Genomic DNA, 55,557 nt, shown 5'->3' with positions numbered 1-55,557 from the left:
CAGCGGATGATGACCAGGCCGCGGCCGTTGTCCTGCTGGACGGCCGCGGGCAGCCGTTTGGGGAGCCGCGGATGGCTGTCGGTTACGCCGATGTGCAGTTGTTCGTCACGGTCGAGGTCGATGTCCACCGTGAAGGTGGGTGACTGCCCGAAAGTGTGCTGTACGGCGTTGGTGGCGAGTTCGGAGACGATGAGGCGGACCGTGTCGGCCAGTTCCGTGTCGGCAGGCAGTCCCCATTCCACCAGGGTGCCGACCACATAGGTGCGAGCCGCGGAGACCGAAGCGGGATCGCTCGGCAGAGTGACGGATGCTTCCAGATGGTCTGCCATGGCGACGTCGTCCCTTTCCCACGGGACCGCAGTCCGACACGGATCGGAGGGTTCGAGTACGGTCCCGGACTGGTGCTTCGTCGCCAGACTGCCATCACCGGACCGGTCACGGGTGCGATCCACCAAGATATGCATATATCTGTCGCTCGAAGCGGTGAACTCTGCGACGGCAGACCGTATTTGGGTGGCACGGAAGGAGTAAGGAGGAGCCCATGCAGCACGGTCCCGCGGTACGCCGCCGAAAACTGGGCGCCGAATTGCGCACGCTGCGCACCGGCGCCGGGCTCACGAGCGGCGAGGCGGCCCGGCTCGTGGGCTGGCACCAGTCCAAGGTGAGCCGCATCGAGACCGGCGCGAGCGGTGTGAAACCGGCCGATGTGCGGTTACTCCTGGACGCCTACGGAGTGGCGGATCCGCAACTACGGGAGTTGCTCCTGGTGTTGGCGGGATCGGACGACGGCGCCGGGCGGCACCACTGGTGGCATGCGTATCGGGGCGTGCTGCCGCCGACCTACCGGGACTTCATCAGCCTCGAATCCCAGGCGAGCGCGATGCGCACGCTGGAGACCTCCGTCGTTCCGGGGCTGTTGCAGACGCCCGAATACGCCCGGGCGGTGACTCAGGCCGCGGTCGGCGGGCTCGACGAGGACACCGACGAACGGCTGGACGCGCTGGTGGAAGTGCGCCTGGCCAGGCAGGACGTGCTGCGCTCGCAGCCGCCCCTGGTGCTGAGCGCGGTGCTCGACGAAGCGGTGCTGCACCGGGAGATCGGCGGGCCGGAGGTCATGTCACGGCAGCTGAGGCGGCTCATCGAGGCGGCCCGGTACCCCCAAGTACGGCTTCAGGTCCTGCCGTTCGCGGCCGGAGCCCACATCGGCATCACCGGGCCTTTCGTTATCTTCTCATTTTCGAGCACATCTGATCTGGATGTGGTTGTTCTCGACCACTTGACGAGTAGCCTCTACCTCGAACGGAAAGAAGACCTCCAGGCCTACACCGAGGCCTTCAACACCCTTCAGTTCCACGCCCTTTCGCCCGAGGACTCGTTGGACTACATCGCCGGGATAGGTGACGGCGCGTAAGGAGGCACCATGTCTGCACTGCCTCGGAACGAACCTTCCAGTACAGATCTGCACGGTGTGCGATGGCTGCGCAGCAGCTACAGCACAGGAGCGAACAACTGCGTAGAGACGGCCCGACCGCTTTCCGGTCCCTGGGCCGGACGGCTCGCCGTGCGCGACTCCAAGGACCCGGCCGGACCCGCGCTGCTCTTCTCCCCCGAGAGCTGGGCGGGATTCACGGCCGCGTTCCGGTGACCCCCACATCCCGACTTATGTGACCCGTCAATTGATCGCGCGTCGCACGGCCATGCAACGCCGACTCATGGTCGCGTCTCGCCGATCACTCCCACAGCGCGTTCGATCTGGGCCTCGGACAGGTCCGCGCGGGCGGTCAGCCGCAGCCGTGAGATGCCGTCGGGCACGGAAGGAGGACGGAAGCAGCCCACGGCAAGACCTGTCGCACGGCAGTCGGCCGCCCATCGCACGGCACCCTCCGGGGACGGTGCGCGCACGGAGACGACCGCGGCGTCCGGACGTACCGCCTCCAGACCCGCGGCGGTCAGGCGTGCGTGGAGTTCGCGTGCCACCTCGCGTGCCCGCGTCGCCCGCTCCGGTTCGCGGCGCAGCAGCCTCAGCGCCGCCAGGGCCGCTCCCGCCGCGGCAGGGGCCAGGCCCGTGTCGAAAATGAACGTACGTGCCGCGTTGACCAAGTGCTCGATGACCCGGGCGGGGCCGAGCACCGCGCCGCCCTGGCTGCCGAGCGACTTGGACAGCGTGATCGTCACGACGACGTCGTCGCTGCCCGCGAGTCCCGCCGCGTGCGGTGCGCCGCGGCCGCCGTCGCCGAGGACGCCGAAGCCGTGGGCGTCGTCGACGACCAGACCGGCGCCGTGGTCCCGGCATGCCGTGGCGAGCTCGGTCAGTGGGGCGGCGTCGCCGTCGACCGAGAAGACCGTGTCGGACACGGCGACGGCAGGCCCGTCGTGCGTCTGGAGTGCCTTGCGCACGGCGTCCGGGGCTGCGTGCGCGACCACCTGCGTGGTACCGCGGGCCAGCCGGCAGCCGTCGATCAGCGAGGCGTGGTTGCCGGTGTCGGAGACGATCAGTGAGCCGTGCGGTGCCAGGGCGGTGACCGCGGCGAGGTTGGCCGCGTACCCGGAGGAGAACACCAGCGCCGCCTCGAAGCCGCAGAAGTCCGCCAGCTCGCGTTCGAGTCCGGTGTGGAGTGCCGTCGTGCCGGTGACCAGGCGGGAGCCGGTGGCGCCGCCGCCCCAGGTGCGGGCCGAGACGATGGCCCCCTCGACGACCTCGGGGTGGCGGGCCAGGCCCAGGTAGTCGTTGCTCGCGAGGTCGAGCAGCGGCGAGTCGGCGGGGCGGGGACGCAGGGTCCGTACCAGTCCGGCGCGGCGGCGCAGTTCCGCCTGATCGTCGATCCAGCCGAACGCCATGACTCCTCCGGAGCTTTTGTAGGCAGACTTTTGTAGGCAGTGCACAGACAGTAGTCGCCCGACCAGCCACCCACTGTGTGGCAAGGCCCACACGTCCATCCGGCTCTGTTGTTCAATCCCTCCTTGGCCCGGGACGGTCCCGTAGGACAGGATCGGACCTCATGGACCTGCTGAACACGCTGGTGGACAAGGGGCTTCGGCGCGAGCCGCCGACCCGCGAGGAAGCCCTGGCCGTCCTCGCCACCTCCGATGACGACCTGCTCGATGTGGTGGCCGCGGCCGGCAAGGTACGCCGGCAGTGGTTCGGCCGACGGGTGAAACTCAACTATCTCGTCAATCTCAAGTCCGGCCTGTGCCCGGAGGACTGCTCCTACTGCTCCCAGCGGCTGGGCTCGACGACCGGGATCCTGAAGTACACCTGGCTCAAGCCCGACGAGGCCTCCCGGGCTGCGGCCGCGGGGCTCGCCGGGGGCGCCAAGCGGGTCTGCCTGGTGGCGTCCGGCCGCGGGCCGACCGACCGGGACGTGGACCGGGTCGCGGGCACCATCAAGGCGATCAAGGAGCAGAACGACGGCGTCGAGGTGTGCGCCTGCCTCGGTCTGCTCTCCGACGGCCAGGCCGAGCGGCTGCGCGAGGCCGGCGCCGACGCCTACAACCACAACCTCAACACCTCCGAGGCGACATACGGCGACATCACCACCACCCACACCTACGCCGACCGCGTCGACACCGTGCAGAAGGCACACGCGGCCGGACTGTCCGCCTGCTCGGGCCTGATCGCCGGCATGGGCGAGTCGGACGAGGATCTGATCGACGTCGTCTTCTCGCTGCGCGAGCTGGACCCGGACTCGGTTCCGGTCAACTTCCTGATCCCCGTCGAGGGCACCCCCCTTGCCAAGGAGTGGCACCTCACCCCGCAGCGTTGCCTGCGGATCCTGGCGATGGTGCGGTTCGTCTGCCCGGACGTCGAGGTACGGATCGCGGGCGGCCGTGAGGTCCATCTGCGCACGATGCAGCCCCTTGCGCTGCACCTGGCCAACTCGATCTTCCTCGGCGACTATCTGACCACCGAGGGCCAGGCGGGCCAGGCCGACCTGGACATGATCGCGGACGCCGGCTTCGAGGTCGAGAGCACGGATCAGGTGACGCTGCCGGAGCACCGCGCGGCCGGCGGGTGTCACGAGGGCGGCGGAGTGTGTGGATCCGCAGCCGAAGGGCCTCAGGTCAACGAGGCCCGTACGGACCTCGTCGCCGTACGCCGCCGGGGCGCCGGAACGGACCTCGCGCCCAATGCCTGACCTGACCGTCCCCGAGCTGCTGGACCTGGACCGGCGGCACGTCTGGCATCCGTACGGGCCCATGCCGGGCCTGGTGGAGCCGCTTGTCGTGGAGTCGGCGAGCGGGGTGCGGCTCAAACTCTCGGACGGCTCGGGTGAACTGGTCGACGGCATGTCGTCCTGGTGGTCGGCCATCCACGGCTACAACCACCCGGTGCTCAACGAGGCCGCGCGCGAGCAGCTCGGCAGGATGAGCCACGTGATGTTCGGCGGGCTCACCCACGAGCCCGCCGTACGCCTGGCGAAGCACCTTGTCGACATGTCGCCCGAGGGTCTGGAGCATGTCTTCCTCGCCGACTCCGGGTCGGTGTCGGTCGAGGTCGCGGTCAAGATGTGCCTCCAGTACTGGCGTTCGCTGGGCCGCCCGGCGAAACAACGCCTGCTGACCTGGCGCGGCGGCTATCACGGCGACACCTGGCAGCCGATGTCGGTGTGCGACCCCGAGGGCGGGATGCACGAGCTGTGGACCGGCGTCCTCCCACGGCAGGTGTTCACCGACGCGCCGCCGACGGAGTACGACGAGTCGTACGCCGACCAGCTGCGCGCGCTGATCGAGCGGCACGCCGACGACCTCGCCGCGGTGATCGTCGAGCCGGTGGTGCAGGGCGCGGGCGGGATGCGGTTCCACTCCCCCGCCTATCTGCGGGTGCTGCGCGAGGCGTGCGACGCGTACGGCGTGCTGCTGGTGTTCGACGAGATCGCGACCGGGTTCGGGCGGACGGGCGCGCTGTTCGCGGCGGAGCACGCGGCGGTGACGCCCGATGTGATGTGCGTCGGCAAGGCGCTGACCGGCGGCTATCTGACGATGGCGGCGACTCTGTGCACCTCGCGGGTGGCCGAGGGCATCTCGCGCGGCGAGGTACCGGTGCTGGCTCACGGCCCGACCTTCATGGGCAACCCGCTGGCCGCGTCGGTCGCCTGCGCCTCGATCGAGCTGCTGCTCGGGCAGGACTGGCTCGCGGAGGTCAAGCGGATCGAGGCCGGGCTGCGGGACGGGCTGGCTCCCGCGCTGAACATGCCGGGCGTGCGGGACGTACGGGTCCTCGGCGCCATCGGGGTGGTCCAGCTCGACCACGCGGTGGACATGAAGGCGGCCACGGCGGCGGCCGTGCGCGAGGGCGTGTGGCTGCGGCCGTTCCGCGACCTCGTGTACACGATGCCGCCGTACGTCACCGGCGACGCGGACGTGGCACGGATCGCGCGCGCGGTGTGCGCTGCGGCGCGGGAGGGATGACATGCCGGTCCTGGTGATCACGGGCACGGGCACGGAGGTCGGCAAGACCGTCACGACGGCCGCCGTCGCCGCCGTCGCGCTCGCGGCCGGAGCGTCGGTGGCCGTCCTCAAGGCCGCGCAGACGGGCGTACGACCGGACGAGCGCGGGGACGCCGACGAGGTCACGCGGCTCGCGGGAGCCGTGACGGCGGTCGAACTCGCCCGCTATCCGGACCCGTTGGCACCGGCGACGGCGGCGCGCCGGGCCGGACGCGCTCCGGTCCACCCGCACGACATCGCCGAGGCCGCCGCCAAGCTGGCCGCCGAGCACGACCTGGTGCTGGTGGAGGGAGCGGGCGGACTCCTCGTACGCTTCGACCCCGCGGGCGGCACACTGGCGGACGCGGCGCGGCTGCTGGCGGCGCCGGTGCTGGTCGTGGCCTCGGCGGGACTGGGCACGCTGAACACGACCGAACTGACGGCGCGCGAAATCCGGTCCCGTCGGCTCGACTTGGCGGGGATCGTCATCGGCAGCTGGCCCATGTCGCCCGATCTGGCGTCCCGTTGCAATCTCGCGGACCTGCCGATCGTCGCCGACGCACCGCTGCTCGGGGCGCTGCCCGCCGGGGCGGGGGCGCTCGAACCCACCGACTTCCGTACGGCGGCGCCGACTTGGCTGGCACCGCGGCTGGACGGTGCGTGGGACGCGGAGGCGTTCCGGGTGCGGGAGGCGCCCTAAGCGCAGCGCCCCGAAGGGGCGCGGGGCCCCGATCGATTTCCGGCTACCGCCGGGTGGGCGCGACCAGCCACGACGGACCCGCAGACGACCGACGGCCCATCGCGGCACTTTTCAGGACAGCGTGCCGGTCTTCTCCGGCCGCCCCGGTGCCCGCAGCCTGATCGGCGGTCTCTCGTCCGTGCTGTCGTCGGCCAGCGTCCGGACCAGTGCGTGGTCGGGGGAGAGCCGGCATGCGGGATCCGTGCGGGTGGCGTCCCCGGTGAGTGCGTATGCCTGGCAGCGGCAGCCGCCGAAGTCCTCCTCGCGGCGGGAACAGCTGCGGCAGGGGTCGGCCATCCAGTCGGTCCCGCGGTAGCGGCTGAACACCGGGGAGTGATCCCAGATCCAGGCGATCGAACTGTCACGGATGTTCGGCGGGTCAAGACCCGGCAGCGAGGCCGCGGCCGGACAGGGCAGGACGGTGCCGTCGGGGGTGACCGTGAGGGAGACCGCGCCCCACCCGCCCATGCACGGCTTGGCCACACCGTCGAAGTAGTCGGGGACGACCCAGACCAGGTCGGGGCCGTCAGGTGTGAACTCCGTACGCCGCCGCTCGACGGTATCCCGTGCCCGGGCGAGCTGGTCGCGCGTGGGAAGCAGCGCGGCGCGGTTGAGCAGACCCCAGCCGTAGAACTGCGCGTTGGCCAGTTCGATACGGTCCACGCCCCAGGACACGCCCAGCTCGATGAGGGCGTCGACGGCGTCCAGGTTCTCGCGGTGCAGGACGACGTTGAGCCCCAGGGGGAGGCCGGCGGCCCGTACCAGCGCCGCGGCCTGTTCCTTCTCGGTGAAGGACCGGCGTCCGGCGATTCGGTCGGAGGCGTGCGGGTCGGCGTGCTGGACGGACAGCTGGACGCTGCGCAGCCCGGCGGCGGCGAGCTCGGACAGCCGGGCCCGGTCCAGGCCCACGCCGCTGGTGACCAGCTGGGTGTAGATCCCGGCGGCCTCGGCGGCGGCGACGATCTGCACCAGGTCCCGGCGCAGCAGCGGCTCACCGCCCGAGAGATGAGTGTGGACCACGCCGAACTCGCCCGCCTGACGCATCACGTCCGTCCACTGCTCGGTGGTCAGCTCGCGCGAACGCCGCGTCAGCTCCAGCGGGTTGGAGCAGTACCCGCAGTGGAGCGGGCAGGCATGGGTGAGTTCGGCCAGCAGGGCCCAGGGGCGGGCGGGCGTGGTGGTCATCGCAGCCAGCCCTCATTACGCAGCCGTTCGAGAAAGGCGGGGACGTCGATGGCCACGGGGGCGCCGGGGAAGCGTTGGGCCAGTTCGTCGACGATGTCGCGCACGCTGCGGATGCCGTCGCACAGGCCGACGACCGTTCCGGCCCCGCCCCTCAGCACGACGACGCGTTCGGGAAGTAGCAGCAGGTCCGCATCGCGTGCGCGGTCGTGGCGCAGGACGATGGCGGGCGCCAGCACGGGCCGCCAGTCGGTCACCGGCGCCGTCACACCTGCCCCCGTCGGCCTGCCTGGTCCACGGCGTCGAGCAGTGACCACAGGACGTCGCACTTGAAGCGCAGCGCAGCCACTGCCCGCTCCTGGTCGTCCCGGGTACGGGCCCAGCCGAGCACGAGGTCGAGTGCCTCGCCGCTGTCGCGCCGGCCCTGCGAGACACGGGTACGGAAGTAGGCGAGGCCATCGGGTTCGATCCACGGGTAGTGGCGTTCGAATGCCTCGATGCGGGTGCGCATCAGGTCCGGGGCCGAGAGTTCGGTCAGCGACGCGGCGACGGCTTCGAGGGCCGGACGCAGTCGGCAGAAGTTGACGTATCCGTCGACCGCCAGCCGTACGCCCGGCAGCACACTGCCGGCGCCGAGCAGCGTCTCACGGTCCAGTCCGGCCGCTTCACCGAGCCGCAGCCACCGCTCGATGCCGCCCTCGCCGTCCTGCTGCCCGTCGTGGTCCTGGATGCGGCGCAGCCACGTCCGGCGCAGCGCGGGGGTGTCCAGCTTGGCGGTGATCAGGGCGTCCTTGACGGGGATGTGGCGCTGGTAGTGGAAGCGGTTGACGATCCAGCCGCGGAGCGCGTCCCTGCTGAGATCGCCGCTGTGCATACGGAGGTTGAAGGGATGGGTGTCGTGGTAGCGCTCCTCCCCCACAGCGCGCAGTCGAGCCTCGAACTCCGCGGGGCTCCAGGGCTCCGCGAGCGGGGCGGGTGCCGTCTTCACGGCTGCTGTGTTCACTGCTGCTGTGTTCACCGCTGCGGTGTTCACGGCTCGATCACCATCCCGTCGTACGCCACCTCGATGCCCAGCCGTGCGAGCTGCTTGTGCTGGGGCGCGGCCGGGTCGACGAGGGGGTTGGTGTTGTTGAGGTGCGTGTAGAGGCACCGGGCGGAGAGACCTGCGAGGCGTTCGGCGGTTCCGTCCGGTCCCTCGACGGGCAGATGGCCCATGCCGGTGGCGGTGCGTTCGGAGATGCCCGTGCGGCGGGGCTCCTCGTCGTCCCAGAAGGTGCCGTCCACGATCACGCAGTCGGCCTCGGCGGCTGCCTGCTGGAGGCGGTCCGGCCAGGCGGCCAGGGCCGGGGCGTAGAGCGCGGTCGCGCCGGAGGCGGGGTCGTACAGGCGCAGGGCGACGACCCATGCGTCGTCGTCCGGGGCGTCGGCGGCGTACCGCGGACGCTTGCCCGACACCGGGATGCCGCTGATCTGAAGGCCCGATCTGCCGGGGGCCAGCGGTTCGGCGCCGTGCCGCGGCAGCTCCCGCCAGGTCATTGCGGTGTACGGCGCCAGTACGTCGCCGAGGTGGAGGCGGTCCAGGAGCGCCTCTCGGACCGGGGCCGCGGCGATCACCTCGACGCTGTCGGCCTCGCGCAGGCGGGCGATGCCCAGGGTGTGGTCGAGTTCGGCGTCGGTGAGGACCAGTCCGGCGACGGGTGTCTGGCGGGCGCCGGGCCCAGGGTGGAGTTCGGGCCGGCCTTCGATCTGGTCGCCGATGTCGGGGGTCGCGTTGACGATGTACCAGCGGCCGTCGTCGGTGCGTACGGCGAGGGAGGCGTGGCGGCGGCGTCGACGCGGATCCGCGCGCGCCCCGGAACACCCGGGGCACGCGCAGTTCCACTGTGGGATGCCGCCGCCCGCGGCGGTGCCGAGTACCAGCAGCAGCATGGTGTCGGTCAGCGGGAACTGAGGGAGTAGGCGGTGACTTCGAGTGCGGTGTCGACGACCTGGTAGGCGGGTGCCTGCCAGGTGGCGCCGTCCGACTCCTGCGGGGAGACCGGCTCGACCGGCTTGAGCTGTTCCGTGGCTTCGTTCATGGGTGGTACGTCCTCTCTGACTGATTTCCGGGTGGGGTCACTTGATGGACACGCGGAGGATCTTGTCCTTGCCGTATCCGGCATCAGTGGTGCCGAGCCACAGTTCGTCCTTGCCGGGCACCTTGGCGATGGCACGCAAGCGGCCGAACTGCTGGGAGTAGAAATCGCTCGGCTTGCCGACGAAGTCGCTGTCGCCGTCGATAGCAATGCGCCACAGCCGCTGGCCGCGCAGCGACGACACGTACAGGACGTTGCGTACGACGACGAGTTGGGAGGGCACGCCCCACTCCGGGGCGAAGACGGCCCTCGGGGTGACCATGCCCTTGACATCACAGGCGCCCTCACAGGTGGGCCAGCCGTAGTTGGCGCCCGGCTTGATCAGGTTGAGTTCGTCCCATGTGCTGTCGCCGACTTCGACCGCCCACAGGCGACCGTTGCGGTCCCAGGCCAGGCCCTCCGGATTGCGATGGCCATAGCTGTAGACGCGGCTGCCGAACGGGTTGCCGGGGGCCGCGGCGCCGGTCTTGGTGAGCCGGAGAATCTTGCCGTTGAGCGACTTCTTGTCCTGCGCGAGCTTCGGTGTGTAGGCGTCACCGGTCGAGACGTAGAGGTATCCGTCGGGTCCGAAGGCGATCTGACCGCCGTTGTGATTCCCGATCCGTTTGATTCCGCCGAGCAGCACCTTGTAGTTGCGGAGCGACTTGCCGTCGTAGTCCATCCGGACGACCTCGGTCTTGGTCTTCGTGGTGTGCACGAAGAACACCTGCTTGTCCTTCTTGCCGTTCCAGGTCGGCGAAGGAGTGACACCCAGCAGGCCGCCGGGGCCGTCGTCATAAGGCTCGGGAACTGTCTTCGGTACTTCGCCGACGCGCGTCTTCTTGCCGTCGCGGCCGAGGCGGTAGACCTGGTAGGTGAGCCGCTCGGTCACCAGCGCCGAGCGTCCGTCCGGCATGAACTTGATCTCCCAGGGCGTCTGCCATCCCGTGGAGAACGTGGTGACGTCGGCCGGGGCACTGGCATCGACGTCGTCCATGGCCGCGGAGGGCGTGGACGGTACCGCGGCCGCAGGCGCCGGCTGCGGCAGGCCGGCCGCCAGCAGCGCGGCCGAAGCGGCGAGCGAGAACAGAGCGAACCGGGCCGGGTGCCGTGCCCGGCGGCCTGGATCTGTCATGGCTACACCCTTCGTCGTTCCTCTAGCGAGCCGTTGTGGCGCAGCGTATTCACGCACATACGGAGAGCAGCGTATGGCCCAAGGGTCGCCACGCACCGCAATGACATTCGGACGATGATCAAATGACCGGCCACATGGGTGAGCCGGGTCAGGTGGGGCCGCCATCGCCGAGCAGCCGTACCAGTTCGATGCGGGAGCGGATGCCCAGGCGGGTGAAGACGCCTCGCAGGTGGTGGTCGATCGTGCGTGGGCTGAGGGCTAGGCGGACGGCTATCTCGCGGTTGGTGGCTCCCTCGGCGGCCATTCGGGCGACCACCAACTGCTGGGCGGTGAGACGGCCCGTCGGGTCGTCGGGAGCACCGCGTGCGGGTGGGGCGGGGGTGCCGAGTGCGCGGAGTTCGGCGCGGGCCTGGGCCGCGCAGTGCGGAGCCCCGAAGTGCTCGAACGCCTCAAGGGCGCTGTGCAGCCGGTCCCGTGCCTCCGTACGGTGGCGCAGCCGACGCAGGGCGCTGCCGAACAGCAGCTCCGTGCGGGCTCGTTCGAGGTCCCGGGTGCCGTGTGCGTGCAGGTCGAGGGCGGCGCGGTAGTGCTCCACGGCTTCGGCGCCGGGCGCGAGCAGGGCCCGGCAGCGGGCGCTGAGGGCGAGGTCGTCGGGGCTGCGTACCACGCTCGCCCAGCGGTGGTAGTCGGCGTGGGCCGCCCGGGCGACCCGGGTGTCGCCGGTACGGACGGCGGCCTCGACGTAGTGCGGGGCGGCCAGGTGCCGGATGGCCCGGTGGCCGTGGCCGGGTCCGAACCCGGCGAGGGCGCGCAGACGTGCCGCCGCGGCGGCGAAACGGCCGTGACCGAGGTCGAGGAAGGCAAGCGCCCACTGGGCGAGGGCGGCGGGCAGGCCGAGGCCACGGGCCAGGGCGTACGACCGGACGGTCGCGGCGCGCTCACGGCAGACGTCGGCGTCACCCGTGATCGCCGCGAACATGGCGAGGGCGGCCTGGAGATGGCAGGCTCCGTTGTCCTGGCCGGTGGCGTACGCCTGCCACAGGGCGTCCGCCGCGGCTGCCTCGCCGGCCCGCGGGCGCCCGGTCCAGAAGTCCGCGTACACCTGGAACTCCATGGCCTGCGCCACGGTGACGGTCGCGCCCCGCGCCCGGGCGGAGGCGGCGGCGCGGACGGTGGCGGTCACGGCGAGGGTGTGGTCACCGAGCAGCAGGGCGGCGATCCCGGCGTGGATGAGCAGGGTCGGATCCCCGCCCGGACCACACCGCCCGGCCGCCGCCCGCAGCAGATCCCGGGCGTCCTCGTACCGCCCCTCCACCGCTGCCGCCAGCCCCCCGAGCGTCCCGGGCGCCGCGCACCCCAACCGCCCGGCCATCCGCACCGCTTCCCGGCACCGACGCAGGTCACCGGTGTAGATGGCGGCTTCGGTGGCGCGGGCGAGGAGGTGGGCGAGGGAGTCGGGAGTGCTCAAGGGTGCGGAGACCCGCTCCCCCGCCGTCTGCCGTACCGCCGCCGTCAGCAGGGCGTCGAACGCCTCCGACGCGTTGCCGGTGCGGAGGGCGAGGACGCCGGTCAGGGCGTCGTCGGTGAGGGCCCCGGCCAGGCGGCGGGCGCGGTCGGTGTCGCCCGACTCCCAGGCGCAGGCCGCCGCGTGGGCATGAAGCCGGGACTGCCGGCGCGGGTCGGGGGAGAGTGCGGCGGCGCGTTCGGCGAGGGCGCGGGCGAGGGTGAGCCTGCCTGTGCGGTGAGCGCTCGTCGCGGCCGCGGTCAGCTCCGCGGTGAGGCGGGCGCTCGGGCCCAGCGCGCCCGCCGCCCGGTGCCACGAGCGCCCGGCCGTCTCGCCGTCGCCGCGCAGCACACGCGCCAGGAGGCGGTGGACGTCGCGCCGGTCCGCCGGGGACCCGGTCTCGTATGCGGCGATCCTCGTCCACACGTCCCGGAACACCACGCCGCTCGCCGTGGCGTGGGCGATCCCGGCCACCTCGGCCGCTTCCAGGGGCCGCGTTCGGAGACCGGCGGCGGTGACGGCGCGCACGAAGGCATGCGTGGGGACCGGGTGCTGGTCGGCCGCGGCGAGGAGCAGCAGCAGCCGGGTGTCGTCCGGCAGCGCCAGGATCTGCGCGCGGTGCGCGCGCAGCAACGCGGGGGCCAGTTCGGCGGGTTCGGTCGGCAGTGGGTCGAGGCCGGCGGACTGCCGTGCGGTGAGCCGCGGTACCGCCTCGGCGGCCGCGCGCGGATCGCCGTAGACGGAATGCAGCAGGCGCACACGGACGCCTTCGGGGAGCGTGGGGGCCAGTTGTCGCCACGTGTCCGGGTGCTGATGTGGCGAAGTGCGGTCAAGAGGTGGGGGGTTCACCGGAGTCACCACGCAATTGACGTTACTGGCGGGTTAGTTCAACCGTAAAGACCGGCGATTTCGCCGATGCGGCGCGCGTAGACCCGGCCGACACTCCTGACAACCCCACACGTTTCAGGAGGCATCATGCAGCGCCACAAGCGTCGCATCGCCACGGCCGTTTCGGCCGTGACTTCATCGCTCCTTCTGTCACTCTCCCTGTCCGCGACCCCCGCTCACGCCGCGACCCACGACCCCGTCGTCTTCGTGCACGGCCTCAGCAGTTCGTCGAGCAGCTGGGACGACTGGGCCGGCTACTTCGAGGCCGACGGCTACACCTCCGCCGAGCTGGACGCCTGGTCGTACAGCTGGTCCCAGTCGAACGCCACCACCGCGCAGCAGCTGGCCACCGAGATCCGGAACGTCCTCGCGAGAACCGGCGCCACCAAGGTCGACATCGTCACCCACTCCATGGGCGTGCTCAGCTCCCGCTACTACCTCAAGAACCTCGGCGGAACGGCGTACGTCGACGACTTCGTCTCGGTCGCCGGCACGAACCACGGCACGAGCACCGCGGGCTGGTGCGCCTGGCTGTACACCTCGTGTGCCGAGATGAACACCGGCAGCTCCTTCCTGACCTCGCTCAACTCCGGCGACGAGACCCCGGGCAGCGTGTCGTACGCCAGCTACTGGTCGAACTGCGACGAGGCCCTGAACCCGGACAGCACGGCGCTTCTGAGCGGCGCCACGAACGTCGGGGTCGGGTGCATCTCGCACACCGACACGAACAACGACCACGGCGTGTACGAGCAGGTGCGGGACTTCATCTCCTGACGGAGACCCCCATCTCCTGACCACGACCCGCGAACCGCGGGGGTGCGCGGGGTCCGTAAGTGGGGACAATCGCGGTAGGGCCATCCATCCGCTCAGGAGGTCGCCATGCCGCAACGGTCCGCCACCGGCTCCGGCAAGGTGCCACGGGATTCCGTGCACCACCCGTTGTTCGCCCGGTACTACGCCCGTGTCAGCGTGAGCGCGGAGACGCGTATGGGCATGGGCGGTGTGCGCGACCGGCTGCTGGCCGGGCTTTCCGGGCGGGTGATCGAGATCGGCGCGGGCAACGGCCTGAACTTCGCGCACTATCCGGGCGCGGTCTCGGAGGTCGTGGCGATCGAACCGGAGCGCATGCTGCGGCAGTTGGCGGTGGAGTCCGCCCTGCGCGCCGAGGTGCCCGTGGACGTGGTGCCGGGCGCGGCGGAGGCGCTGCCGGTCAAGGGCGAGGCCTTCGACGCGGTGGTGCTGTCGCTGGTGCTGTGCAGTGTGCGGGACGTGCCGCGCGCTCTCGGTGAGGTGCGGCGGGTGCTGCGGCCAGGCGGTGCCGTGCGCTTCTTCGAACACGGCAGGGGCGGCGGCCGGGCGATGTGCTTCACCCAGCGCGCACTGGACCGCACGGTGTGGCCGCGGCTGAACGGAGGCTGCCATCTGGCCCGGGACCCCATCGCCGCGCTGCGCGCCGCCGGCTTCGAACTCGGCCCCTACCGGCGGGTGATGATGCCGGAGAAGGGGCCGACACTGCCGCCCTCGTACTGCGTGCTGGGCACGGCGTGGCGGCCTACGGTCGACTCATAGGCTCCACTGCCGCAGTTCCTGCGCGATGTCGTGCACTGTGGCCTCGCCGCTCTTCACCAGCCGGGCCAGGTCGCGGACCTGCTCGGGCGAGGTGACGACCTTCAGGCCGCTGGCGACGAGGTAGGCGTACGCGACCGCGGAGGCGAACAGGGCGTTGGAACGCTCCAGCGCGGGCACGTGGAGCAGCAGTTGCAGCAGCGAGGCGGCGCGGGCCTGCGGAGTGTCGTAGACGGGGACGTCGAATATCTCGGCCTCATGGCGTGCGACGGCGGCGACGAGCGCGCCCCAGTCGGTGACCTGGGGGTCTCCGGGAGTGTTCTGTTCGGCGAGCATGAGCAGCCAGGCGAGGTCGATTCTGAGATGGCTCAACGGATCAGCGGCGACCTTCGCGTGTGCCTTCACGGTCCGGGCCGAACTCGTCGGCGAACACGGACTCGTACTGCTTCATGAAGTCGGCGGCGGCCTCCACGAAGGTGTGGCCGACCTCCCCGGTGTCCTGTCTGACCAGCTCTTCGATGTAGCGGTTGACGCTCATGCCGCGGGCCAGGGCACGTTCGCGAGCCGCGCGGGCGGTTCCTTCGTCCACGCGTACGTTCAGCTGGGTCTTCGCCATACGTCAAAGCTAGCGCCGAAACGCTAGCGGCGGCAAGGGCTCATCCCATAGGTGGAGACCGACCGGGACCCAAGGGGGATACCGAGTGTGCGCTGGATCACACTAGGCTCGGCCCCGGCAAGGAAGCCGCGATGTCCGAAATCGAGGAGGCAGCGTTGTCCACATCTGCTGCGGAGCACGTCTCGGCCGACGCGATCGCGGCCCGCGCCCGCGGTCTGACCAAGGCGTACGGTTCGGGCGAGACGACGGTCCTCGCCCTCGACTCGGTGGACGTGGACATCACGCGCGGCCGCTTCACGGCGGTGATGGGGCCCTCCGGCTCCGGAAAGTCCACGCTGATGCACTGCCTCGCGGGGCTCGACACCGTCTCGGCGGGCCAGGTGTGGCTCGGCGACACCGAGATCACGGGGCTGAAGGAGCGGGAGCTGACCCGGCTGCGGCGGGACCGGATCGGGTTCATGTTCCAGTCGTTCAACCTCATCCCGACACTGAACGCGGCCGAGAACATCACGCTGCCCATGGACATCGCGGGCAAGAAGCCCGACGAGAAGTGGCTGGACCAGGTCATCGACACGCTCGGGCTGCGGGACCGGCTGAAGCACCGGCCGTCGCAGCTGTCCGGCGGCCAGCAGCAGCGCGTGGCCTGTGCCCGCGCACTCGCCTCCCGCCCCGAGCTGATCTTCGCCGACGAGCCGACCGGCAACCTCGACTCGCGGGCCGGACTCGAAGTGCTGGGCTTTCTGCGGGACGCGGTCGACGACCTCGGACAGACGGTCGTCATGGTCTCGCACGATCCGGGCGCCGCCGCCCACTCCGACCTGGTGCTGTTCCTCGCAGACGGACGGATCGTGGACGAGATGCGGGAGCCGACGGCGGAGGCGGTGCTGGAGCGCATGAAACGCTTCGACCTGGTCCGCAGCCAGTACGACGACGCCGAGCCCTCAGCCCAGGAGGACTGACCGACGTGCTGAAGGCGACGCTGAGGAGTTTCCTCGCCCACAAGGGGCGGCTGCTGCTGTCCGCGCTGGCCGTGATCCTTTCCGTGGCGTTCGTCGCGGGCAGCCTGATCTTCTCGGACACGGTCAGCCGTACCTTCGACCGGCTGTTCGCCTCGACCGCGGCCGATGTCACCGTCAGCCCCAAGGAGAACCTCGACGAGGCCATCCCCTCGGGACGGACCCTGACCCTGCCGACCACGCTCGTCGACCGCCTCGCCGAGGTCGACGGCGTCGCGGCGGCGCGTCCGGATGTGGACGTGGAGGGCATCACCGTCGCCGACGAGAACAACGAGTCGGTGGGTCCGACCACCGGCGCCCCGACGATCGGCACCGCCTGGAACCCGACCGAGCGCAGCCCCGTCGAGCTGACCTCCGGTCATGCTCCTGAGGGGCCGGACCAGGTCCTGATCGACGCGGACACCGCCGACAGCAAGGACGTGGCGATCGGGGACACGCTCACCGTCATCGCCGCACCCGGCTCGTTCAAGGCCGAGGTGGTCGGTATCGCCACGTTCACCACCACCAACCCCGGTGCCGCGCTGGTCTTCTTCGACACGGAGACCGCGCAGACCAAGCTCCTGGGCGAACCGCAGGTGGCCACGAGCATCTCGCTCGACACGGCCGAGGGTGTCAGCGACACGCAGCTCCAGCTGCGTGTGGCGGACGCGCTCGGCATCGACCCCGACCCCGACGAGGTCACCCCCAACGACCCCTACGACGTGCGCACCGCGGACGAGCAGGCCGAGTCGGACGTCGATCAGCTGGGCGGATTCCTCGACGTCATCAAGTACGTGATGCTCGGCTTCGCCGGCATCGCCGTCCTGGTCGGTGTGTTCCTGATCGTCAACACCTTCTCGATGCTGATCGCGCAGCGCACCCGCGAGTTGGGGCTGCTGCGGGCGCTGGGCGCCGAACGGCGCCAGGTCCGTCGCTCGGTCCTCACCGAGGCGCTGCTGCTCGGCCTGGTCGGCTCCACGCTGGGCCTCGCCACGGGCATCGGGCTCGCCATCGGGCTCATCGAGCTGATGGGCCTGCTCGGCATGAACATCAGGTCCGCCGACATGGTCGTCGGCTGGGCGACACCCGTCTCGGCGTACGTCGTCGGCCTCGGCGTCACCTTCGTGGCGGCCTATCTCCCGGCGCGGCGCGCGGCGGGCGTGTCGCCGATGGCGGCGCTCGCGGACGCCGAGATCGCCGACGTGGGCCGGCCGCTGCGGATGCGCGCGGTGGTGGGCACGGTCGTCGGGGCGCTGGGCGCGGCGGCGCTGGTGGGCTGTGTCACCTCGTCGGAGACGTCGACGGCGGCCTCCCTGCTCGGCCTCGGCGTCGTCCTGACGCTCATCGCGACGGTCATCGCGGGCCCGCTTCTGGTCCGGCCGGTGATCCGCGTCCTGGGCGGGGCATTCCCCGCGCTGTTCGGTTCGATCGGCCGGATGAGCCAGCGCAACGCCCTGCGCAACCCCCGCCGTACCGGGGCCACCGCGGCCGCTCTGATGGTCGGGCTCGCGCTGGTCGGCGGGATGTCGGTGGCAAGCGCCTCGATGACCAAGTCGTTCGACGAGCAGATCGACAAAACCCTCGGCGCCGACTTCGTCGTGCAGAACAGCAACTTCGTGCCCTTCCCTCAGGAGGTCACCGACGCGGTGCGCGACACGGAGGGCGTGGGCCTGGTCGTGCGGACGCGGCTCCCGACGGTCGCGGTCACCCTCCCGGACGGCGACCGCGTCGAGACGGCCGCCGCGGGCTACGACCCGAAGCTCGACGACGTCGCCAACATCACGTACGCGCAGGGGGACTCGGCGGCCGCGCTGGCCGACGGGCGTCTCGCCATGGACCTGGACTTCGCGCGGGACCACGGTGCGCGCGTCGGCAGCACGGTCGGGGTCGAATTCCAGGGCGGACGTACGGCCGACCTGACGGTGGGCGCGCTGACCGACCAGGACGCCGCCGAGGGGTTCGGGGCACAGGGCGGGCTGTACTTCGGCATGGGCACGCTGGAGCGGTACACGTCCGGCGGGCAGGACTCGGCCGTGTACGTGAACGCCTCCCCCGGCACGAGCGCCGACGACCTGCGTGCGAACCTGGAGGACACCCTTGAGCCGTATCCGCAGGTGGACGTCCGGGACATCGCCGACTACAAGGAGCTGATCCACGACCAGATCGCCGTCCTGCTCTATCTCGTGTACGCGCTGCTCGGGCTCGCGATCATCATCGCGGTGCTCGGCGTGGTCAACACCCTTGCCCTGTCGGTCGTCGAGCGGACCCGCGAGATCGGTCTGCTGCGGGCCATCGGGCTCGCGCGGCGCCAACTGCGCCGCATGATCCGGCTGGAGTCGGTGGTGATCGCGGTGTTCGGCGCGGTCCTGGGGCTCGCGCTGGGGCTGGTGTGGGGCGTGTGCATACAGCAGGTTCTGGCGCTTCAGGGCATGCAGGCCTTCGCGATCCCATGGAGCACGCTCATCGCGGTGGTGATCGGCTCGGCGGTCGTGGGCGTGGTGGCGGCGCTGTTGCCGGCGTTGCGTGCGTCCCGCATGAATGTGCTGGCGGCCATCGCACACGAGTGATGGAATCGCGGCACGCACTCAAGTCGCTCAAGTCGCTTTCGGCTGAGGAGAGTTCATGCCGCGCCCGTTCCGCTTCGGCGTCAGTCTGATCACCCCGGCGCCCGCCGCGGAGTGGCGCACCAGATGCCGCCGGGCAGAGGAGCTCGGCTACGACGTGATCCTGGTCCCGGACCACCTCGGCATGGTCGCGCCGTTCCCGGCGCTGGTCGCGGCCGCCGAGGCCACCGAACGGCCCCGGCTGGGCACCTTCGTGCTCAACGCGGGCTTCTGGAATCCGACGTTGCTCGCCCGCGAGGTGGCGACGACGAACGCGTTGACCGGCGGACGCCTGGAACTCGGGCTCGGCACCGGCTACGTACAGGCGGAGCACGACGCGGCCGGGCTGCCGTACGGAACGCCACGCGCGCGTGTGGACCGCCTTCAGCACACGATCGAGGATTTGGATCGGCTGCTCGACCCGGCGGAGCGGGTGCCGTTGATGATCGGCGGCAACGGAGACCGCATGATGCGGCTGACCGCCGAGCACGCGGACATCGCGGCCTTCACAGCCGCACGTGCGGTGCCCGGCACCACGACGGGGCAGCTGCTGCCGATCCCGCCCGCGGAACTCGACGAGCGCGTGTCCCTGTACCGGCGGCTGGCCGAGGGCCGCAAGGAGCCCGCCGAGCTGAATCTGCTCCTCCAGATGGTGACCGTCACGGAGGACCGCGCGGCGGTCGTGCAGCCGTTCGTCGACCGGGTGCCGGACCTGACTCTGGAGCAGGCACTCGACCTGCCCCTCGTCCTGATCGGCACCCTGGAGCAGATCACCGCGCAGGTGCGGGCTCAGCGCGAGCGGTACGGCTTCTCGTATCTGACCGTCCTCGAGCCGTACATGGAGGCGTTCGCGCCGGTCATCGAGGCGTTGCGGGACGAGTAGCCGTGCGGATGCCGCCGGGAAACGCACGTTCCGCGATGCCCAGGGAGACCGGCGGGCCCCATGTGTCCCCGGATGTGTCCCCGGACCGGAAGGGTCCGACTGTGCCGAGCCCCTTCGTCCGGCAGCGGGGAGGGGATGCGAACCATCGACCTCAGGGACGGGGTAACCACCTCACGCCGGGTCGAGCGCCCCCGGCTCCCGCGGTCCTGCCGCCTGGCCGATGATGCGCGGATCGATGGGGCGGCCGACGAAGACCGGGGCGTCCGACTGGTAGAAGATGTCGATGTCGGCCTCCTCGCCGCCGACGATCAGCGTGTCCCAGGCACCGCTCTCCTGGAGGGTCCGCAGGGTCGACGGTGCGACCGTGGACAGGTGGCTGCGCAGTTCCTCGTCGCTGGGCATTCCGGGGAGGCGGGGAGCGAGGCGCTCGCGGATCCCGCGCATCCGGTCCAGCAGGAGGTCCAGATCGGACCGTTCGGTGACGGGTTCGGCGACGACCCCGTCCCCCTCCATGCTGCCGGCGATGATGTCCTTGATGGCGCGGGTCATGCCTCGTTCGTCGGTGGTGACCATGGCGTTCCAGGCCCGGCTCTTGTGCCGGTACTGGAGCATGGACATCGCTGCCTCGTGCCGGATGAAGTCGGCGTCGCGCAACGGACGGCCCTGCCAGACCCGGCTGAGGGAGCGGGAGAGGGAAACAGCGGAGGCGAGGCCGCTGTTGAGGCCGCGCCCGGGCCAGAAGTGGATGGCGTTGGCCGCGTCGCCCAGCAGGAAGCCGTAGGTTCCCGGGCTCGTGGCGGTGGGGCGGTTGAGCTGGGCCGTGAACCGGGGGCGCTGCACCATGTCCAGCCGGAAGGAGGTGATGGCGCTGAGATCGTCCTCGGCGACGCCGAACAGCCTCAGGCCCTCCAGGATCCGCTTCCACAGCGGGGAGCCGCGCAGCAGGGCGGGCAGGAACAGGGTCCCATGGGTCGGGCAGACGAACTCGTTGTCCTCGTGGCGGCTCATCAGACAGGGCCGCGCCGCCACGCACTCCTCGAAGACCTGCCGGACCGGGTCGATGCCGATCACGTTGCCGGCCTCCTCGCGGGTCAGCCTCATGTTGAGGAACCCCTCGCCGCGCAGCGAGTTGAGCAGGAACCGGTTCTGCGCCACGGTCAGCAGGACGCTCATGGGGTCCGAGAGCTGGGACTTGACCCGCAGTCCCAGCACCAGGTCCTGAAGGTGCTCCCCGTCGAGGGAGTAGATCGTGGAGTCGGCCGCGCCGAAACGGTCCCTGAAGTGCTCTCGGGTACGCGACCCGCCGCCCTCGCAGATCACCAGGACGTGTTCCTGGGAGAGCCGGTGCTGCTGCTCCGAGGGGTCGAATCGCTTCGGCACCAGGCGGATCGCGGACTTGGCGTTGGCCAGTTCCAGCAGCTTGTCCTCGATGCGGGCGATCCGGATGTTGCGGGGCGGGCGCCCCTCCACGGAGTCCGGCCCCAGGGGCCACATCTCGGAGAATCCGCCAGTGTCGAACAGCGCCGACTGCATCTCCTCGGTGAGCGCGAGGTACTGACGGCTCTGGGCGGTGACAACCTGCTGGCGCCGGAAGTTGCCGTGGGTCTCGTCCTTCCAGACCACGGTGGAGCCGTTTCTGATCCACCGGCCGTCGTAGACCGTGATGGATGCCTTCCCCGGCAGGGCGTTCTCCAGCAGCAGGGCGAAGGCGAGGCCGACCGGGCCTCCACCGCTCACCGTGACCCGCAGCTGGCCCGGGTTCGCCGAGGCATTGGCACGGGGCAGGTCGAGCTGGGAGAGATCCATGACCGTCTCCACGGCCTCCTGCGTCTCGAACAGGAAGGTCTCGTCGCCGATGCGTATGGAGTCGCCGGGCACGAGCACGTGACGGGTGACGGGCTGGTCGTTGACGAAGGTGCCGTTCTTGCTGCGGTCGTAGAGGACGAACGCGCCGTCCTCCGCCACGATCTCGGTGTGCAGACGGGAGGCGCTGACACTGACGATGACCACGTCGTTGTCGCTCTTGCGTCCGAATCGCAGCGGAGCGCTACCCAGAACCACGCTCTGACCGGCGAAGGGACCCGTGCGTCCCACGATGACCGACGACACAGAAACTCCTTGCGAACGTCACGGGTGCGGACAGAAATACCGCACCCTGCGGCTGATCCGCTACAAGGGTGGGAGTCGTACGTCACTCCCACCGAACTCCGGTCCAGTGGAGCCCACTTGACCGGTGATGTCCGAGTCGGCCGGAATCGGTCCGACTCGTGCTCGTTGAAGTATGGCCGATGCGCGGGGATGACTCGGCTGCTCGGCGTCGGCCTTGACGCCCGGTCGACTAGCCGCCGGTCGTCGAGGCGCATGTCACCGAGAACGGCACCGAGTTGGACACCGCCTCGAACGGTGAGCGGATCTCCACGGCCATCTCGCTGCGGAGAGTGCCGGACTGGGCATACGTCGACAGCCGCACCGTCTCCTTGTGGGTGAGGGGGCCGCCGTCCGGGAACGACAGCGTCCGCCACTGCCGGTCGATCACGGACCCGTTCGTCGAGACCCACCGGTACGAGAACTGGAAGGGCAGCTCGGACACCGTGAAGGTCGCCGTGAACCAGGGAGCCTGCGAGTCCGCCGGGGGACAGTCTCCGACGTACGTGGTCGCACCCCCGGTCACGCTGACCGAGACGGGCTGCTCACCGGTGTCCGACCCGCTGCTCGCCTGACCGGAGGCGGCGTCCTGCGCCTGCCCCGTGGGCGAGTCGGCGCCCTTGCCGCCCTCGTCGTCGTCGCCGCCGAGCGCGTAGCTCAGGCCGCCCACGAGCAGCGCGACCACGACGACTCCGGCCGCGATCAGGTACCCGATGCGCCGGCTCCGCCGCATGGGGCCGGGACCGGACGCGTCGGCGTCCTCGGGCTCGATCGCCGTCGGCGGGGTGGGCTCCGCGGAAGCGGGCATGGGCGTGGGTACGGCCGTGGGTACGGGCGCTGATACCGGGCTCGCCGATGCGGTGGGTGACTTGGCGTTGCCCAGAGCCGAGGCGGCCTCTGGCGTGGGACTTGGCGCGGCGGGACGTGTTGAGGCGGGGGCCGCGGGGCCGGCGGCGAATGACGAGCGGGGGTCGAGGGCGGGTGCCTTGGCGGTGGTCGTGGATACGTCCGTCGTGGCCGTGGATACGTCGGTTGCGGCCGTCGTCCCCGCTTCCGGTGTGGCGAGGTCGGCGGCGGTGTTCGCCTGCGCCGCGGCCGTCGGTGCGGCCGGCGCCACGGCCGTGGCCGTCGGTGCGGTCTCCCCTAGCGGGGACTCTGCGGTCGGCCGCTCCTCGGTCGCGTCGGTCGCCACTGCGGACAGTGGGGCGGACGGTGTGGCCACGCCGGCTCCGGAAGTGCCGTCAGCACCAGCCAGGCGCAGCTCCTGCTCGGCCTCGTCGGCCGACATCCGATCGTCGGGGTCCTTGCGCATCAGGCCTTCGATGACGGACAGGAGAGGTCCGGCCCGATGCGGCGGGGGCAACTCGTCGTCGACGATGGCGCGCAGAGTGCTCAGCGGGCTGGTCCGACGGAAGGGCGAACGGCCCTGGACGGCCGTGTAGAGCAACGCTCCGAGAGACCACAGGTCCGACGCGGGGCCGGGGTTCCGGCCCAGTGCCCGCTCCGGCGCCAGATACTCGGGAGAGCCGACGAGTTCGCCGGTCATCGTCAGCGCGGAGTCCCCCTCCACGGTGGCGATGCCGAAGTCGGTGAGCACCACCCTGCCGTCGTCTGCGAGCAGGACGTTGGCGGGTTTCACATCGCGGTGCAGCACTCCGGCGCCATGCGCGGCGCGCAGCGCGGCCAGCACCTCGGCACCTATGCGCGCGGCCTCACGCGGCGTGAGGGCACCCTGGGAGCCGATCACGTCGGCCAGCGACCCGCCGCGGACGAACTCCATGACGACCCAGGGGCGGCCGTCGTCGGTGGCGACGTCGTGGACGGTCACCACACCGCGAGCACTGATGCGCGCCGCCGCCCAGGCCTCCCGCTCCAAGCGGGTGTACATCCGCTCGACCTGCGCCGCGGCCAGTCCGACGGGAGCGCGTACCTCCTTGACGGCGACCTCGCGGTGCAGTGCCTCGTCGCGGGCGCGCCACACGGTGCCCATGCCGCCCTCGCCGAGAACGGACAGCAGGCGGTAGCGACCGGCGACCAGCCGTTCGGCACCCGCGTCCGGCGACGCCGTGTTCTGTTGTGGCATGAGAGCCGTACTCCCTGTCCTTCTGTCCTTGGCGAACGGCCGAGGAGCAGCGACGCCCCCGTCCGATCCATGGCCTGCCGTGGCGGGGTCTCTTCGGTTCGGCAACGGCCGGACGTCCACCACGCCACTGACCGCGAAGGACACAGCCCCTGGACAGTATGGTCAGACCCCTGAGGTTCGTGAAGTGCGGACCTGGGTACGGGGGCTCGCCACCATGCTCGCGCCGGACGTGGCCACGGAAAACGTTCGCCAGACAGGCGAGCACTCTGCTTGGCTCGCTCCCATGAGCGACCTCCACATCCGCTGCGCCACACACTCGGACATCGACACCGTGCTGCGGTTCTGGCGCGACGCCGCAGAAGGAACCAGCATCAGCGACGACCACGACGGAGTGGCCCGACTCATCACACGAGACCCCGAAGCCCTGCTCCTCGCCGAGCGCGACGACTTCCTCACCGGAACCGTCATAGCCGGCTTCGACGGATGGCGATGCTCCGCCTACCGACTCGCGGTACACCCCGACCACCGCCGACAGGGCATCGCCACCGCCCTCCTGGAAGCAGCCGAACAACGCTTCGCCGCCCTCGGCGGGCGACGCGTGGACGCCATGGTCCTGGAAGCCAACGAACAGGCCCACCGCACCTGGGCAGCAGCCGGCTACCACCGTGAGAACCACTGGCGGCGCTGGGTCAAGCCCTTCGGGAGGTAGGAGGCGCTGGACATCTTTGCTGACCCTTTACCCTTGGAGGGCCACTTCGGTTCTCCAAGGAAAGGTGTGAGCGTCCGCCCATGGGCGAGCCTCCCAGTAGACGACATCGCGCGATCCTCCCGGCCCTGCCCGATCATGGGACGGAGGTGACCCGATGACCGAAGTGCTCCTCCTTCTGGTGGCGATCCTGCTGGCCCTCGCCTGCGGTGCCTTCGTCGCGGCGGAGTTCTCCCTCACCACGGTCGAGCGCGGCGACCTCGAACGGGCAGCGGAGCGCGGCGAGCGGGGCGCCTCAGGGGCGTTGAAGGCCGTACGGAGCCTGACCTTCCAGCTCTCCGGGGCGCAGCTCGGCATCACGGTCACCAATCTGGTCGTCGGCATGCTCGCCGAGCCGTCGATCGCCGCGCTGATCGCGGGCCCGCTCGAGTCGATGGGCATCTCACGCTCCACGGCCTCGTCGATCGCTCTGGTGCTGGGTACGGCCCTCTCGACCGTGGTCCTGATGGTCGTCGGCGAACTGGTCCCGAAGAACTGGGCGATCTCGTCGCCGCTGGCCGTGGCCAAGCGGGTCGGCAACGCACAGCGCTTGTTCAGCGCCGCCTTCCGGCCCTTCATCGGCCACCTCAACAACACGGCGAACCGGATCGTGCGGCTCTTCGGTGTGGAGCCGGCCGAGGAGCTGGCTTCCGCGCGCGGACCGCAGGAGCTGGCGGCGCTCGCCCGGCACTCCGCTCGGGAGGGCGCGCTGGAGGCGGACACGGCCGAGCTGTTCGTCCGGACCCTGAACCTCGCCGACCTGACCGCGGAGAACGTGATGACGCCCCGCGTACAGGTCTTCGCCCTCGACGTCCAGGCGACCTGTGAGGACGTGGCGAACGCGACCCGGGCCACGGGCCTGTCCCGGTTCCCGGTCTTCCGCGGCAACCTCGACTCGGTCGTGGGCACCGCGCACATCAAGGACGTGCTGGCGGTGCCCGCGGAGCGCCGGGCGCGCGTGCGGGTCGCGGACCTCATGCGCGAGCCCCTGCTCGTCCCCGAGTCGCTGACCGTCGACCGGCTGCTGGACCGGCTCTCCGGCAAGCGCACGATGGCCGTCGTCATCGACGAGTACGGCGGTACGGCGGGCGTGGCCACGCTGGAGGACATCGTCGAGGAGGTCGTCGGCGAGGTGCGGGACGAGCACGACCCGCACGAGACGCCGGACCTCGCCGCCGCGGGCAGTGACGACGACGGCCGTGCGCTGTTCTCGGCGGACGGCGCCGCCCGCACGGACCAGCTGGCGCGCGTCGGACTGAGGGTGCCCGAGGGGCCGTACGAGACGCTGGCCGGTCTCGTCGCCCATGAGCTCGGCCGGATCCCCGCCGTCGGCGACTGTGTCGAGGTCGTGGGCTGGCGACTGGACGTGGTCGACGCGTCGGGCCGCAGGGCCGCGCGCCTGCTGCTGCACGCTCCGCTGATCGACTCGAGCAAGGGGGAGGTCGAGCGATGACCGCCGTACAGTTGCTGATCGGTTTCGCGACCCTGGTCGTCAACGCCTTCTTCGTGGGCGCCGAGTTCGCGCTGATCTCCGTACGCCGCAGCCAGATCGAGCCGCACGCCGAGCGAGGCGACCGACGGGCGAAGAGCGTGCTGTGGGCGCTGGAGCACGTCTCCGCGCTGATGGCCGCGGCACAGCTCGGCATCACCCTGTGCACGCTGGTCCTGGGTATCGTCGCGGAACCGGCGATCGCCCATCTGCTGGAGCCGGTGTTCCACGCGATCGGTGTGCCGACCGGTGCGGGGCACGCGGTGTCCTTCGTGATCGCGCTCGCCCTGGCGACGTATCTGCACATGCTTCTCGGCGAGATGGTGCCGAAGAACATCGCGCTGGCCGAGCCGGTGCGCAGTGCGCTGGTGCTCGGCCCGCCGCTGGTCGCCCTGTCGCGGACGCTGCGCCCGGTGATCTTCACGATCAACGCCTTCGCGAACGCCCTGCTGAAGCTGCTGCGCGTGGAGACCAAGGACGAGGTGGCCGCGACGTTCTCGGACGCCGAGCTGGCCCGGATCGTCCGGGATTCCGGAGAGGCCGGCCTCATCGACGAGCGGGCGCGGGAACGGCTGCACGACGCGCTGGAACTGGGCCGACGGCCCGTGCACGATGTCGTGCTTCCGCTGGAGAGCGTCGTCTACGCGCGCGTGGGCGTCACTCCGGAGCAGCTGGAGGGGCTGTCCACCGAGTCCGGGTTCTCACGCTTCCCCGTGGTGGACGAGGGCCGGCGCATCGTCGGGTATCTGCATGTGAAGGACGCGCTGGACAAGCTGCCGCGGGACCTGCCGTTCGAGGTGCGGGAGATGCGGCCCATCGCGCGCGTGCGGGCCGGCACACCGCTGGACGACGTGCTCACGGCGATGCGGCGCAGTCGTACGCATCTCGCTGCCGTGCTGGGCGAGGACGGACGGCTGGCCGGGCTGGTGACGATGGAGGACGTGCTGCGGGAGTTGTTCGGGCAGCGGACCTGACCGGCCCAGAGGGGAGACAGGCCGACGTACCGACGGGTATGGACGCGGGTTACCATCTGTGTCGCCATGCAGAAGAACCCCACATTCACCAGTTTGGTCGCGGTCGGCGACTCCTTCACCGAGGGCATGTCGGACCTGCTGCCGGACGGCTCCTACCGCGGCTGGGCCGACCTTCTCGCCGGGAGGATGTCCGCCCACACACCCGGATTCCGCTACGCCAACCTCGCCGTGCGCGGCAAGCTGATCGCGCAGATCGTCGAGGAGCAGGTGGCCGTGGCCGCCGCCATGCAGCCCGATGTGATCACGCTGGTGGGCGGGCTCAACGACACGCTCCGCCCCAAGTGCGACATGGGGCGGGTGCGCGCTCTGCTGACCGAGGCCGTGGAACGGCTGGCCCCCGCCTGCAAGCAGCTGGTGCTGATGCGCAGCCCGGGCCGTCAGGGTCCGGTGCTGGAACGGTTCCGGCCCCGCATGGAGGAGCTGTTCGTCTGCGTCGACGACCTCGCCGCGCGGCACGACGCGGTGGTCGTCGACCTGTACGGGGCGCCCTCGCTGAGCGACCCGCGCCAGTGGGACGTGGACCGGCTGCACCTCACCGCCGAGGGGCACCGCCGCGTCGCGGAGGCGGTGTGGCAGACGCTCGGCTACGAGCCGGAGGACACCGAGTGGCGCATGCCACTGCCGGCCACCGTGCCGCCGGCGTGGGTCGCGCGCCGGGTCGAGGACGTGCGGTTCGCCCGGCAGTACCTGCTGCCCTGGATCGGCCGCCGCCTGACCGGACGCTCGTCCGGCGACGGCATGCCCGCGAAGCGCCCCGACCTGCTGCCGTACGAGGGTCCGGCGGCGTAGCGCCTGGTACCGAGGCGCCAATCTTGGTGCCTAGGGCGACGCTTTCGTAGGTTCCGCCAAACCGGCCGGTGGCGCTGGCCTGCACAGACCGCCAGTAGAATCCGTTTACGTGACTTCAGCGCCCGCCAAGCCCCGCATCCCGAACGTCCTCGCCGGACGCTACGCCTCCAACGAGCTCGCCACGCTCTGGTCCCCCGAGCAGAAGGTGAAGCTGGAGCGTCAGCTCTGGCTCGCCGTGCTGCGGGCCCAGAAGGACCTCGGGATCGAGGTACCGGACGCGGCGATCTCCGACTACGAGCGTGTCCTCGACCAGGTCGACCTGGCTTCCATCGCCGAACGCGAGAAGGTCACGCGGCACGATGTGAAGGCGCGGATCGAGGAGTTCAACGACCTCGCCGGGCACGAGCACGTGCACAAGGGCATGACCTCCCGCGACCTCACCGAGAACGTCGAGCAGCTCCAGATCCGGCTCTCCCTGGAGCTGATGCGCGACCGTACGGTGGCCGTGCTGGCACGCCTCGGCAAGCTCGCCGGCGAGTACGGCGAGCTGGTCATGGCCGGCCGCTCGCACAACGTGGCCGCGCAGGCCACCACCCTCGGCAAGCGGTTCGCGACCGCCGCGGACGAGCTGCTCGTGGCGTACGGCCGGGTCGAGGAGCTGCTCGGGCGCTATCCGCTGCGCGGCATCAAGGGCCCGGTCGGTACGGCGCAGGACATGCTGGACCTGCTGGGCGGGGACGCCGCGAAGCTCGCCGACCTGGAGGGGCGGATCGCCCGGCACCTGGGCTTCTCGGAGGCGTTCACGTCGGTCGGCCAGGTCTACCCGCGCTCCCTGGACTACGAGGTCGTGACCGCGCTGGTGCAGCTGGCGGCGGCGCCGTCGTCGCTGGCGAAGACGATCCGGCTGATGGCCGGGCACGAGCTGGTGACCGAGGGCTTCAAGCCGGGCCAGGTCGGCTCGTCCGCGATGCCGCACAAGATGAACACCCGCTCCTGCGAGCGCGTCAACGGCCTGATGGTCATCCTGCGCGGCTACGCCTCGATGACCGGCGAGCTGGCGGGCGACCAGTGGAACGAGGGCGACGTGTCCTGCTCGGTGGTGCGCCGGGTCGCGCTGCCGGACGCGTTCTTCGCCCTGGACGGTCTGCTGGAGACGTTCCTTACCGTGCTGGACGAGTTCGGCGCTTTCCCGGCCGTGGTGGCCCGTGAGCTGGACCGCTATCTGCCGTTCCTCGCCACCACGAAGGTGCTGATGGGCGCGGTGCGGGCGGGCGTGGGCCGTGAGGTCGCGCACGAGGCGATCAAGGAGAACGCCGTCGCCTCCGCGCTGGCGATGCGTGAGCAGGGCGCCGAGCGCAACGAGCTCCTCGACAAGCTCGCCGCGGACGAGCGCATTCCGCTGAGCCGTGCCCAGCTCGACGAGCTGATGGCGGACAAGCTGTCCTTCACCGGCGCCGCGGCCGCCCAGGTCACCGCCGTCGTCGGCCGCATCGAGGAGATCGTGAAGCAGCACCCTGAGGCCGCGGGCTACACCCCGGGAGCGATCCTCTGACGCGCTTCACCGCCGAGGAGTTGGAGGCGGCCCGCGACCGTCTCGTACCGGACGTGATCGCGGACGGCCTCCGCGTGCTGTTCTGCGGCATCAACCCAGGTCTGATGACGGCGGCGACGGGCCATCACTTCGCCCGTCCCGGCAACCGCTTCTGGCCGGTGCTGCACCTGTCCGGGTTCACGCCGCGGCTGATGAAGCCGTCGGAACAGCGGGAGTTGCCGTCGTACGGCCTCGGCATCACGAACGTCGTGGCGCGTGCGACGGCCAGGGCCGACGAGCTGAGCGCAGAGGAGTACCGCGAGGGCGGGCGGCTGCTGGCGGCGAAGGTGACGGAGGTGCGGCCGCGCTGGCTGGCCGTGGTGGGTGTGACGGCGTACCGGGCGGCCTTCGACGACCGCAAGGCCCGGGTGGGGCCTCAGGAGCGGACGATCGGCGACACGCGCGTGTGGGTGCTGCCGAATCCGAGCGGGCTGAACGCGCACTGGACGGCGGCGACGATGGCGGAGGAGTTCGGGCGGTTGCGGGTCGCGGCCGACGCCTGAGGGGTCACAGTGGGTTCAAGTCCGTGACGACGACGAATGGGTGAGGCCGGTTCTCGTCTTCCCGGTCGGCGACCGCCACGGTGACCGAACGACCGGTGCCGTTCGCCTCCCAGGTGTGCATGTCGGTTGCCTGGGCGTTGAGCGTCGCCCAAGGCTCGGCCAAGTGCTCACCTCGTGCGAGGCGTTCGCCGAGCGTCACGGTTCCCCACCGCAACGGCGCTCCCCACCGCTCGGTCAGACGCTCGCCGATCCCGGTCTCGTAGGCGTAGCAGTCTTCCGCGCCCGGCCAGTCATCGGGCCCTAACCTGGCTATGTGATAGCCGGGTCCGCCCCTGCCGACGTCCGTATCGCCGTGCTCCGCGGGGAAGTCCAGGGTGCACAGCAGGTCGATCAGGTCGAGGTCCTTGGCGATGTCCATGTGATCCAGTATTCCCGCCGCCACTGACAATTGGCGTGGCGTCAGACGACTGGCGGGTCAGGCGTCCCGGCGTCGCACACTCCACGCTCCCGCGCCCACCGCGGCGGCCGTCCACAGCGCGGTCACCGCGAGGCCCGTCCACGGACCCGGCGTTCCGTCATGCGTCTCGTACAAGACCACCTGCCCGGCCCTGTCGGGCAGGAAGTCGGTGAGTCCGCCGGCCGCGTCGCCGATCACGAAGGAGACGACGAGGAGGAACGGGATCAGCAGGGACAGGGCGCCCACTCCGCTGCGCAGCAGGGCCGTGAGCCCGGCCGCGAGCAGCGCCATGAGCATGAGGTAGATCGCGGCGCCCACGACGCCCCGCACCTGCTCGCCCGCCGTCGGCCCGCTCGCCGCGGCGCCGAGTCCCGCCCGTGCGACGACCAGGGCGGCGAACGCGGTGACCAGCCCCACCACGAGGGTCGGTACGGCGATCACTGCCAGCTTGCCCGCGAACCACCGCCCGCGCCGGGGCACCGCCGCCAGCGAGAGCCGGAGTCCACCCCCGTGGAACTCCGACGACACCGCCATCGCCCCGAAGGAGATGGCGGCGATCTGACCGGGCGCGACACCGGACAGCGCCATGAACAGCGGATCGAACTCCGGGTCGGACGTCTCGGATACGCCGGCGATCGCAGAGAACAGGGTGGTCGCCGCGAAAAGAGCCAGGAGCGCCCCGAGGAGCGAGCGGAGCGTACGGATCTTCAGCCACTCGGAGTGGAGTACGGGTGCGAACGACATGTCAGGCCTCCTGCGGCTGGGCGGTGAACTCGGTCTCGGACGCGGTGAGATCGAGATAGGCCTGCTCCAAGGTGCCCTCCTGCGTGCTCAGTTCGAGGATCGGTACGCCCGCGGCCGACGCGAGGCGGCCGATGTCGTCCACGCGTGCGTGGGGCACCGTCCAATGCCCGTCCTCGTGCTCGACGGCGTCGTGGCCGTGCCCGGCGAGGGCGCTCTTGAGCGCGGTGGCGTCGGTCGTACGGATGCGCACGCTGGGCTGCACGCGCGCGTGGATGAACTCCCGCACCGGGGTGTCGGCCAGCAGACGGCCTCGGCCGAGTACCACGAGGTGGTCGGCGAAGGACGCGGTCTCGTTCATCAGATGGCTGGAGACCAGCACCGCGCGCCCCTCCTTGGCGAGCCGGCGCAGCAACTGGCGGATCCAGATGATGCCTTCGGGGTCGAGGCCGTTCGAGGGCTCGTCGAGCATGACGACCTCCGGGTCGCCGAGCAGGGCGGCGGCGATGCCCAGCCGCTGGCGCATGCCCAGTGAGTACGTCCTCACCCTGTGGCGCGCCACCGGGGCGAGCCCGGTCTCCTCCAGCACCTCGTCGACCCGGCCGGGCGGAATGCGGTTGCTCGCCGCCAGGACGCGCAGATGGTCGCGGCCGGTACGGGAGCCGTGCGCGTCCTGCGCGTCGAGCAGGGCGCCCACGTGGCGCAGGGGCTCGCGGAGGGTGGCGTAGGCATGGCCTCCGACCGTGGCCGTCCCGGCGGTCGGCCGGTCGAGGCCGAGCACCAGCCGCATGGTGGTGGACTTTCCGGCGCCGTTGGGGCCGAGGAAGCCGGTGACACGGCCGGGAAGTACGCGGAAGGTGAGGTGGTCCACGGCTCGCCGGGTGCCGAACTCCTTGATGAGGTCCTGGACTTCGATGCTGGTCATGGCAGCAGCCTGGCCGATGGCGCCGATGCGGGGCCTCCCCCGCGCGTGGAGATCGTCTCCCCCGCCCGGGGGAGGCTCGTTGTCAGTGGCGGCTGGCACGATGACGAAATGGTCCGCTTGCTGCGCCCGTTCGGCCGGGTGGTGACGTACACACGATTGCTGCACTTGTTCATCGCCATCGTGTGGCCGTCCCTGTGGCTGTTCATCGAAGAAGCGTGGTGGACCTGGGTGGTGGCGGGCGTGGTGCTCGCCCCCGTCGGCCTGGTGCCCGCGATGCGCACCGTGGAGGGTTTCCAGGCCAGACTGCTGCTGACCGGTCACCGGCACGACAGCGCGAGCACCGACATCGTCGTCACGCCGTCCGCCTCCTGGGGCGACCGCGGGCGGCTCGTCGTGTGGCTGGAGGCGCGGCTACTGCTCGGCTGCGCGACGGCGATGTTCACCGTCCAACTGCTCATGGCCTCGGTGGACTTGGTGTCGGCGGCGCTCGGCGGTGATGTCGAGGAGCGGGTGCTGTCGGTCCTCGACGGCCACCAGTGGTGGCACGTCCTGCTGGTGCCCGTGGCGCTGGCCATGGCGGCGGCCACAGTGGTCGGTTCGGGCCGCCTCATCACCGCGATCGCCCTCCGCCTTCTCGGCCCCTCCCCCGCCGAGCGCCTCGCCGCCATGGAGGAGCGCACGGAACAACTCCTGGAGCGCACCCGGATCGCTCGCGAACTCCACGACTCCATCGGCCACGCCCTCACCGTCGCCGTGGTCCAGGCGGGCGCCGCACGCGCGGCCGGCGACCCCACGTTCACCGACCGGGCCCTCGACGCCATCGAGGAGACCGGCCGCGCCGCCCTGGAGGACCTGGAGCGTGTTCTCGGCATCCTGCGCGAGTCGGAACGGCCGGTGAGCAGCAGGCCGACCCTCATCGACGCCGACCGGCTGCTGGAGTCCGCCCGCGCCTCCGGGGCGAAGGTCGACGCCGAGCTGACCGGCGCTCTGGACACCCTGCCGGGACCGGTCTCCCGTGAGGGCTACCGCATCCTCCAGGAGTCGCTGACCAATGTGCTGCGGCACGCGGGCGCCGTTCCCGTCCGGGTCCGGATCTCCGTCGCGGACGGCACCCTCGGCCTGGAGGTGCGCAACCCGCTCACCGCCGACATACCCGCCCCGGGCCGGGGAAGCGGCCTGCGCGGCATACGCGAGCGGGCGGCGCTGCTCGGCGGGAGTGCACGGACCGGCCCGGACCAAGGTGACTGGCAAGTGCGTGTAGACCTGCCCCTGCGCTGACCTACGCTGGCCGGATGCCGGTCACCGTTCTCCTCGTCGACGACGAACCCCTGGTCCGCGCGGGTCTGCGGGCCGTGCTGGAGGCGCAGCCCGACATCGAGGTGGTCGGCGAGGCGGCCGACGGGGCCGCGGTGATCCCGCTGGTGCGGCAGCTGCGGCCGGACGTGGTCGCCATGGACGTACGGATGCCGCTTCTGGACGGTATCCAGGCCACGCGCGCGGTGCTCCGGTCGGTGGACGAGCCGCCGAAGATCCTCGTGGTGACGACCTTCGAGAACGACGAGTACGTGTACGAGGCGCTGCGTGCCGGTGCCGACGGGTTCCTGCTGAAGCGGGCCCGGCCCGCCGAGATCGTGCACGCGGTGCGGCTGGTCGCCGAGGGCGAGTCGCTGCTGTTCCCGGCCTCGGTGCGGCAGCTCGCCGCCGAGTACGGCGACGACGGCGGGAACCGCGCGGCCCGTGCCGTGATGGAGCGGGCGCAGTTGACCGAGCGCGAGGCCGAGGTGCTGCGCCTGATGGCCCGCGGGCTGTCGAACGCGGAGATCGCCGCTCGGCTGATCGTCGGCACGGAGACGGTCAAGTCGCATGTGAGCGCCGTGCTGGCCAAGCTGGGGGCGCGCGATCGCACCCAGGCGGTGATCGCGGCGTACGAGTCGGGGTTCGTCGCGCCGGGGTGATCCCGCTCCTGCAACAGATCAGTGCGTGCCCGGCACTCGCCGGGGTCCGGTGTGCCGAGTACGATCCGGCCAACACGCGCACGAGCTGGGAGGACGGACGTTGGGGCAGCTGACCGGCGGGGACCCCTCTCTGCTGCGAAGGATCAATTCCGCGGTGGTGCTGCATGCGCTGCGCGCCGCGGACTGCGCGACGCTGACCGAGATCACCCGGGTGACCGGATTGTCCCGGCCGACCGTCGAGGGCGTCGTCGAGGGACTGATCGAGGCCGGACTCGTCGTCGAGAAGGCCGCGGACGAGAGTGTCGCCCGGCGTCAGGGGCGGCCGGCGCGGCGCTTCAGGTTCCGGGCCGAGGCCGGTCATCTGCTGGGTCTGGAGATCGGGCCGCACCGCGTCGCCGCGCAGCTCGCCGACCTCGACGGCCGGGTGCTGGGCGCCATCGCCAAGGACGTGGACGAGACGGCTCCGGCGGACGAGCGCCTGGAGCGGCTGCGCACCTCGGTCGCCGATCTCCTGCGCCGGGCCGGCGTCGCGCGCAGCTCCCTGCGGGCCGTCGGGGTCGCCACGCCCGGAATCGTCGAGGCGGACGGCACCGTACGACTGGGCACCGCACTGCCCGAGTGGACGGGGCTGAACCTGGGCGAGCGGCTGAGCCGTTCCTTCAAGTGCCCGGTCCTGGTCGAGAACGACGCCAACGCCGCCGCGGTCGCCGAGCACTGGAAGGGCGCCGCCATCGAGTCCGACGACGTCGTGTTCGTCCTGGCCGGGCTCAGCCCGGGTGCCGGGTCGCTGATCGGCGGACGGCTGCACCGCGGGTACGGCGGTGCGGCGGGAGAGATCGGCGCCCTGCATCTGCTGGGCCGCGAGGTGACTCCGGAGACACTGCTGTCGACCACCGACGAGCCGTTGCATCCGCTGGACGAGCGAGCGGTGGCGAAGGTGTTCGCGCAGGCACGCGAAGGCGACGAGCGGGCCCGTGCGGCCGTCGACCGCTTCATCCAGCGCCTCGTCCACGACGTGGCCGCGCTCGTCCTGGCCCTCGACCCGGAGCTGGTCGTCATCGGCGGCTGGGCGGCCGGACTGGACGGCGTACTGGAGCCACTGCGCCGCGAGCTGGCGCGCTACTGTCTGCGGCCCCCGAACGTGACGCTGTCCCTCCTCGGCGAGGCGGCCGTGACGACGGGCGCCCTGCGGCTCGCCCTCGACCATGTGGAGGAGCAGCTCTTCGCGGTGGAGGGCACGGTGACGGCCCGCCGCTGACCTGGAGCGTGCCGTGAACGCGTCGCGCCCCGGAGGAGCTCCGGGGCGCGTTCACAGGGTCGCACTGCGATGTCGTACGACCGGGTCATGCGGCTGTCAGGAGGCCCGGCGCTCCGGCCCCTCGTGGATCTCCACCCCGCCGGAGTCCCCGAAGGTCAGCCGGCAGGTGTCCGCGCGGTACGTGGCGACGGAGAGCGCGGCGGTGCGGCCCTCGGCGATGAAGCGGGTGGTGACGACGAGGACCGGTGATCCGGGGAGCCGGTCCAGCTGCTTGGCGTCGTCCGCGCGGGCCGAGCCCAGCTCGACGGCGCTCTCCTGGCCCTCCAACTCCAGGCGCTGGAGCTCGCGCAGCACGGCACGCGCGCGTGCCGGTCCGGAGGGCGCGTCGATGGCGGAGAGGTCGGGCACCGACGACTCCGGGACATAGAGCAGCTCGGCGGCGACCGGCTGGCCGTGCGTCATACGGGTGCGGCGCACGGTGTGCACCGGCTCCTGCGTGCCCGTCTCCAGGGCGACCGCCGCGGGCGGGGCCTCCGTCGTGGAGTCGACGGGCTGCCAGGCATCGCCTGCCGCACCCGGCCAGGCGTGCTGCTCGGTGCCGACGGCGACACCGACGCGCGGCGGGGCGACCGTCGTCCCGACGCCGCGGCGGCGCTGGAGCCTGCCTTCGAGTTCGAGCTGCTCGAGCGCCTGGCGTAGCGTGGCTCGGGCGACGCCGAAGCGGGCTGCGAGGTCACGCTCGTTGGGCAGAATCTCGCCCACGGAGAAGTCGGAGTCCAATGACTCGCTGAGCACGGTCTTGAGGTGCCAGTACTTCGGTTCCGGCACCGATTCCAGCTGCGTGGTCCCCACCCTGATCCTCCGCAATCGCCGTGGTCCGGCGGCGTTTTAGCGCCCTTGTTTATTAAAGGTTGTTGCACTTATCTGCGACCATAGGGCGGCCCTCACCCTTGGTCAAGACCAATCAGAGGGCTCTCGGGCCGCCGCCGGCACCTACCAGGCCAGCGACCTGAGCTTGTCGGGGTTGCGGATGATGTAGACGGACTGGATGCGCCCGTCCAGGACGTCCAGCTGGAGGACGCTGTCCGGCTGGTCTCCGGACAGCACCAGTACCGCGGGACCGCCGTTGAGCTCCAGGAAGCGGAAGGACACCTCCGGGATGCCCTGACCGGCGATGCCGACCATGAAGCGCCCCACGTTGTCGGCCGTCTCCAGGACCCGCAGCGGCGCCTTGGCCTTGCCACCGCTGTCGCCCACGAGGCGCACGTCGGGGGCGAGCAGGGACATCAGCCCTTCGAGGTCGCCCTCCGCCGCGGCGGCGAGGAATCGCTCGGTGAGATCACGGCGTTGGGCCGGGTCGACCTCGTATCGCGGCCGCCGCTCCTCGACGTGCTTGCGGGCCCGCCCGGCGAGTTGCCGTACCGCCGGCTCCCCGCGGTCGAGCATGGCGGCGATGTCGGCGTACGGGTAGCCGAACGCCTCCCTGAGGACGAAGACCGCCCGCTCCAGCGGCGACAGCGACTCCAGTACGACGAGGACGGCGAGGGAGACGGAGTCGGCGAGCACGGCCCGGTCCGCGGTGTCCGGGACGCTGTCGCCGAAGTCGGTGACGTACGGCTCCGGCAGCCACGGGCCGACATACGTCTCGCCCCGCGCCTTGACCTGGCGCAGCCGGTCGATGGCGAGGCGGGTGGTGATGCGCACCAGATAGCCGCGCGGTTCGCGCACCTCGCTCCGGTCGGCGCCGGACCAGCGCAGCCAGGCCTCCTGGACCACGTCCTCCGCGTCGGCCACCCGCCCGAGCATGCGGTAGGCGACTCCCAGGAGGACGGGACGGTGTTCTTCGAAGACGTCGGTCTCGGTGTCGGTGGTCACGGATTCCATCCCAACCGACACATCCGCACCTGTCCAGGCCATATCGGCGGACGGAGGCGCCCCAGGGGCTACCCGTCGGTAGCAACTGCTGACAAGCTGTCTACGAGCAGTCCGTCAGCGATCCCCCAGACTCAGCGAGCCCCAGCCGAGGAGCAGTTCATGTCCGCCACCGTCTCCTTCAAGGTCCCCTACGCCCACGGCCCGCGGACCGTGACCCTCTCCTACGCGCGCGTGGGGACGGGCGAACCGCTGCTCCTGCTGCACGGTATCGGGCATCATCGGCAGGCCTGGGACCCGGTGGTGGACATCCTGGCGACCGAGCGCGATGTGATCGCCGTGGATCTGCCCGGGTTCGGCGCGTCCCCGGCCCTTCCGGAGGGCCTCGCGCACGACCTGCCCACGGTGAACGCCGCGCTCGGCGCACTGTGCGAGGAGCTGGAGGTCGAACGGCCGCATGTGGCGGGCAATTCACTCGGCGGTCTGCTGGCCCTGGAACTCGGCCGCGAGAAGCTCGTACGGTCCGTGACGGCCCTGTCCCCGGCCGGGTTCTGGACGCCGGCCGAACGTCGCTACGCCTTCGGCGTCCTGCTGGCGATGCGCCAGTTCTCCCTGCGGCTGCCGCTCCCAGTGGTCGAGCGGCTGTCCCGTTCGGCGGCCGGTCGCACGGTCCTGACGAGCACCATCTACGCCCGCCCGGCCCGCCGTTCACCCGAGGCCGTGGTCGCCGAGACGCTCGCGCTGGCCAACGCCGCCGGCTTCTCCGAGACGCTCCGGGCGGGCTCCGGCGTCCAGTGGACCGACGACATCCCTGGCATCCCGGTCACCGTGGCCTGGGGCTCCAAGGACCGGCTTCTCGTGCGCCGGCAGGGGGTCCGGGCCAAGCAGATCATTCCCCGGGCGCGCCTGGTGCGGCTGCCGGGCTGCGGTCACGTCCCCATGAACGACGACCCGGCGCTGGTCGCCCGCGTGATCCTCGACGGCAGTCGCTGACCGGCGCCGGGCCAACGCACCCGATCCGAGGGCGACTCCGGCGCCGACGAGGGCACTGCCCGCGGCCTGGGCGGGGCCGTAGGAGCCCGTTCCGACGAGGGGCGCGGTGCAGGCGGCCGCGACCGGGATGAGGCCGGAGAAGAGCGTGGCGCGCTCCGCGCCGATCCGCTGCATGCCCATGTACCAGCAGACGAATCCGATGACGGTGACGACCGCCGCCTGCCACAGCAGCGCGGCGGTCTCGGTGCCGTCGGGTCGCCGCAGCCATGCGCCGCCGTCCAGGAGAAGCCCGGCCGCCAGGGACTCGAGCGCGGCGACACCGCACACCGTGGCGGACAGCAGCCGCGGGCCCAGGGGCCGCAGCAGGGGCACGGCGAGCACCGCGAAACCGACCTCACCGGCGAGCGCACACGCCGAGAACGCGATTCCGGCGCCGTCCGTACGTCCCCACCCCTGGACCGTGCACGCGCCGAAGGCGACGAGCAGGGCGCCGTACAGGACGACGCGCTGCGGTCGACGTCCCTCCAGGAGGGGCACGGCCACCGCCACCACCACGGGTGCGCAGCCGACGAAGACGCCCGGTACGGCCGGTTCGGCGGTGCGCTCCGCCGCGATGACCGCCAGGTTGAAGCCGACCATGCCCACGGCTGCCAGCAGCGCGAGACGGGCCCAGTGGCGGGGCGTGAGCGTCCGCAGCCGGGTCGCCGCGTCCCGGCCGGCCAATGGGAGGAGCAGCAGACAGGCAAGGCCGTAGCGCAGGAACTGGCCGCCGGCGTACGGGTATTCGCCGAGGACGCTGTTGGCGGTGAAGGACCCTCCTACGAGGACGCAGGCGAGCGCGGCGAGCAGGGCTCCGCGTGTGGTGGTGGCGTTCATGGAAAAGACGCTAGGCACCACGGCGGTCCGGTTTAAGGTCCACTTTCATGACGTCATCAGAGACCAATCGGAGTGAGGAGCCGTCGACGACCGAGGGACGTCCGGGGTCCGTCGCCTGGGAGTTGCTCCTGCCGGCCGCCTCGGCGCCGGCACGCGCGCGTGGACGCTCGTTGCAGGCGGCGCTGCGGGAGGCGGTTCGAACCGGCAGGCTCACGCCGGGAACCCGGCTGCCGTCGAGCCGTGATCTCGCCGCCGACCTCGGAGTGTCGCGCGGCCTGATCACGGAGGCGTACGAGCAGTTGACCGCCGAGGGGTACCTGCGCAGCGGACGGGGGGCCGGGACCTGGGTGGGCGGTGCGGTACGGGCGGCGCGGCCACGCGCGCGTGACCTCGCTCCGCGCCCGCCCGGCGCTCGGGCCGACTTCGTGCCCGGGACGCCGGACCTGTCACTGTTCCCGCGAGCCGCGTGGGCGGCGGCCCAGCGCGGTGTGCTGGCCGAGCTGCCGCACCGCGACCTCGGCTATCCGGATCCGCGCGGCCTGCCCCGGCTGCGTACGGCGCTGGCCGAACTGCTCGCCCGCCGCCGCGGCGTGGTCGCGGACCCGGAGCGGGTCGTGGTCGTCTCCGGCGTGGCCCAGGCGACGACCCTGCTCGGATTCGTGCTCCACGCGCGCGGGATGCCCACCGTCGGCGTCGAGGACCCGGGCAGCCCGGGCCATGACGCCCTGTACGCCGCGACCGGCGTCACCACCGTGCCGGTGCCCCTGGACAACGAAGGGCTCGCCGTCGGCCCGCTCAAGGCCTCGGGCGTACGGTCGGTCGTGGTGACCCCGGCCCACCAGTACCCCACCGGGATCGCCTACTCCGCGCGGCGCCGCACGGAACTGCTCGACTGGGCACGGTCCGTGGACGGCTTCGTCCTGGAGGACGACTACGACGGCGACTTCCGCTACGACCGCGCGCCCGTCGGCGCGCTCCAAGGGCTCGATCCGGAACGCGTCGCCTACGCGGGGTCGGTGAGCAAGTCTCTCGCTCCGGGGTTGCGGCTCGGCTGGCTGCTCGTACCGGAGTCGATCGCCGACGAGGTGATCGAACGCAAGCGCACGATCGATCTAGGCCATCCCACGGTCGACCAGGCGCTGTTCGCCCGGTTCCTGGAGCACGGCGACTACGACCGTCAGCTGCGCCGCTGCCAGCGCGCGTACCGCGAGCGGCGCGACACGCTCGTCGCCGCCCTGGACGAGCACTTCCCCGGCTCGGAGGTGTCCGGGATCGCCGCGGGGCTGCACGTCATCGCCACCCTCCCCCGCCGCTTCGGGCCCGAGAAGGACTTCCTCGCGCGCGTGGCCGACGCCGGTGTCAGGGTGCGTCCGCTCAAGGACTGCACGCACGCGCCCGCCGGCGTCGGCGACGGTGAGGACGTACGGCTGGTGCTGGGCTACGCCCACTTGTCACCGGCGCGCATCCGGGCGGGCGTACGGCTGATGGCGGAGGCCGCCGGGGTGTGACGACGGCGATCCCCCGTGGCCGACCGGTCTGTTCCCTTGTTTCCGCGGTCGGTTGTTCACTTGTGGTTTGCGTGTGCGCAGCGGCGCGCGAGTAGTTCTGGCATCGCACACTGACCGGATCCCGTCGCCGGAGGCGCATCCATGTCCCACCGTCCCTTCCCCGGCCGTCGCAGCGTCCTGCGCGGCTCCCTCGCCGCGTCGGCGGCCCTGACCCTGCCCTCCGCGCTCGGCGCGGCACCGGCATTCGCGCTGTCCGGACGTCCCAAGGCGGGCTGGGGCGTTCAGACGGGAGACGTGACCTGCGACTCCGGTCTGGTGTGGGTGCGTTCCGACCGTCCCGCCCGGATGATCGTCGAGACGTCCGCGACCGAGTCGTTCCGCAATCCGCGCAGATGGCACGGTCCACTGCTCGGCGCCGACACCGACTTCACCGGCACGACCCGGCTGCGCGGGCTCCCGTCGGGCGAGCAGATCAACTACCGCGTACTGCTGGCCGATCCGGACGACACGCGCCGCACCGGCGAGCCGGTCACCGGCACCTTCCGTACGGCGTCCGCCAAGCGGCGCGACGGCATCCGGTTCGTCTGGTCCGGCGACCTGGCGGGGCAGGGCTGGGGCATCAACCCGGACTTCGGCGGTTACACCATCTACAACGCGATGGGCGCGCTGGACCCGGACTTCTTCCTGTGCAGCGGCGACAACATCTATGCCGACGGGCCGATCACGGAGTCCGTCACCCTGCCCGACGGCAGCACCTGGCGGAACATCACCACCGACGAGAAGGCCAAAGTGGCCGAGACCCTCGCAGAGTTCCGCGGCAACTTCCGCTACAACCTGCTCGACGAGAACCTCAAGCGGTTCAACGCCCAGGTCCCCTCCATCATCCAGTGGGACGACCACGAGGTCTCCAACAACTGGTTCCCCGGCGAGATCTTCGCCGACACCCGCTACACCGAGAAGAACCTCGACGTCCTGGCCACGCGGGCCCGGCAGGCGTTCTCGGAGTACTTCCCGATCTCGACCCTGCGCCGCCCCGACGGCCGGGTGTACCGCGTGGTCAACCACGGGCCGCTCCTCGACGTGTTCGTGCTGGACATGCGGACCTACCGCAACGCCAACTCGGCGGACGACCAGACCACCGACGCCCAGGGCATCCTCGGCGCCGAGCAGCTGGCCTGGCTCAAGCGCGAACTCGCCCGCTCCCGCGCGGTGTGGAAGGTGATCGCCTCGGACATGCCCCTCGGCCTGGTGGTGCCGGACGCCACGGACGGCCCGGCGAACATCGAGGCCGTCGCGCAGGGCGACCCGGGCGCCCCGCTCGGCCGTGAACTTCAGATCGCCGAGCTGCTGCGCTTCATCAAGCACCGTCGGATCACCGGCACCGTGTGGCTGACGGCCGACGTGCACCACACCTCGGCGCAGCACTACCAGCCCTCGCGGGCCGCGTTCACCGACTTCGAGCCGTTCTGGGAGTTCGTCTCCGGCCCGCTCAACGCGGGCGCCTTCCCGGCCAACGCCCTCGACGGCACCTTCGGCCCGGATCGGGTGTTCGTAAAGGCTCCGACCGCGGCTAACGTCTCCCCCGCCGGCGGCTACCAGTTCTTCGGCGAGGTCGACATCGACGGCCACAGCGGGGAACTGACGGTGCGTCTGCGTGAGCAGGACGGCACGGTGCTGTTCACCCAGGTGCTGAAGCCGGGACGCGTCGGCCAGTAGGTCCCGTACCCTCGTGTCAGTGCCGCGCACCGGCGTCATCCCCTGGTGCGCGGCAGTGGCGTTTCAGCCATAAAAGGGACAGAACCCTGCTTTACCCGTAGGTCACAGTGCGTTCGTGATCACGCAACACCCTTCCTTCACAGTGGGTGCATGAGTCGAGACATATCTGATGTGACGCGTGCGAAGCACGGACGTACGGTGCGCCAATGGCGGCGGGACATCGCGGCGGCGTTCCACACATGGTGGACACGACGCCACGGTCATGCCCCACCGACGGGTGATACCGGCACCCGGCCCCTCCCCACGGAGCAGGCCGGGACCGGGGTGACTGCGCTGTGGCGGATGCGGACGACGGTGAAGGACGAACCGGGGTCGCTGGCCGCGCTGTGCACCGCCCTCGCCGGGCGGCGGGTCGACATCCTCAGCCTCCAGACGCACCCGTTGGCCGAAGGCACGGTGGACGAGTTCCTGCTGCGGGTTCCCGGTGAGCTCGCGCCGCCCGAGATGACCCGGGCGATCGCGCAGGCCGGCGGCACCGGCACCTGGATCGAGCGGGCCGACGCCCATGACCTGGTCGACGCGCCGACCAGGGTGCTCGGCCTCGCCACGCGCACCGCCCTGGACGCGGCGGAACTCCCGCTCGCGCTACGCCAGTTGCTGGGCCGCTGCACGATCCGCTCGCTCCCCGCGGTCCCGCCCGGCGGCGGCCGGGCGCCCGACGTCGTGCCGGTTGAGGGGGCGTTGGAGGACACCGTGATGCGGCTGCGGGCACCGGAAGGCGGAGTGATCACCGTGGAGCGGCCCTATCTGCCGTTCACCCCGACCGAGTTCGCCCGCGCACGGGCGCTGGTGGAGCTGGACGCCCGGCTCGGCCCGCGCGTTCCGCGCAGCCAGGACGTGCTCACGCTCCCCGAGGGCAACGCGATCACCGTCCGCCGGGCCGACCCGAGGGATCTGGAAGCCGCGACGGCGATGCACAAGCGGTGCTCGGCGCGGACGCTCGGCAGGCGCTACCACGGGCCGGTCGGTGACGCCGACCGCTACCTCCACCACCTGCTCAGCCCCCGCTTCGGGCGGACGCTCGCCGTGCAGACCGCCTCGGGGCGCATCGTCGGGCTCGGCCATCTGCTGTGGGACGGGGACGAGACGGAGGTCGCGCTGCTCGTCGAGGACGAGTGGCAGCGGCGCGGTATCGGCGGGGAGCTGCTCCGCAGGCTGGTTTCCATGGCGGTCGAGGCCGGCTGCGAGAGCGTCTACGCGGTGACGCAGTCCGCCAACACCGGGATGGTCGCCGCGATGCGGGGGCTGGAGCTTCCGCTCGACTATCAGATCGAGGAGGGGACTCTGGTCATCACGGCTCGTCTGGATGCTCCACTGGGAGCGGCAGAGGGCACCGTGGGGGTTATGAGGGCCGAAGCGCCGTAGGAGCTACGGGGGCGCTGGCGGCTGCGGGTTCGCTGTGGCTGGTCGCGCAGTTCCCCGCGCCCCTGAAGGGGCGCTCCAGTGCGCCGGCGAGATCGGTCCATAGGTCCTCTACGTCCTCCAAGCCCACCGACAAGCGCAGCAGTCTGTCGTTCACACCCGCACCCCGTCGGTCCGCCGCGTCCACGACGCGGTGGCTGATGGACGCCGGGTGCTGGATGAGGGTGTCGACGCTGCCGAGGCTCACGGCGGGGGTGATCAGGCGGACGCCGCTGATGACCTGGTGGGGGTCGCCGTGGACCTCGAAGGCGATCATCGCGCCACCGATGCGCGGGTAGTGGACGCGGGCGACGCGCGGGTCGGCGGCGAGGCGGCGGGCGAGTTCGGCGGCGTTCGCGGACGCGGCCCGTACCCGAACGGGCAGCGTCGCGAGGCCGCGCAGCAGCAGATAGCCGGCCAGCGGATGCAGGACACCGCCCGTGGCGAACCGGACCTGCCGTAGCCGCCCGGCGAACTCCTCGTCGCAGGCGACCACACCGGCCATCACGTCACCGTGCCCGCCGAGGTACTTGGTGGCGCTGTGCAGCACGAGCCGCGCGCCCTGCTCGGCGGGGCGCTGGAGCACCGGCGTGGCGAAGGTGTTGTCGGCGAGCAGTGGCACGGAGCCACAGGCGTGGGCGACGGCCCGCAGGTCGAGTTCGGCCAGCGTCGGGTTCGCCGGGGACTCGACCATGACCAGGCCGGTGTCCGGCCGCAGCGCCTCCGCGATCCCGGCCGGGTCGGTCCAGGTCACCTCCGAGCCCAGCAGCCCGGCGGTGAGGAGATGGTCGCTACAGCCGTACAGGGGCCGTACGGCCACCACATGGCGCAGGCCGAGCGAGCCCCGTACCAGAAGCACGGCGGTCAGTGCCGCCATCCCGCTGGCGAAGGCGACGGCCGACTCGGTGCCCTCGAGACGGGCGAGGGCGGTTTCGAAGCGGGCGACGGTCGGGTTGCCCAGCCGCCCGTAGACCGGAGGGCCGTCAGGTATCGCGCCGGTGTCGGCGAAGGCGTCGATGCGGGCGGCTTCGCCTCGGCTGTCGTACGACGGATAGGTGGTGGACAGGTCGATCGGCGGGGCGTGCAGGCCCTGGCGGGCGAGGTCGTCCCGGCCGGCGTGCACGGCCTCGGTGGCGAGTGCTCTCGATGCGATGGGCGTGTCCATGAGGGAAGAGTGAACGTCGACCGGGTCGACGCCAGTGGATCCCGTGCTACGTTCGGCCGATGGCCGAATCTGTCGTACTGGATCCGGTGGATCTCGAACTGCTGCGGCTGCTGCAGAACGACGCCCGGACGACCTACCGCGACCTCGCCGCGCAGATCGGCGTGGCAGCGTCGACCTGTCTGGACCGGGTGACCAGGCTGCGACGCGCGGGCGTGATCCTCGGGCATCGATTGCGGCTGGATCCGGCCAAGCTGGGGCGGGGTCTGGAGGCGTTGCTGTCGGTCCAGGTCAGGCCGCATCGGCGGGAGTTGGTGGGACCCTTCGTGGAGCGGATCCGGGCGCTGCCCGAGTCGCTGACCGTCTTCCATCTCACCGGCCCGGACGACTATCTCGTGCACGTCGCGGTCGCGGACATGGCGGATCTACAGCGACTGGTCCTCGACGAGTTCACCTCCCGCCGGGAAGTGGCCCGTGTGGAGACGCGGTTGATCTTCCAGAAGTGGGACTGCGGACCGCTGCTGCCGCCCTCGCCGTCGGCTCAATCCGGGTGACGCGCGGCGGCCCCTCGTATGAGGATGTCCGCATGTCAGAGACGAAAAGCCCGCTGCCCCGAGAGGTCGCCGACACCTACGTCGACGAGCTCATCGCCCTCGATCCGATCACCGGTACGTATCTCGGCGTGCAGGAGAGTTCGGGCCGGCTGCCCGACACCTCTCCCGCAGGTCAGGAAGTGCTCGCGGAGCTCCAACGGGCCACGCTCGCGAAGCTCGACGAGGCCGAGCGACAGCCCGGCGCGGACAGTGACATGGAGCGCCGGTGTGCGCGCCTGCTGCGCGAGCGGCTCGTCGCGGACCTCGCCATGCACGGGGCCGACGAGGGCCTGCGCGCGGTCGGCAACCTGCACACCATTGCCCATGCGGTGCGTGAGGTCTTCACCGTCACGCCGGCCCGGACGGACGCGGACTGGGCGGCGATCGCCGAGCGGCTGCGCGCCGTGCCGGCCGCACTGGCGGGCTACCGCGAGTCCCTGCAACTCGGCCTGGAACGCAAGCTGTACGCGGCCCCGCGCCCCACCGCCACCTTCGTCGAGCAGCTCACCGAGTGGGCGGACACGGGTGAAGGGCGCGGCTGGTTCGAGGACTTCGCGTCCTCGGGGCCCGAGGCGCTACGCGCCGAGCTGGACGAATCCGCACGCGGGGCGACCGCCGCCGTCGTGGAGCTGCGGGACTGGATGCGCGACGTGTACGCGCCGACCGTCGAGGGCGCGCCCAACACGGCGGGCCGTGAGCGGTACGCCCGCTGGTCACGCTACTTCAACGGCACCGATCTCGACCTTGACGAGGCGTACGCGTACGGCTGGTCCGAGTACCACCGGCTGCTCGGCGAGATGAAACTCGAGGCGGAGAAGATCCTTCCCGGCGCCGAGACACCATGGGTGGCACTCGCGCACCTCGACGAGCACGGCCGGCACATCGAGGGCGTCGAGGAGGTCCGTAAGTGGCTCCAGGGCCTGATGGACCAGGCGATCGAGTCGCTCGACGGGACGCACTTCGAACTCGCCGAGCGGGTACGGAAGGTGGAGTCCTGCATCGCCCCGCCCGGCGGCGCGGCGGCCCCGTACTACACGCCCCCGTCCGAGGACTTCTCGCGCCCCGGCCGCACCTGGCTGCCGACCATGGGCCAGACCCGCTTCCCGGCGTACGACCTCGTCTCGACCTGGTACCACGAGGGCGTCCCCGGTCATCACCTCCAGCTCGCCCAGTGGGCGCACGTCGCCGGGAACCTCTCCCGCTACCAGGCCACCGTCGGCATGGTCAGCGCCAACGCCGAGGGCTGGGCTCTGTACGCGGAGCGGCTGATGGACGAACTCGGCTTCCTCACCGACGCGGAGCAGCGGCTCGGCTATCTCGACGCTCAGATGATGCGGGCCACGCGGGTCATCGTCGACATCGGCATGCACCTGGAGCTGGAGATTCCGGCCGACTCCCCCTTCCACCCCGGTGAGCGCTGGACGCCCGGGCTGGCCCAGGAGTTCTTCGGCGCGCACAGCAGCCGTTCGGCGGAGTTCGTGGAGAGCGAGCTGACGCGCTATCTGACCATGCCGGGCCAGGCCATCGGCTACAAACTCGGCGAACGCGCCTGGCTGCTCGGCCGCGAGAACGCGCGCAAGCGGCATGGCGACGCCTTCAACCTCAAGGCCTGGCACATGGCGGCGCTGTCCCAGGGCTCGCTGGGGTTGGACGATCTGCTCGACGAGCTGTCCACTCTCTGATCAGCGCCGGAACCCGCCCTCCGAGTCGATCACCTGGCCGGTGACCCACTCCGCCTCGTCCGTCGCCAGCCAGGCGATGAGACGGGCGGGGTCGTCGGGCATGCCCCACCGGCCGCCCGGAAAACGCGCGGCGACGGCCTCATAGTCGTCGCCGGTCCGGTAGTCGGTGTCCACCGGGCCGGGGTTGACGGTGTTCACCGTGATCGCCTGCTCGGCGAGCGTGGTGGACAGCGACCGGGTGATCGAGGCGAGGGCGCCCTTCTGAAGGGCGTAGGCGATCTCGCCCGGCATACCGCCCGCGATGTCCTGACCGGAGGTCATCATCACCACGCGTCCGCCCCGGGGGCGCTCCGGCTGCCGGGCGTAGGCCTGGACGAGGAGCAGCACCGAGCGGGTGTCGACCGCCCAGTGCGCGTCGAGCTTCGCCGCGTCGATCTCGTCGAGCGCTCCGTCCGAGCCGCTGAGAGCGTGGTTGGCGACCAGGATGTCGAGGCGTCCGCCGAGCGCGGAGGCGGCTGTGTCGACGAGTTCGGCGGGTGCCGAGGGGGCGGCGAGGTCGCCGGGCCCCGCATGGACCCGGGCTTCGGGGTCACCGAGTGCCGCGCGCACGGAAGCGGTGACGTCCTCGGGCCGGTCGGCTCCCCAGGGCATGGCCTCGTCGTGCGGCACATGGTGATGCAGATAGACGCTCGCGCCGTACGCGGCGAGCCGTCGAGCCACCGCATGACCGATGCCCCCGCGCCGGCTGGCACCGGTCACCAGGGCAGTGCGGCCACGCAGCGGCAGGGGGTCACGGCGCAGGGCTTCAGGGGCGGGGTGCGGGAGTCGGGGCATGGTCGACCATGATGGTCAGCGGGCGGAGGTCGCGCATCCGATTTCCCTGGGGTGTCCCAGGAAAGCCACCCGAAGGTCAGTCCGCCAGCCGTCGCAGCTGCACCAGCCCCAGCCATGTCTCCGGCCCTGGCTGCACCTGCGCCGCCCGAACCCCGTACGCCCCCGCGTCCAGGGCGATCCTCAAGTGGCCGGCCCGCTCGGAGTCCCGGCCCGGCCAGGCCGAGTCGAACAGCAGCACCGGCCCGGGCACGCTCCAGCGCACCTCGTCCGACCAGACCGCCGTGGCGAGGGCCGCCGGCACTCGGGCCAGCAGTTCGTCCTCGGAGTCGGCGGCGCACCACCGTACGAACGTGTCGTGGGCCGGCAGAAAGGCGGTCGAGGCGGGTTCGTCGCCCAGGACCAGGGCGGCGGAGTCCCCGACGGGGAGCAGCCCGACGAAGCCGTCGACCTCGCAGGCCCGGTCGTAGTCAGAGGCGGTCTCGTCGCCGTCGGCGCCCGCCCAGAACGGCAGCACCGTCTCCGGCACCGCTATGAGCGGCCCGCCGCCCGACTCGACCCACTCCACCACGCCCGGTTCCGCGTATCGCACCATGGCGCAGAAACCTACACGCACAGGCGCCTCACAAGTCACGGTGGCGTCAGCAGCCGCAGTCCTCCGCGCCGATGGGCGCCGTCAAGGGGTCGGCGGCACGGCGTTCGCGGCCCTGCCAGGTCTCGAACTCGAAGCCCTCGCGCACCCAGTACTCGAAGCCGCCCAGCATCTCCTTGACCTGGAAGCCGAGTTCGGCGAGGGCGAGGGCGGCCCGGGTCGCGCCGTTGCAGCCGGGGCCCCAGCAGTACGTCACCACCGGCACCGACTTGTCGAGAAGCTCCCCTGCCTGTTCGGGGATCAGGGCGTTCGGGAGGTGGACGGCGCCCGGGACATGGCCCTGGTCCCAGGATTCCGTGGCACGGGAGTCCAGCACGACGAACCCCGGGTCGCCGCCGGTGGAGAGCGCGGCGGCCACGTCGGAGACGTCGGCGTGAAAGACGAGGCTCGCGCGGAAGTATGCGGCGGCCTCCGCCGGAGTGGCGGGGGCGATGCGCAGGACGGGGTTCACGGCGGTGGTCGTCATGGGCAGAAACTTACGGCCGTTGATCCGCACCCTGAAGTGGCAATCCCCGGCACTCCCCTTGATCGCCCGGGGATTCCCCTGCTATCCCTCGCACATGACCACGTTTTCCCCGGACGCCACCGACTGGCGCATCCTCGACGTCCTCCAGCGGGAGGGCCGGGCCAGCTTCGCCGAGCTGGCCCGCGCCGTGTCCATGTCGCCGAGCGCGGTCACCGAACGGGTGCGGCGGCTGGAGGAGGCGGGCGTCATCCAGGGCTATGCGGCAGTCGTCGACCCGGACCGGCTGGGGCTGTCGATCCTGGCTTTCGTGCGCCTGCGCTACCCGACCGGCAACTACAAGCCGTTCCACGACCTCGTCGCCGCGACACCCGAGATCCTGGAGGCACACCACGTCACGGGCGACGACTGCTTCGTCATCAAGGTGGCCGCCCGCTCGATGCGCCACCTGGAAGAGGTGTCCGGAAAGATCGGCGCCCTGGGTTCGGTCACCACGAGCGTCGTGTACTCATCACCGCTGCCCCGCCGCCCGCTCGGCCGCTAGGGCCTGTCCGGCGGATCAGGTCGCAGGAAATCAACGGCGCCTGATGAGCGCAGCTGAGCGGGGTCTGGTGCGTGCAGCTGCAAGGCGGAGGAGGGAGTCGACGCGGAGCGTCGGCGACTGACGACAACGCCGCAGATGCGCGCACCAGACCCCGCGTCTGCGGCAGGATCCGCCGGACAGGCCCTAGCGTCAGCCGACGCCCCGCTGCCGCAGCTGGGACCCCGCTCTGCCCTTGACGACCTCCAACTGCGCGTGAATACGTCTGCGCAGGTCGGCGACGTGGCTGACGATGCCGACGCTCCGGTCGCGCTCGCGCAGTGAGTCGAGCACGTCGAGCACTTCGTCGAGGGTCTGCTCGTCGAGGCTGCCGAAACCCTCGTCGATGAAGAGGGTGTCCAGCCGGACGCCGCCGGCCTCGTCCGTGACGACGTCCGCGAGGCCCAGGGCGAGGGCGAGCGACGCGAAGAACGTCTCGCCGCCGGACAGGGTCGCCGTGTCCCGCTCCCGTCCGGTCCAGGCGTCGACGACATGCAGCCCGAGGCCGCTGCGGCCGCGGCCGGCCCGGTCGTCGGAGTGGACGAGGGTGTAGCGGCCGGAGGACATGCGCCGCAGCCGGACGGTCGCGGCGGCCGCCACCTGTTCCAGTCGGGCGGCCAGCACATACGACTCCAGGCGCATCTTGCGTTCGTTGTCCGCCGAGGTGCCCGCGCTGAGGGCGGCGAGGCGGGCCACCCGGTCGTACTCCTCGCGCAGCGGCGCCAGCCGTCGTACGCCCGCTGCCGATCGGGCGGAGAGCCGGTCGAGTTCGGTGCAGCGCCAGGCCGACGCGTCGCGGGCGGAGGCGGCGTCGCGCAGCCGCTGGGCAGCGTCCGACGCGGCCCGCTCGGCCGCTTCGAGGTCGGCGGGCGGCTGCTGGGCAGCGGCCGCGGTGTCTGCCTCGGCGAGGACCGCGCGTACGGCGGCCTCCTCGGACTGCCATGCGTCCAGCCGTCGTTGCAGCTCGCGGTGGGACGCCTCGTCGAGGAGGGCGGCCGCCGCGGCCTGCGGGGTGTCGAACCCAGCGCGGAAGGCGGCCTCGGCGAGCCGGCCGTCGGCGGCCTTGAGCCGCTCGGCGCTCTCCTCCGCGGCCCGCGCGGCGTCGGCGGCGTCGGAGAGCAGAGCGACCTGCCGCTCCAGCTGCGCGGACCGCGCGGCCACGCTTGCCGAGGCGCCCCTGGCCTGCGCCAACTCCTCCTCCAGCGCGGCCTTCTCAAGCTCCAGGCGCTCCCGGTGGCCGACCCGGGAGGCGGCCCGAACAGCCGCGTCCTGCCGTACGACGGTGCGCCGCTCGTGCTCCTGCTCCGCCCGGCGCAGCTCCTCGTGCCCGGCGTGCAGCCCGGAGGTGTCCCGGCGCGTCTGTTCGTACAGCCGCTCCAACTCCTCCGCCTCTTCGGCGAGTCGGGCTGTGGGCGCATCTCCGGCCTCCGCGGTGGCGGCGGCCAAAGCCTCCCGTACGAGGCCGAGGCGTCGCTCGTCCTCGGCGCGCTGTTCGTCGGCGCGCTGGTAGGCGGCGAGTGCCTGCTCCTCCGCCTCCCGGTCGACGTGCCCGGCGACCTTCCGTGCGGGAGCGGGGTGTTCGGTGGCTCCGCAGACGGCGCAGGGCTCGCCGTCGGTGAGGTTCGCGGCGAGTTCGGCGGCGATGCCGTTGAGGCGCTGTTCCTTGAGGTCGAGCCAGTGGGCGCGGGCCCCGACAGCACGCTCGGCCGAGGCGAGCGCCTGCCGCTGCGCGGCTTCGGTGTCGCCGGCGAACTGGTCCCGCTGCCGGGCCGCCCTGAGCCGCCGCTGGGCCGGTTCGCGCTGTACGGCGAGCTGCTCGGCCCGGGTGGCGGCCTGCTGGGCGGAGTCGATGCGGGTCTGGAGGGCGGTGCGGGTCGCCTCCCACTCGGCGAGCCAGGCCTCCGCCTCCTGGAGGACGTCCTCGTCGGCACGCTCCTGACGGTCGAGGTCGGCCCGCTCGGCGACGAGTTCGGCCAGCCGGTGTTCGCCACGGCGGGCCGACTCCAGGCCGCCCAGCTCCTCGGCGGCCCGGCGTGCGGCGGCCGCGAGCCCGCCCGCGCCGGAACCGGCGAAGGTCTCCGGCAGCAGGGCACGCGCGCGTGTCTGAGCCGCGGCCGCGCGCCGGTGTTCGGCGTCGGCGGCCTCCCGCAGCTCCAGCGCGGGTGCCACCGCCGCCGCCTTGCGCGCCCGCTCCATGCGCGCCTGCGCCTCCCGATAGGCGCCGACGCGCTCCTCCATCAGCGCCGCACGCTCGCGTGCCTGAGCGAACCGCTGTTGCAGCCGCGCCACGTCGCGTACGTCGGCCAGGGCGCGGTCGGCAGCGGCCTGCGCGGACTCGGCGGCCGTGAGGCGGCAGTGGGCGATCGTCAGCTGTTCGCGGGCCGTGCTGCGAGCGACGGCGGCGGCGCTCATGACTGCGTCGGCCAGGCCGGGGTCGCCCGGCGTCAGCTCCGGCACATCCATGGCGTCGCCCGCCGCCTGCTGCATGCGGTGCACATCGGCCAGCAGGGCGCCGTCGCCGTCCCGCACCCGGGCCTCGGTCGCGCGCCGGCGCTCGGCGAGGCTCTTCTCGACCTCCGCGAAGCGGTGCGTGTCGAAGAGGCGGCCCAGCAGCCTGCCGCGCGCCTCGGCGTCCGCGCGCAGGAAGCGCGCGAAGTCGCCCTGGGGCAGCAGCACGACCTGGCAGAACTGCTCCCGGCTCATGCCGAGCAGTTGGGTGATCTCCTCGCCGATCTCCTGGTGGGAGCGGCTGAGGTCCTTCCAGCTGCCCACTCCCCCGTCGTACTCACGCAGCCGGCTCTGTGCCTTGTCGAGGGTGGTTCCCGGGCCGCCCTTCTTCTTCGGCCGCTCCCACGGCGGCTGCCGGGTGAGCTCCAACCGGCGTCCGGCGACGGTGAGTTCGAGGGTCACCTCGGTACGGGTGCCGGCGTCCGCATGGTCGCTGCGCAACGAACCGCCTTGGCGCGCACCGGGCACCGAGCCGTACAGCGCGTAGCACACGGCGTCCAGGACGGAGGTCTTGCCGGCACCGGTCGGCCCGTGCAGGAGAAACAGGCCGGCCGACGACAGTTCGTCGAAGTCGACGGACTGGGACCCTCCGAAGGGCCCGAAGGCGGTCATGTCCAGCCGGTGCAGCCTCATCGCGCCACCTCGCGCACGGCCCCGTCTGCGCGCACCGCGTCGAACGCGTCCCGCAGCACGGTCCGCTCGTGCCCGTCGGGCCCGGCGCCCCGCACATGCGCCACGAAGTCCTCGGCGATCTCCTGGTCGCTGCGGCCCGCGAGCCGCTTGGCGTACGACACGTCGGGGTCGTCCGGCGTCCGCTCGGGGTCGAAGACCAGGCTGAGTGTGTGCGGGAAGCGCTCGGTGAGCCGGGCCATGGGGTCGGCCGGGCGGACCGGGTCGGTGAGCGTGGCCTCGACCCATGCCTCCTCGTGCCGCGCCAGGTCCGGGTCGGCGAGCAACTCCTCCAGGGCGCCCCGGATCCGGGCCAGCGCACGGGGTACCGGGCAGTCGACGCGCTCGGCGGTCACCGCCCCGTCGTTGGCCAGGTCGACGAGCCACATGCTCTTGCGGTGGTCGGCCTCCGAAAAGGAGTACGGCAGCGGGGAGCCGGAGTAGCGCACGCGCCCGGTGATGGTCTGGCAGCCGTGCAGATGCCCGAGCGCCGCATAGTCGACACCGTCGAACACGCCGGCGGGGACCGAGGCCACCCCGCCGACCGTGATGTCCCGTTCGCTCTCGCTGGCCTCGCCGCCGGTGACGAAGGCGTGCGCGAGGACAACGGAACGGGTGCCGCGCGCGCGTGCGGCGAGGTCGGCGCGGACCCGGTCCATGGCGGCGGCGAGGACGGCCTCGTGCCCCGCCTTGTCCACGCCGAACTCGTCCTTCACGAGCGCCGGTTCGAGATACGGCAGGCCGTAGAACGCCACATCGCCATGGCCATCGGACAGCACCACCGGCGTCCCGCACGCCGACGGCTCGGTGCGCAGGTGGACACCCGCGCGCCCGATCAGCCCGGCGCCGACGCCGAGCCGGCGGGCCGAGTCATGGTTCCCGGAGATCATCACCGTCGGCACACCCAGGTCGGCGAGCCGGTGCAGGGCGTCGTCGAACAGCTCGACCGCGGCGAGCGGCGGCACCGCCCGGTCGTACACGTCTCCCGACACGACCACCGCGTCCACCTCGCGCTCACGCACGGTCGTGACGAGGTGGGCGATGAAGTCGGCCTGGGCACCGAGCATGTTCACGCGGTGGAACGCCCGGCCCAGATGCCAGTCGGAAGTGTGCAGGAGCCTCATGATCCCCGAAGGGTAACGGCCGGGTCTGACATCACGAGTGGTTACTCCCGTATCGGCCCGTCATGACCGCACATGAGCTTGCCCGTTATGCGCTTCTTGCCGATTCCATCAAACGTCCCCGTACGCCTCTCCGCCCAGTTCGAACCCGGCCGTCCCCGCCGTGACGTCGGCCAGCCATGCGCGGAACGCGTCCACGTCGGCGTCCGGCAGCCCGATCCCGATCGTGACGGCCTCTCCGTAGTGCACGTCCCGTACCTCGCGTCCGGTGGCGCGCAGGTCGTTCTGGACCTTGCCCGCACGCTGGTGGTCGACGGTCACCGTGGCGAGACGGAAGCGCCTGCGGGTGATCGTGCCGAGAGTGTCCAGGGCCTCGCCCACCGCACCGCCGTACGCCCTGATGAGGCCGCCCGCGCCGAGCTTGACGCCGCCGTAGTGGCGGGTGACGACGGCGACGACGTACCGCATGTCGCGGCGCAGCAGCATCTGGAGCATGGGGACGCCCGCGGTGCCGCCGGGTTCGCCGTCGTCGCTCGCCTTCTGGATCGCGGCGCCGGCGCCGATGACGTACGCGTAGCAGTTGTGGGTGGCGTCCGCGTGCTCCTTGCGGACGGCCGCGACGACGTCCTGGGCCTCCTGCTCGGTGGCCGCCGGCGCCAGCGAACAGATGAAGCGGGAGCGGTTCACCTCGGTCTCGTGCACGCCCGCGCGGGCCACTGTGCGGTACTCGTCCTGCATCGGGCCAGCCTATGTGCAGGGCACGCGCGCGTGGACAGCCACTTCTTGCCGCTGCTTCTCGCCGCTACTTCTTGCCGCTACTTCTTGCCGCGCGGCACCGTCACCGACGTCAGCAGGGCCGCGCCCGGGACGAGGGCCCGCCAGGCGCTGCCGTGCCAGGCCAGGACGGCGATCGCCGAGGTCGGGAACTTCACGCGGACCTTGTCCAGCGCATCGTCGAGACCGTCCCCGGCGAGCGCCAGGACCAGTTCCTCCAGCCCGGGGTTGTGCCCGATCAGCAGCAGGGTCTCGACCTCGGCCGACACGGCGTGCACGGCGGCGAGCAGGTCGGGAACGTCGGCCGCGTACAGCGTCGGATCGTGGCGCACCGGCGGTGGAGTGCCCCACTGGGCGGAGGCGAGCTCCCAGGTCTGCCGGGCGCGGACGGCGGTGGAGCACAGCGCCAGGTCCGGCAGACAGTCGGCCTCGGCGAGCGCGACGCCCGCGGCGGGCGCGTCCCGGCGGCCCCGGGGTGCGAGCGGGCGCTCGTGATCGGCGATGCCGTCCGGCCAGGCGGACTTGGCGTGCCGCAGGACGACCAGACGGCGCAGGGGGCCGGTTCCGAAGCGCGCGTTCAAGCCGGGGCTCCCAGATCGCGAGTGAGGTCGAGGCCGAGCAGCCGGTCGGCGTAGGCGTACGTCTCGAAGCGGGCACCGTCGGGGACGTCGGGCGCGGACTCCACCCACCGCAGGGTCGCCAGCACCTCGGGGACGTCGAGATCGTCCT

At 71.5% G+C, this 55,557-nt stretch carries 53 protein-coding genes and 1 pseudogene (2 of these 54 running past the window's edge); 26 read left to right on the top strand and 28 right to left on the bottom strand.

The window, feature by feature from the left end; all coding sequences use genetic code 11:
- Nucleotides 1-329, bottom strand: partial view of an ATP-binding protein gene (locus tag KCH87_RS12350; RefSeq protein ID WP_210586056.1) — the 5' portion only. 130 nt of this gene lie to the left of the window's left edge; 329 of the gene's 459 nt are visible here — the first part of the coding sequence; the start codon lies at nt 327-329; its stop codon lies beyond the left edge, outside the window.
- 212 nt (nt 330-541) lie between these two features.
- On the opposite strand from KCH87_RS12350, the gene KCH87_RS12345 reads away from it, so the two are divergent.
- A complete protein-coding gene (locus tag KCH87_RS12345) occupies nt 542-1,411 on the top strand; it encodes a helix-turn-helix transcriptional regulator (protein WP_210586055.1) in 870 nt (289 codons plus the stop codon).
- Between the two features lie 9 nt (nt 1,412-1,420).
- A complete protein-coding gene (locus KCH87_RS12340) occupies nt 1,421-1,645 on the top strand; it encodes a DUF397 domain-containing protein (protein ID WP_210586054.1) in 225 nt (74 codons plus the stop codon).
- 65 nt (nt 1,646-1,710) lie between these two features.
- Here KCH87_RS12340 and KCH87_RS12335 read toward each other — a convergent pair whose 3' ends face one another.
- On the bottom strand, nt 1,711-2,838 hold the full coding sequence (locus KCH87_RS12335) for an 8-amino-7-oxononanoate synthase (RefSeq protein ID WP_210586053.1): 1,128 nt from the start codon (nt 2,836-2,838) through the stop codon (nt 1,711-1,713).
- Nucleotides 2,839-2,999: 161 nt separating this feature from the next.
- Here KCH87_RS12335 and bioB point away from each other — a divergent pair, with 161 nt between their 5' ends.
- Genes bioB through bioD form a run of 3 tightly spaced genes read left to right on the top strand, consistent with a single transcriptional unit; the run spans nt 3,000 to nt 6,127 of the window.
- A complete protein-coding gene (bioB, locus tag KCH87_RS12330) occupies nt 3,000-4,136 on the top strand; it encodes a biotin synthase BioB (RefSeq protein WP_210586052.1) in 1,137 nt (378 codons plus the stop codon).
- Entirely contained in the window at nt 4,129-5,409 is a 1,281-nt protein-coding gene (locus KCH87_RS12325; RefSeq protein WP_210586051.1) for an adenosylmethionine--8-amino-7-oxononanoate transaminase, read from the top strand. Before bioB ends, KCH87_RS12325 begins: the two co-directional genes overlap by 8 nt.
- A gap of 1 nt (nt 5,410) precedes the next feature.
- Nucleotides 5,411-6,127 (top strand): dethiobiotin synthase, encoded by a 717-nt coding sequence (gene bioD, locus KCH87_RS12320; RefSeq protein ID WP_210586050.1) that lies wholly within the window; start codon nt 5,411-5,413, stop codon nt 6,125-6,127.
- Between the two features lie 111 nt (nt 6,128-6,238).
- On the opposite strand, the gene pqqE is transcribed toward bioD, so the two are convergent.
- The 7 genes from pqqE to KCH87_RS12285 form a co-directional block, all read right to left on the bottom strand.
- Nucleotides 6,239-7,351 (bottom strand): pyrroloquinoline quinone biosynthesis protein PqqE, encoded by a 1,113-nt coding sequence (gene pqqE / locus KCH87_RS12315; RefSeq protein ID WP_210586049.1) that lies wholly within the window; start codon nt 7,349-7,351, stop codon nt 6,239-6,241.
- Complete coding sequence (gene pqqD, locus KCH87_RS12310) at nt 7,348-7,605, bottom strand: pyrroloquinoline quinone biosynthesis peptide chaperone PqqD (protein WP_308298817.1); 258 nt, start codon at nt 7,603-7,605, stop codon at nt 7,348-7,350. The genes pqqE and pqqD overlap by 4 nt, the downstream gene beginning before the upstream one ends.
- Before the next feature lie 8 nt (nt 7,606-7,613).
- Nucleotides 7,614-8,351 carry a pyrroloquinoline-quinone synthase PqqC gene (gene pqqC, locus KCH87_RS12305; RefSeq protein WP_374198996.1) on the bottom strand — a complete coding sequence of 246 codons (738 nt, stop codon included), beginning with the start codon at nt 8,349-8,351 and terminating at the stop codon, nt 7,614-7,616.
- A gap of 26 nt (nt 8,352-8,377) precedes the next feature.
- Nucleotides 8,378-9,277, bottom strand: a complete 900-nt coding sequence (gene pqqB, locus KCH87_RS12300; protein WP_210586047.1) for a pyrroloquinoline quinone biosynthesis protein PqqB — start codon at nt 9,275-9,277, stop codon at nt 8,378-8,380.
- Between the two features lie 8 nt (nt 9,278-9,285).
- Entirely contained in the window at nt 9,286-9,426 is a 141-nt protein-coding gene (pqqA, locus tag KCH87_RS12295; protein ID WP_210586046.1) for a pyrroloquinoline quinone precursor peptide PqqA, read from the bottom strand.
- Nucleotides 9,427-9,463: 37 nt separating this feature from the next.
- Nucleotides 9,464-10,597: a sorbosone dehydrogenase family protein gene (locus KCH87_RS12290; RefSeq protein WP_210586045.1), complete on the bottom strand. Its 1,134-nt coding sequence runs from the start codon at nt 10,595-10,597 to the stop codon at nt 9,464-9,466.
- A 148-nt stretch (nt 10,598-10,745) separates the two neighbouring features.
- Nucleotides 10,746-12,962, bottom strand: a complete 2,217-nt coding sequence (locus KCH87_RS12285; RefSeq protein WP_210586044.1) for a helix-turn-helix transcriptional regulator — start codon at nt 12,960-12,962, stop codon at nt 10,746-10,748.
- Between the two features lie 114 nt (nt 12,963-13,076).
- Between KCH87_RS12285 and KCH87_RS12280 the strand changes: the two genes are divergently transcribed.
- Both KCH87_RS12280 and KCH87_RS12275 read left to right on the top strand, forming a co-directional pair.
- Nucleotides 13,077-13,763 (top strand): triacylglycerol lipase, encoded by a 687-nt coding sequence (locus KCH87_RS12280; RefSeq protein ID WP_210586043.1) that lies wholly within the window; start codon nt 13,077-13,079, stop codon nt 13,761-13,763.
- A 105-nt stretch (nt 13,764-13,868) separates the two neighbouring features.
- On the top strand, nt 13,869-14,558 hold the full coding sequence (locus tag KCH87_RS12275; RefSeq protein ID WP_210586042.1) for a class I SAM-dependent methyltransferase: 690 nt from the start codon (nt 13,869-13,871) through the stop codon (nt 14,556-14,558).
- Here KCH87_RS12275 and KCH87_RS12270 read toward each other — a convergent pair.
- Nucleotides 14,553-14,927 (bottom strand): fic family toxin-antitoxin system, toxin component, encoded by a 375-nt coding sequence (locus KCH87_RS12270; RefSeq protein ID WP_210586041.1) that lies wholly within the window; start codon nt 14,925-14,927, stop codon nt 14,553-14,555. The two genes, KCH87_RS12275 and KCH87_RS12270, sit on opposite strands and share 6 nt — an antisense overlap.
- Nucleotides 14,928-14,931: 4 nt before the next feature.
- On the bottom strand, nt 14,932-15,171 hold the full coding sequence (locus KCH87_RS12265; RefSeq protein WP_210586040.1) for a toxin-antitoxin system HicB family antitoxin: 240 nt from the start codon (nt 15,169-15,171) through the stop codon (nt 14,932-14,934).
- Nucleotides 15,172-15,302: 131 nt separating this feature from the next.
- On the opposite strand from KCH87_RS12265, the gene KCH87_RS12260 reads away from it, so the two are divergent.
- Genes KCH87_RS12260 through KCH87_RS12250 form a run of 3 tightly spaced genes read left to right on the top strand, consistent with a single transcriptional unit; the run spans nt 15,303 to nt 19,652 of the window.
- The gene (locus KCH87_RS12260) at nt 15,303-16,130 is read left to right on the top strand and encodes an ABC transporter ATP-binding protein (RefSeq protein ID WP_210586039.1); all 828 of its coding nucleotides are present in this window, start codon (nt 15,303-15,305) and stop codon (nt 16,128-16,130) included.
- A 5-nt stretch (nt 16,131-16,135) separates the two neighbouring features.
- Nucleotides 16,136-18,733, top strand: a complete 2,598-nt coding sequence (locus tag KCH87_RS12255; protein WP_210586038.1) for an ABC transporter permease — start codon at nt 16,136-16,138, stop codon at nt 18,731-18,733.
- A gap of 55 nt (nt 18,734-18,788) precedes the next feature.
- Nucleotides 18,789-19,652, top strand: a complete 864-nt coding sequence (locus KCH87_RS12250) for an LLM class F420-dependent oxidoreductase (protein ID WP_210586037.1) — start codon at nt 18,789-18,791, stop codon at nt 19,650-19,652.
- A gap of 171 nt (nt 19,653-19,823) precedes the next feature.
- Here the strand turns inward: KCH87_RS12250 and KCH87_RS12245 are convergent, their stop codons facing one another.
- Both KCH87_RS12245 and KCH87_RS12240 read right to left on the bottom strand, forming a co-directional pair.
- Entirely contained in the window at nt 19,824-21,761 is a 1,938-nt protein-coding gene (locus KCH87_RS12245) for an FHA domain-containing protein (protein WP_210586036.1), read from the bottom strand.
- A 229-nt stretch (nt 21,762-21,990) separates the two neighbouring features.
- Nucleotides 21,991-23,880 carry a serine/threonine-protein kinase gene (locus KCH87_RS12240; protein ID WP_210586035.1) on the bottom strand — a complete coding sequence of 630 codons (1,890 nt, stop codon included), beginning with the start codon at nt 23,878-23,880 and terminating at the stop codon, nt 21,991-21,993.
- Nucleotides 23,881-24,163: 283 nt separating this feature from the next.
- On the opposite strand from KCH87_RS12240, the gene KCH87_RS12235 reads away from it, so the two are divergent.
- The 6 genes from KCH87_RS12235 to mug all read left to right on the top strand — a co-directional run bounded on the left by KCH87_RS12235 (nt 24,164) and on the right by mug (nt 30,031).
- On the top strand, nt 24,164-24,589 hold the full coding sequence (locus KCH87_RS12235; RefSeq protein ID WP_210586034.1) for a GNAT family N-acetyltransferase: 426 nt from the start codon (nt 24,164-24,166) through the stop codon (nt 24,587-24,589).
- A gap of 154 nt (nt 24,590-24,743) precedes the next feature.
- Nucleotides 24,744-26,078 carry a hemolysin family protein gene (locus KCH87_RS12230; RefSeq protein ID WP_210586033.1) on the top strand — a complete coding sequence of 445 codons (1,335 nt, stop codon included), beginning with the start codon at nt 24,744-24,746 and terminating at the stop codon, nt 26,076-26,078.
- Complete coding sequence (locus KCH87_RS12225) at nt 26,075-27,088, top strand: hemolysin family protein (RefSeq protein ID WP_210586032.1); 1,014 nt, start codon at nt 26,075-26,077, stop codon at nt 27,086-27,088. Before KCH87_RS12230 ends, KCH87_RS12225 begins: the two co-directional genes overlap by 4 nt.
- Before the next feature lie 66 nt (nt 27,089-27,154).
- Complete coding sequence (locus KCH87_RS12220) at nt 27,155-27,937, top strand: SGNH/GDSL hydrolase family protein (RefSeq protein ID WP_210586031.1); 783 nt, start codon at nt 27,155-27,157, stop codon at nt 27,935-27,937.
- A 109-nt stretch (nt 27,938-28,046) separates the two neighbouring features.
- Entirely contained in the window at nt 28,047-29,489 is a 1,443-nt protein-coding gene (gene purB / locus KCH87_RS12215; RefSeq protein ID WP_210586030.1) for an adenylosuccinate lyase, read from the top strand.
- On the top strand, nt 29,486-30,031 hold the full coding sequence (mug, locus tag KCH87_RS12210; RefSeq protein WP_210586306.1) for a G/U mismatch-specific DNA glycosylase: 546 nt from the start codon (nt 29,486-29,488) through the stop codon (nt 30,029-30,031). Before purB ends, mug begins: the two co-directional genes overlap by 4 nt.
- Before the next feature lie 4 nt (nt 30,032-30,035).
- Here mug and KCH87_RS12205 read toward each other — a convergent pair whose 3' ends face one another.
- Genes KCH87_RS12205 through KCH87_RS12195 form a run of 3 tightly spaced genes read right to left on the bottom strand, consistent with a single transcriptional unit; the run spans nt 30,036 to nt 32,154 of the window.
- Nucleotides 30,036-30,449, bottom strand: coding sequence for a hypothetical protein (locus tag KCH87_RS12205; RefSeq protein ID WP_210586029.1), 414 nt, complete (start codon nt 30,447-30,449; stop codon nt 30,036-30,038).
- A gap of 57 nt (nt 30,450-30,506) precedes the next feature.
- Nucleotides 30,507-31,232: an ABC transporter permease gene (locus tag KCH87_RS12200; protein ID WP_210586028.1), complete on the bottom strand. Its 726-nt coding sequence runs from the start codon at nt 31,230-31,232 to the stop codon at nt 30,507-30,509.
- A 1-nt stretch (nt 31,233) separates the two neighbouring features.
- Nucleotides 31,234-32,154, bottom strand: coding sequence for an ATP-binding cassette domain-containing protein (locus tag KCH87_RS12195; RefSeq protein WP_210586027.1), 921 nt, complete (start codon nt 32,152-32,154; stop codon nt 31,234-31,236).
- 108 nt (nt 32,155-32,262) lie between these two features.
- Between KCH87_RS12195 and KCH87_RS12190 the strand changes: the two genes are divergently transcribed.
- The 3 genes from KCH87_RS12190 (at nt 32,263) to KCH87_RS12180 (ending at nt 35,367) form a co-directional block, all read left to right on the top strand.
- A complete protein-coding gene (locus tag KCH87_RS12190) occupies nt 32,263-33,432 on the top strand; it encodes a sensor histidine kinase (protein ID WP_210586026.1) in 1,170 nt (389 codons plus the stop codon).
- A gap of 14 nt (nt 33,433-33,446) precedes the next feature.
- On the top strand, nt 33,447-34,109 hold the full coding sequence (locus KCH87_RS12185) for a response regulator transcription factor (protein ID WP_210586025.1): 663 nt from the start codon (nt 33,447-33,449) through the stop codon (nt 34,107-34,109).
- 100 nt (nt 34,110-34,209) lie between these two features.
- Entirely contained in the window at nt 34,210-35,367 is a 1,158-nt protein-coding gene (locus KCH87_RS12180) for an ROK family transcriptional regulator (protein ID WP_210586024.1), read from the top strand.
- A 96-nt stretch (nt 35,368-35,463) separates the two neighbouring features.
- Here KCH87_RS12180 and KCH87_RS12175 read toward each other — a convergent pair whose 3' ends face one another.
- Nucleotides 35,464-36,219 carry a GntR family transcriptional regulator gene (locus KCH87_RS12175; RefSeq protein WP_210586023.1) on the bottom strand — a complete coding sequence of 252 codons (756 nt, stop codon included), beginning with the start codon at nt 36,217-36,219 and terminating at the stop codon, nt 35,464-35,466.
- A 141-nt stretch (nt 36,220-36,360) separates the two neighbouring features.
- Nucleotides 36,361-37,242, bottom strand: coding sequence for an RNA polymerase sigma-70 factor (locus tag KCH87_RS12170; protein ID WP_210586022.1), 882 nt, complete (start codon nt 37,240-37,242; stop codon nt 36,361-36,363).
- A gap of 159 nt (nt 37,243-37,401) precedes the next feature.
- On the opposite strand from KCH87_RS12170, the gene KCH87_RS12165 reads away from it, so the two are divergent.
- Nucleotides 37,402-38,232: an alpha/beta fold hydrolase gene (locus KCH87_RS12165; RefSeq protein WP_210586021.1), complete on the top strand. Its 831-nt coding sequence runs from the start codon at nt 37,402-37,404 to the stop codon at nt 38,230-38,232.
- A gap of 87 nt (nt 38,233-38,319) precedes the next feature.
- On the opposite strand, the pseudogene KCH87_RS12160 reads toward KCH87_RS12165, so the two are convergent.
- Nucleotides 38,320-39,108, bottom strand: a pseudogene (locus KCH87_RS12160) (EamA family transporter); the annotation flags it as partial.
- A 47-nt stretch (nt 39,109-39,155) separates the two neighbouring features.
- Here KCH87_RS12160 and KCH87_RS12155 point away from each other — a divergent pair.
- From KCH87_RS12155 to KCH87_RS12145, 3 genes are all read left to right on the top strand, one after another.
- Nucleotides 39,156-40,616: a PLP-dependent aminotransferase family protein gene (locus KCH87_RS12155; RefSeq protein ID WP_210586020.1), complete on the top strand. Its 1,461-nt coding sequence runs from the start codon at nt 39,156-39,158 to the stop codon at nt 40,614-40,616.
- 141 nt (nt 40,617-40,757) lie between these two features.
- Nucleotides 40,758-42,332 (top strand): alkaline phosphatase, encoded by a 1,575-nt coding sequence (locus tag KCH87_RS12150; RefSeq protein WP_210586019.1) that lies wholly within the window; start codon nt 40,758-40,760, stop codon nt 42,330-42,332.
- 150 nt (nt 42,333-42,482) lie between these two features.
- Nucleotides 42,483-43,757 (top strand): GNAT family N-acetyltransferase, encoded by a 1,275-nt coding sequence (locus tag KCH87_RS12145; RefSeq protein WP_210586018.1) that lies wholly within the window; start codon nt 42,483-42,485, stop codon nt 43,755-43,757.
- Here the strand turns inward: KCH87_RS12145 and KCH87_RS12140 are convergent.
- Nucleotides 43,735-44,958 carry a PLP-dependent aspartate aminotransferase family protein gene (locus KCH87_RS12140; protein WP_210586017.1) on the bottom strand — a complete coding sequence of 408 codons (1,224 nt, stop codon included), beginning with the start codon at nt 44,956-44,958 and terminating at the stop codon, nt 43,735-43,737. The two genes, KCH87_RS12145 and KCH87_RS12140, sit on opposite strands and share 23 nt — an antisense overlap.
- A 59-nt stretch (nt 44,959-45,017) precedes the next feature.
- Between KCH87_RS12140 and KCH87_RS12135 the strand changes: the two genes are divergently transcribed.
- Both KCH87_RS12135 and KCH87_RS12130 read left to right on the top strand, forming a co-directional pair.
- Entirely contained in the window at nt 45,018-45,509 is a 492-nt protein-coding gene (locus tag KCH87_RS12135) for an Lrp/AsnC family transcriptional regulator (protein WP_210586016.1), read from the top strand.
- A 32-nt stretch (nt 45,510-45,541) separates the two neighbouring features.
- Nucleotides 45,542-47,230, top strand: coding sequence for a DUF885 domain-containing protein (locus tag KCH87_RS12130; RefSeq protein WP_210586015.1), 1,689 nt, complete (start codon nt 45,542-45,544; stop codon nt 47,228-47,230).
- Here KCH87_RS12130 and KCH87_RS12125 read toward each other — a convergent pair whose 3' ends face one another.
- The 3 genes from KCH87_RS12125 to KCH87_RS12115 form a co-directional block, all read right to left on the bottom strand.
- Entirely contained in the window at nt 47,231-48,064 is an 834-nt protein-coding gene (locus KCH87_RS12125) for an SDR family oxidoreductase (RefSeq protein ID WP_210586014.1), read from the bottom strand. It lies immediately after the preceding gene.
- Between the two features lie 76 nt (nt 48,065-48,140).
- Nucleotides 48,141-48,656 (bottom strand): immunity 21 family protein, encoded by a 516-nt coding sequence (locus tag KCH87_RS12120; RefSeq protein ID WP_210586013.1) that lies wholly within the window; start codon nt 48,654-48,656, stop codon nt 48,141-48,143.
- A 46-nt stretch (nt 48,657-48,702) separates the two neighbouring features.
- A complete protein-coding gene (locus tag KCH87_RS12115; RefSeq protein ID WP_210586012.1) occupies nt 48,703-49,179 on the bottom strand; it encodes a rhodanese-like domain-containing protein in 477 nt (158 codons plus the stop codon).
- 94 nt (nt 49,180-49,273) lie between these two features.
- Between KCH87_RS12115 and KCH87_RS12110 the strand changes: the two genes are divergently transcribed.
- Nucleotides 49,274-49,720, top strand: a complete 447-nt coding sequence (locus KCH87_RS12110) for an Lrp/AsnC family transcriptional regulator (RefSeq protein WP_210586011.1) — start codon at nt 49,274-49,276, stop codon at nt 49,718-49,720.
- 189 nt (nt 49,721-49,909) lie between these two features.
- On the opposite strand, the gene KCH87_RS12105 is transcribed toward KCH87_RS12110, so the two are convergent.
- From KCH87_RS12105 to KCH87_RS12085, 5 genes are all read right to left on the bottom strand, one after another.
- Complete coding sequence (locus tag KCH87_RS12105) at nt 49,910-52,897, bottom strand: AAA family ATPase (RefSeq protein ID WP_210586010.1); 2,988 nt, start codon at nt 52,895-52,897, stop codon at nt 49,910-49,912.
- Complete coding sequence (locus KCH87_RS12100; RefSeq protein WP_210586009.1) at nt 52,894-54,057, bottom strand: exonuclease SbcCD subunit D; 1,164 nt, start codon at nt 54,055-54,057, stop codon at nt 52,894-52,896. The genes KCH87_RS12105 and KCH87_RS12100 overlap by 4 nt, the downstream gene beginning before the upstream one ends.
- A gap of 108 nt (nt 54,058-54,165) precedes the next feature.
- Nucleotides 54,166-54,792 carry a YigZ family protein gene (locus KCH87_RS12095; protein WP_210586008.1) on the bottom strand — a complete coding sequence of 209 codons (627 nt, stop codon included), beginning with the start codon at nt 54,790-54,792 and terminating at the stop codon, nt 54,166-54,168.
- 77 nt (nt 54,793-54,869) lie between these two features.
- Nucleotides 54,870-55,409, bottom strand: a complete 540-nt coding sequence (locus KCH87_RS12090; RefSeq protein WP_210586007.1) for a histidine phosphatase family protein — start codon at nt 55,407-55,409, stop codon at nt 54,870-54,872.
- Nucleotides 55,406-55,557, bottom strand: partial view of a hypothetical protein gene (locus KCH87_RS12085; RefSeq protein ID WP_308298815.1) — the 3' portion only. It continues 565 nt past the right edge of the window; only the last 152 of its 717 coding nucleotides appear in the window; its start codon lies beyond the right edge, outside the window; its stop codon occupies nt 55,406-55,408. Before KCH87_RS12085 ends, KCH87_RS12090 begins: the two co-directional genes overlap by 4 nt.

Origin of the sequence: Streptomyces sp. GESEQ-35 (assembly GCF_017948485.1) — a bacterium.
In the GTDB taxonomy this organism is placed as follows: Bacteria; Actinomycetota; Actinomycetes; order Streptomycetales; family Streptomycetaceae; genus Streptomyces.
This window is presented reverse-complemented; position numbering and strand designations above follow the sequence as displayed.

Coding starts and splice junctions, on each gene's coding strand:
- KCH87_RS12290 (WP_210586045.1), bottom strand. CDS start 10,597: ATGACAGATCCAGGCCGCCGGGCACGGCACCCGGCCCGGTTCGCTCTG.
- KCH87_RS12150 (WP_210586019.1), top strand. CDS start 40,758: ATGTCCCACCGTCCCTTCCCCGGCCGTCGCAGCGTCCTGCGCGGCTCC.
- KCH87_RS12145 (WP_210586018.1), top strand. CDS start 42,483: ATGAGTCGAGACATATCTGATGTGACGCGTGCGAAGCACGGACGTACG.
- KCH87_RS12265 (WP_210586040.1), bottom strand. CDS start 15,171: ATGGCGAAGACCCAGCTGAACGTACGCGTGGACGAAGGAACCGCCCGC.
- KCH87_RS12325 (WP_210586051.1), top strand. CDS start 4,129: ATGCCTGACCTGACCGTCCCCGAGCTGCTGGACCTGGACCGGCGGCAC.
- KCH87_RS12220 (WP_210586031.1), top strand. CDS start 27,155: ATGCAGAAGAACCCCACATTCACCAGTTTGGTCGCGGTCGGCGACTCC.
- pqqB (WP_210586047.1), bottom strand. CDS start 9,277: ATGCTGCTGCTGGTACTCGGCACCGCCGCGGGCGGCGGCATCCCACAG.
- bioD (WP_210586050.1), top strand. CDS start 5,411: ATGCCGGTCCTGGTGATCACGGGCACGGGCACGGAGGTCGGCAAGACC.
- KCH87_RS12110 (WP_210586011.1), top strand. CDS start 49,274: ATGACCACGTTTTCCCCGGACGCCACCGACTGGCGCATCCTCGACGTC.
- KCH87_RS12155 (WP_210586020.1), top strand. CDS start 39,156: ATGACGTCATCAGAGACCAATCGGAGTGAGGAGCCGTCGACGACCGAG.
- KCH87_RS12185 (WP_210586025.1), top strand. CDS start 33,447: ATGCCGGTCACCGTTCTCCTCGTCGACGACGAACCCCTGGTCCGCGCG.
- KCH87_RS12340 (WP_210586054.1), top strand. CDS start 1,421: ATGTCTGCACTGCCTCGGAACGAACCTTCCAGTACAGATCTGCACGGT.
- KCH87_RS12250 (WP_210586037.1), top strand. CDS start 18,789: ATGCCGCGCCCGTTCCGCTTCGGCGTCAGTCTGATCACCCCGGCGCCC.
- KCH87_RS12140 (WP_210586017.1), bottom strand. CDS start 44,958: ATGGACACGCCCATCGCATCGAGAGCACTCGCCACCGAGGCCGTGCAC.
- KCH87_RS12190 (WP_210586026.1), top strand. CDS start 32,263: ATGGTCCGCTTGCTGCGCCCGTTCGGCCGGGTGGTGACGTACACACGA.
- KCH87_RS12230 (WP_210586033.1), top strand. CDS start 24,744: ATGACCGAAGTGCTCCTCCTTCTGGTGGCGATCCTGCTGGCCCTCGCC.
- KCH87_RS12195 (WP_210586027.1), bottom strand. CDS start 32,154: ATGACCAGCATCGAAGTCCAGGACCTCATCAAGGAGTTCGGCACCCGG.
- pqqE (WP_210586049.1), bottom strand. CDS start 7,351: ATGACCACCACGCCCGCCCGCCCCTGGGCCCTGCTGGCCGAACTCACC.
- KCH87_RS12260 (WP_210586039.1), top strand. CDS start 15,303: ATGTCCGAAATCGAGGAGGCAGCGTTGTCCACATCTGCTGCGGAGCAC.
- KCH87_RS12335 (WP_210586053.1), bottom strand. CDS start 2,838: ATGGCGTTCGGCTGGATCGACGATCAGGCGGAACTGCGCCGCCGCGCC.
- KCH87_RS12105 (WP_210586010.1), bottom strand. CDS start 52,897: ATGAGGCTGCACCGGCTGGACATGACCGCCTTCGGGCCCTTCGGAGGG.
- KCH87_RS12280 (WP_210586043.1), top strand. CDS start 13,077: ATGCAGCGCCACAAGCGTCGCATCGCCACGGCCGTTTCGGCCGTGACT.
- bioB (WP_210586052.1), top strand. CDS start 3,000: ATGGACCTGCTGAACACGCTGGTGGACAAGGGGCTTCGGCGCGAGCCG.
- KCH87_RS12345 (WP_210586055.1), top strand. CDS start 542: ATGCAGCACGGTCCCGCGGTACGCCGCCGAAAACTGGGCGCCGAATTG.
- KCH87_RS12235 (WP_210586034.1), top strand. CDS start 24,164: ATGAGCGACCTCCACATCCGCTGCGCCACACACTCGGACATCGACACC.
- KCH87_RS12115 (WP_210586012.1), bottom strand. CDS start 49,179: ATGACGACCACCGCCGTGAACCCCGTCCTGCGCATCGCCCCCGCCACT.
- KCH87_RS12095 (WP_210586008.1), bottom strand. CDS start 54,792: ATGCAGGACGAGTACCGCACAGTGGCCCGCGCGGGCGTGCACGAGACC.
- KCH87_RS12165 (WP_210586021.1), top strand. CDS start 37,402: ATGTCCGCCACCGTCTCCTTCAAGGTCCCCTACGCCCACGGCCCGCGG.
- KCH87_RS12135 (WP_210586016.1), top strand. CDS start 45,018: ATGGCCGAATCTGTCGTACTGGATCCGGTGGATCTCGAACTGCTGCGG.
- KCH87_RS12200 (WP_210586028.1), bottom strand. CDS start 31,232: ATGTCGTTCGCACCCGTACTCCACTCCGAGTGGCTGAAGATCCGTACG.
- KCH87_RS12100 (WP_210586009.1), bottom strand. CDS start 54,057: ATGAGGCTCCTGCACACTTCCGACTGGCATCTGGGCCGGGCGTTCCAC.
- KCH87_RS12205 (WP_210586029.1), bottom strand. CDS start 30,449: ATGGACATCGCCAAGGACCTCGACCTGATCGACCTGCTGTGCACCCTG.
- KCH87_RS12275 (WP_210586042.1), top strand. CDS start 13,869: ATGCCGCAACGGTCCGCCACCGGCTCCGGCAAGGTGCCACGGGATTCC.
- KCH87_RS12125 (WP_210586014.1), bottom strand. CDS start 48,064: ATGCCCCGACTCCCGCACCCCGCCCCTGAAGCCCTGCGCCGTGACCCC.
- KCH87_RS12225 (WP_210586032.1), top strand. CDS start 26,075: ATGACCGCCGTACAGTTGCTGATCGGTTTCGCGACCCTGGTCGTCAAC.
- pqqA (WP_210586046.1), bottom strand. CDS start 9,426: ATGAACGAAGCCACGGAACAGCTCAAGCCGGTCGAGCCGGTCTCCCCG.
- KCH87_RS12130 (WP_210586015.1), top strand. CDS start 45,542: ATGTCAGAGACGAAAAGCCCGCTGCCCCGAGAGGTCGCCGACACCTAC.
- KCH87_RS12120 (WP_210586013.1), bottom strand. CDS start 48,656: ATGGTGCGATACGCGGAACCGGGCGTGGTGGAGTGGGTCGAGTCGGGC.
- KCH87_RS12240 (WP_210586035.1), bottom strand. CDS start 23,880: ATGCCACAACAGAACACGGCGTCGCCGGACGCGGGTGCCGAACGGCTG.